Origin of the sequence: Neisseria perflava, assembly GCF_002863305.2 — a bacterium.
In the GTDB taxonomy this organism is placed as follows: domain Bacteria; phylum Pseudomonadota; class Gammaproteobacteria; order Burkholderiales; family Neisseriaceae; genus Neisseria; species Neisseria perflava_A.
The window spans coordinates 1774325-1831089 of the sequence record NZ_CP136962.1 but is presented as its reverse complement, the minus strand read 5'-3'; the positions used below and the strand labels follow the sequence as shown (position 1 = coordinate 1831089).

Annotated in this window: 54 protein-coding genes and 1 pseudogene (2 of these 55 running past the window's edge); 21 read left to right on the top strand and 34 right to left on the bottom strand. The window is 48.6% G+C overall.

The window, feature by feature from the left end:
* The 6 genes from CYJ98_RS08540 to CYJ98_RS08515 all read left to right on the top strand — a co-directional run.
* On the top strand, positions 1-342 hold the 3' portion of the coding sequence (locus CYJ98_RS08540; protein WP_101755748.1) for a polysaccharide biosynthesis/export family protein. 837 nt of this gene lie to the left of the window's left edge; the window shows 342 of its 1179 coding nt (coding positions 838-1179); the start codon falls outside the window, past its left edge; the stop codon is at positions 340-342.
* Positions 343-353: 11 nt separating this feature from the next.
* A complete protein-coding gene (locus CYJ98_RS08535; protein ID WP_101755749.1) occupies positions 354-1523 on the top strand; it encodes a capsule biosynthesis protein in 1170 nt (389 codons plus the stop codon).
* Complete coding sequence (locus CYJ98_RS08530; RefSeq protein ID WP_063068518.1) at positions 1523-2320, top strand: ABC transporter permease; 798 nt, start codon at positions 1523-1525, stop codon at positions 2318-2320. Before CYJ98_RS08535 ends, CYJ98_RS08530 begins: the two co-directional genes overlap by 1 nt.
* On the top strand, positions 2317-2967 hold the full coding sequence (locus CYJ98_RS08525; protein ID WP_003747991.1) for an ABC transporter ATP-binding protein: 651 nt from the start codon (positions 2317-2319) through the stop codon (positions 2965-2967). The genes CYJ98_RS08530 and CYJ98_RS08525 overlap by 4 nt, the downstream gene beginning before the upstream one ends.
* Positions 2968-3031: 64 nt before the next feature.
* Positions 3032-5305, top strand: coding sequence for a Tex family protein (locus CYJ98_RS08520; protein ID WP_101755750.1), 2274 nt, complete (start codon positions 3032-3034; stop codon positions 5303-5305).
* 200 nt (positions 5306-5505) lie between these two features.
* The gene (locus tag CYJ98_RS08515; RefSeq protein ID WP_101755751.1) at positions 5506-5847 is read left to right on the top strand and encodes a hypothetical protein; all 342 of its coding nucleotides are present in this window, start codon (positions 5506-5508) and stop codon (positions 5845-5847) included.
* Between the two features lie 57 nt (positions 5848-5904).
* On the opposite strand, the gene CYJ98_RS08510 is transcribed toward CYJ98_RS08515, so the two are convergent.
* The gene (locus CYJ98_RS08510; RefSeq protein WP_101755752.1) at positions 5905-6795 is read right to left on the bottom strand and encodes a LysR family transcriptional regulator; all 891 of its coding nucleotides are present in this window, start codon (positions 6793-6795) and stop codon (positions 5905-5907) included.
* A 127-nt stretch (positions 6796-6922) separates the two neighbouring features.
* Here CYJ98_RS08510 and CYJ98_RS08505 point away from each other — a divergent pair, with 127 nt between their 5' ends.
* Positions 6923-7318: a DoxX family protein gene (locus CYJ98_RS08505; protein ID WP_101755753.1), complete on the top strand. Its 396-nt coding sequence runs from the start codon at positions 6923-6925 to the stop codon at positions 7316-7318.
* A 15-nt stretch (positions 7319-7333) separates the two neighbouring features.
* Positions 7334-7939 carry a nitroreductase family protein gene (locus CYJ98_RS08500; RefSeq protein ID WP_101755754.1) on the top strand — a complete coding sequence of 202 codons (606 nt, stop codon included), beginning with the start codon at positions 7334-7336 and terminating at the stop codon, positions 7937-7939.
* Between the two features lie 113 nt (positions 7940-8052).
* Here CYJ98_RS08500 and cysS read toward each other — a convergent pair whose 3' ends face one another.
* The 7 genes from cysS to CYJ98_RS08465 form a co-directional block, all read right to left on the bottom strand.
* A complete protein-coding gene (gene cysS, locus CYJ98_RS08495) occupies positions 8053-9474 on the bottom strand; it encodes a cysteine--tRNA ligase (RefSeq protein ID WP_101755755.1) in 1422 nt (473 codons plus the stop codon).
* Between the two features lie 31 nt (positions 9475-9505).
* Entirely contained in the window at positions 9506-10267 is a 762-nt protein-coding gene (locus CYJ98_RS08490; RefSeq protein ID WP_101755756.1) for a hypothetical protein, read from the bottom strand.
* Between the two features lie 44 nt (positions 10268-10311).
* Positions 10312-10479: a hypothetical protein gene (locus CYJ98_RS08485; RefSeq protein ID WP_162817336.1), complete on the bottom strand. Its 168-nt coding sequence runs from the start codon at positions 10477-10479 to the stop codon at positions 10312-10314.
* A gap of 69 nt (positions 10480-10548) precedes the next feature.
* The gene (gene obgE, locus CYJ98_RS08480) at positions 10549-11688 is read right to left on the bottom strand and encodes a GTPase ObgE (RefSeq protein ID WP_101755757.1); all 1140 of its coding nucleotides are present in this window, start codon (positions 11686-11688) and stop codon (positions 10549-10551) included.
* 143 nt (positions 11689-11831) lie between these two features.
* On the bottom strand, positions 11832-12320 hold the full coding sequence (locus CYJ98_RS08475; RefSeq protein WP_101755758.1) for a peroxiredoxin family protein: 489 nt from the start codon (positions 12318-12320) through the stop codon (positions 11832-11834).
* Entirely contained in the window at positions 12317-12700 is a 384-nt protein-coding gene (locus tag CYJ98_RS08470) for an acyl-CoA thioesterase (protein ID WP_003681810.1), read from the bottom strand. Before CYJ98_RS08470 ends, CYJ98_RS08475 begins: the two co-directional genes overlap by 4 nt.
* On the bottom strand, positions 12700-13062 hold the full coding sequence (locus CYJ98_RS08465) for a hypothetical protein (protein ID WP_003681812.1): 363 nt from the start codon (positions 13060-13062) through the stop codon (positions 12700-12702). Before CYJ98_RS08465 ends, CYJ98_RS08470 begins: the two co-directional genes overlap by 1 nt.
* 414 nt (positions 13063-13476) lie before the next feature.
* Here CYJ98_RS08465 and CYJ98_RS08460 point away from each other — a divergent pair, with 414 nt between their 5' ends.
* Genes CYJ98_RS08460 through CYJ98_RS08430 form a run of 7 tightly spaced genes read left to right on the top strand, consistent with a single transcriptional unit; the run spans position 13477 to position 23758 of the window.
* Positions 13477-16752: an ImcF-related family protein gene (locus tag CYJ98_RS08460; protein WP_101755759.1), complete on the top strand. Its 3276-nt coding sequence runs from the start codon at positions 13477-13479 to the stop codon at positions 16750-16752.
* 2 nt (positions 16753-16754) lie between these two features.
* The gene (gene tssA, locus CYJ98_RS08455) at positions 16755-18377 is read left to right on the top strand and encodes a type VI secretion system protein TssA (protein ID WP_234395566.1); all 1623 of its coding nucleotides are present in this window, start codon (positions 16755-16757) and stop codon (positions 18375-18377) included.
* Between the two features lie 9 nt (positions 18378-18386).
* Positions 18387-20153, top strand: coding sequence for a type VI secretion system baseplate subunit TssF (tssF, locus tag CYJ98_RS08450; RefSeq protein WP_101755761.1), 1767 nt, complete (start codon positions 18387-18389; stop codon positions 20151-20153).
* Positions 20117-21226, top strand: coding sequence for a type VI secretion system baseplate subunit TssG (gene tssG, locus CYJ98_RS08445; protein ID WP_101755762.1), 1110 nt, complete (start codon positions 20117-20119; stop codon positions 21224-21226). The genes tssF and tssG overlap by 37 nt, the downstream gene beginning before the upstream one ends.
* Positions 21227-21245: 19 nt before the next feature.
* The gene (gene tssJ, locus CYJ98_RS08440; protein ID WP_049332881.1) at positions 21246-21785 is read left to right on the top strand and encodes a type VI secretion system lipoprotein TssJ; all 540 of its coding nucleotides are present in this window, start codon (positions 21246-21248) and stop codon (positions 21783-21785) included.
* Positions 21785-22198 carry a type VI secretion system baseplate subunit TssE gene (gene tssE / locus CYJ98_RS08435; protein ID WP_049332879.1) on the top strand — a complete coding sequence of 138 codons (414 nt, stop codon included), beginning with the start codon at positions 21785-21787 and terminating at the stop codon, positions 22196-22198. Before tssJ ends, tssE begins: the two co-directional genes overlap by 1 nt.
* Positions 22199-22243: 45 nt before the next feature.
* Positions 22244-23758, top strand: a complete 1515-nt coding sequence (locus CYJ98_RS08430) for a hypothetical protein (RefSeq protein ID WP_101755763.1) — start codon at positions 22244-22246, stop codon at positions 23756-23758.
* A gap of 359 nt (positions 23759-24117) precedes the next feature.
* Here the strand turns inward: CYJ98_RS08430 and CYJ98_RS08425 are convergent, their stop codons facing one another.
* The 12 genes from CYJ98_RS08425 to rpmE form a co-directional block, all read right to left on the bottom strand.
* Complete coding sequence (locus tag CYJ98_RS08425) at positions 24118-25125, bottom strand: IS5 family transposase (protein WP_101804493.1); 1008 nt, start codon at positions 25123-25125, stop codon at positions 24118-24120.
* Positions 25126-25207: 82 nt separating this feature from the next.
* Positions 25208-26035 carry a VacJ family lipoprotein gene (locus CYJ98_RS08420; protein WP_101755764.1) on the bottom strand — a complete coding sequence of 276 codons (828 nt, stop codon included), beginning with the start codon at positions 26033-26035 and terminating at the stop codon, positions 25208-25210.
* A complete protein-coding gene (locus CYJ98_RS08415; protein WP_036493932.1) occupies positions 26032-26310 on the bottom strand; it encodes an STAS domain-containing protein in 279 nt (92 codons plus the stop codon). The genes CYJ98_RS08420 and CYJ98_RS08415 overlap by 4 nt, the downstream gene beginning before the upstream one ends.
* Before the next feature lie 63 nt (positions 26311-26373).
* On the bottom strand, positions 26374-26964 hold the full coding sequence (locus CYJ98_RS08410; protein WP_070460242.1) for an MlaC/ttg2D family ABC transporter substrate-binding protein: 591 nt from the start codon (positions 26962-26964) through the stop codon (positions 26374-26376).
* A 32-nt stretch (positions 26965-26996) separates the two neighbouring features.
* Positions 26997-27491 carry an outer membrane lipid asymmetry maintenance protein MlaD gene (gene mlaD / locus CYJ98_RS08405; RefSeq protein ID WP_049329454.1) on the bottom strand — a complete coding sequence of 165 codons (495 nt, stop codon included), beginning with the start codon at positions 27489-27491 and terminating at the stop codon, positions 26997-26999.
* A gap of 49 nt (positions 27492-27540) precedes the next feature.
* Positions 27541-28317, bottom strand: a complete 777-nt coding sequence (mlaE, locus tag CYJ98_RS08400; RefSeq protein ID WP_049344968.1) for a lipid asymmetry maintenance ABC transporter permease subunit MlaE — start codon at positions 28315-28317, stop codon at positions 27541-27543.
* A 65-nt stretch (positions 28318-28382) separates the two neighbouring features.
* On the bottom strand, positions 28383-29183 hold the full coding sequence (locus tag CYJ98_RS08395; protein ID WP_049344969.1) for an ABC transporter ATP-binding protein: 801 nt from the start codon (positions 29181-29183) through the stop codon (positions 28383-28385).
* Positions 29184-29756: 573 nt separating this feature from the next.
* A complete protein-coding gene (locus tag CYJ98_RS08390) occupies positions 29757-29993 on the bottom strand; it encodes a YrhB domain-containing protein (protein ID WP_083297186.1) in 237 nt (78 codons plus the stop codon).
* 309 nt (positions 29994-30302) lie between these two features.
* Complete coding sequence (locus CYJ98_RS08385) at positions 30303-30779, bottom strand: SMI1/KNR4 family protein (RefSeq protein ID WP_101755765.1); 477 nt, start codon at positions 30777-30779, stop codon at positions 30303-30305.
* 113 nt (positions 30780-30892) lie between these two features.
* Complete coding sequence (locus CYJ98_RS08380) at positions 30893-31780, bottom strand: hypothetical protein (protein WP_244169021.1); 888 nt, start codon at positions 31778-31780, stop codon at positions 30893-30895.
* Between the two features lie 148 nt (positions 31781-31928).
* Positions 31929-33587, bottom strand: a complete 1659-nt coding sequence (locus tag CYJ98_RS08375; protein WP_101755767.1) for an ArnT family glycosyltransferase — start codon at positions 33585-33587, stop codon at positions 31929-31931.
* A 236-nt stretch (positions 33588-33823) separates the two neighbouring features.
* Complete coding sequence (rpmE, locus tag CYJ98_RS08370; protein ID WP_003681847.1) at positions 33824-34039, bottom strand: 50S ribosomal protein L31; 216 nt, start codon at positions 34037-34039, stop codon at positions 33824-33826.
* Positions 34040-34320: 281 nt separating this feature from the next.
* Here rpmE and CYJ98_RS08365 point away from each other — a divergent pair, with 281 nt between their 5' ends.
* Positions 34321-34854: an acyltransferase gene (locus CYJ98_RS08365; RefSeq protein ID WP_101755768.1), complete on the top strand. Its 534-nt coding sequence runs from the start codon at positions 34321-34323 to the stop codon at positions 34852-34854.
* A gap of 61 nt (positions 34855-34915) precedes the next feature.
* On the opposite strand, the gene CYJ98_RS08360 is transcribed toward CYJ98_RS08365, so the two are convergent.
* The 9 genes from CYJ98_RS08360 to CYJ98_RS08320 form a co-directional block, all read right to left on the bottom strand.
* Complete coding sequence (locus CYJ98_RS08360; protein ID WP_101755769.1) at positions 34916-35371, bottom strand: four-helix bundle copper-binding protein; 456 nt, start codon at positions 35369-35371, stop codon at positions 34916-34918.
* Between the two features lie 215 nt (positions 35372-35586).
* A complete protein-coding gene (locus CYJ98_RS08355; protein WP_049332866.1) occupies positions 35587-36441 on the bottom strand; it encodes an amino acid ABC transporter substrate-binding protein in 855 nt (284 codons plus the stop codon).
* A gap of 75 nt (positions 36442-36516) precedes the next feature.
* On the bottom strand, positions 36517-37248 hold the full coding sequence (locus CYJ98_RS08350; RefSeq protein ID WP_101755770.1) for an amino acid ABC transporter ATP-binding protein: 732 nt from the start codon (positions 37246-37248) through the stop codon (positions 36517-36519).
* 1 nt (position 37249) lies between these two features.
* Positions 37250-37918, bottom strand: a complete 669-nt coding sequence (locus CYJ98_RS08345; RefSeq protein WP_101755771.1) for an amino acid ABC transporter permease — start codon at positions 37916-37918, stop codon at positions 37250-37252.
* Positions 37908-38567, bottom strand: a complete 660-nt coding sequence (locus CYJ98_RS08340) for an amino acid ABC transporter permease (protein ID WP_003748035.1) — start codon at positions 38565-38567, stop codon at positions 37908-37910. Before CYJ98_RS08340 ends, CYJ98_RS08345 begins: the two co-directional genes overlap by 11 nt.
* Positions 38568-38731: 164 nt before the next feature.
* A complete protein-coding gene (locus tag CYJ98_RS08335; RefSeq protein ID WP_101755772.1) occupies positions 38732-39949 on the bottom strand; it encodes an MFS transporter in 1218 nt (405 codons plus the stop codon).
* 301 nt (positions 39950-40250) lie between these two features.
* The gene (locus CYJ98_RS08330; protein ID WP_101755773.1) at positions 40251-40679 is read right to left on the bottom strand and encodes a L,D-transpeptidase; all 429 of its coding nucleotides are present in this window, start codon (positions 40677-40679) and stop codon (positions 40251-40253) included.
* Positions 40680-40687: 8 nt separating this feature from the next.
* Positions 40688-41203, bottom strand: coding sequence for an outer membrane protein assembly factor BamE (locus tag CYJ98_RS08325; RefSeq protein WP_049332857.1), 516 nt, complete (start codon positions 41201-41203; stop codon positions 40688-40690).
* Between the two features lie 459 nt (positions 41204-41662).
* A complete protein-coding gene (locus CYJ98_RS08320; RefSeq protein ID WP_004519037.1) occupies positions 41663-42301 on the bottom strand; it encodes an MBL fold metallo-hydrolase in 639 nt (212 codons plus the stop codon).
* A gap of 110 nt (positions 42302-42411) precedes the next feature.
* Between CYJ98_RS08320 and CYJ98_RS08315 the strand changes: the two genes are divergently transcribed.
* On the top strand, positions 42412-43218 hold the full coding sequence (locus tag CYJ98_RS08315) for a DNA ligase (RefSeq protein WP_101755774.1): 807 nt from the start codon (positions 42412-42414) through the stop codon (positions 43216-43218).
* 65 nt (positions 43219-43283) lie between these two features.
* On the opposite strand, the gene CYJ98_RS08310 is transcribed toward CYJ98_RS08315, so the two are convergent.
* Positions 43284-43934, bottom strand: coding sequence for an HAD-IA family hydrolase (locus tag CYJ98_RS08310; RefSeq protein ID WP_101755775.1), 651 nt, complete (start codon positions 43932-43934; stop codon positions 43284-43286).
* A gap of 10 nt (positions 43935-43944) precedes the next feature.
* The gene (locus CYJ98_RS08305; protein ID WP_101755776.1) at positions 43945-44931 is read right to left on the bottom strand and encodes an RluA family pseudouridine synthase; all 987 of its coding nucleotides are present in this window, start codon (positions 44929-44931) and stop codon (positions 43945-43947) included.
* A 515-nt stretch (positions 44932-45446) separates the two neighbouring features.
* Here CYJ98_RS08305 and CYJ98_RS08300 point away from each other — a divergent pair.
* Positions 45447-48341 (top strand): Rne/Rng family ribonuclease, encoded by a 2895-nt coding sequence (locus CYJ98_RS08300; protein WP_101755777.1) that lies wholly within the window; start codon positions 45447-45449, stop codon positions 48339-48341.
* A 259-nt stretch (positions 48342-48600) separates the two neighbouring features.
* Here the strand turns inward: CYJ98_RS08300 and mscL are convergent, their stop codons facing one another.
* Positions 48601-49044 (bottom strand): large conductance mechanosensitive channel protein MscL, encoded by a 444-nt coding sequence (gene mscL, locus CYJ98_RS08295; protein ID WP_036492108.1) that lies wholly within the window; start codon positions 49042-49044, stop codon positions 48601-48603.
* Between the two features lie 448 nt (positions 49045-49492).
* Positions 49493-50281, bottom strand: a complete 789-nt coding sequence (gene fabI / locus CYJ98_RS08290) for an enoyl-ACP reductase FabI (RefSeq protein WP_101755778.1) — start codon at positions 50279-50281, stop codon at positions 49493-49495.
* Positions 50282-50493: 212 nt separating this feature from the next.
* On the opposite strand from fabI, the gene ppk1 reads away from it, so the two are divergent.
* The 3 genes and pseudogenes from ppk1 to CYJ98_RS08275 all read left to right on the top strand — a co-directional run.
* A complete protein-coding gene (gene ppk1, locus CYJ98_RS08285) occupies positions 50494-52551 on the top strand; it encodes a polyphosphate kinase 1 (RefSeq protein WP_101755779.1) in 2058 nt (685 codons plus the stop codon).
* 102 nt (positions 52552-52653) lie between these two features.
* Positions 52654-54669, top strand: a complete 2016-nt coding sequence (locus tag CYJ98_RS08280) for a prolyl oligopeptidase family serine peptidase (RefSeq protein WP_101755780.1) — start codon at positions 52654-52656, stop codon at positions 54667-54669.
* A gap of 456 nt (positions 54670-55125) precedes the next feature.
* Positions 55126-55317 (top strand): annotated as a pseudogene (locus CYJ98_RS08275) (aminotransferase class IV); the annotation flags it as partial.
* 44 nt (positions 55318-55361) lie between these two features.
* On the opposite strand, the gene CYJ98_RS08270 reads toward CYJ98_RS08275, so the two are convergent.
* A protein-coding gene (locus tag CYJ98_RS08270) for a DUF389 domain-containing protein (protein ID WP_070646540.1) crosses the window boundary here: on the bottom strand, positions 55362-56765 show its 3' portion. It continues 72 nt past the right edge of the window; only the last 1404 of its 1476 coding nucleotides appear in the window; its start codon lies off the right edge, out of view; the stop codon is at positions 55362-55364.

Genomic DNA, 56765 nt, shown 5'->3' with positions numbered 1-56765 from the left:
TCTTTGGCTGAGGCTGTGGGACGTATGGGCGGTCTGCAGGATTATAGTGCAGATGCACGCGGTGTATTTGTATTCCGTTATGCGCCTTTATCCGAGCTGCCTCCTGAGAAACAATCTAAATGGGTTGAAAAAGGTTATGGCGATCGTGCGGAAATTCCTGTGGTCTACCGTTTGAACCTGGCAGATGCGAATTCTATGTTTTGGATGCAGCGTTTCCCTGTGAAGGATAAGGACGTGGTGTACGTATCGAATGCGCCGATGGCTGAAGTACGCAAGTTCTTGTCATTTGTGTTCTCGCCTGTGGTCAGCGGTGCGAACAGTATTAATAATTTAGTGAACTAATGGGGAAAATAATGTCTGAGCAAGTGTCTGCAAATGTGGAAGTGAAACCGGAACAACCGGCTCCCGAAAAGAAAAAGGTCAAAAAGTCTTGGTTGCGTAAGATTAATCCGTTGCTTTGGGTAACGGTTATCGTGCCGACTTTGTGTTCCGGTGTGTATTACGGACTATTTGCTTCTGATCAGTTCACATCCCAGTCCAGCTTTGTGGTGCGTTCTCCTAAGAGTCAGTCGTCTTTGAACGGCTTGGGTGCCATTTTGCAGGGGTCCGGTTTTTCTCGTTCTCAAGACGATATTTATACCGTGCAGGAATATATGCAGTCGCGTTCGGCTTTGGATGCGTTGCGTAAGAAAATGCCCGTTCGTGATTTTTATGAAAAAGAAGGCGACATTTTCAGCCGTTTTAATGGTTTTGGCCTGCGTGGCGAGGATGAGGCCTTTTATCAATACTACCGCGATAAGGTATCCATCCATTTTGACTCTGTCTCAGGCATTTCCAATTTGAGCGTTACATCGTTCAATGCCGGTGAATCTCAAAAAATCAATGATGCTTTGCTCAAACAGGGTGAGGTATTGATTAACCAGCTGAACGAGCGTGCGCGTCAAGATACGATTCGTTATGCTCAGGAAGTGGTCAATTCTGCTGAAGAGAAAGTTAAAGAAGCTTCTGCCCAATTGACAAAATTCCGTGTGTCCAACGGTATTTTCGACTTGAAGGCGCAATCTGATGTGCAAATGGGTTTGGTATCCAAATTGCAGGACGAATTGATTGTTATTCAAACCCAGCTTGACCAGGTAAAAGCCGTTACGCCTGAAAACCCACAAATTCCGGGTCTGGTTGCGCGTGAGAAGAGCTTGCGTAAAGAAATTTCGCAACAAATGAAAGCGATTTCCGGCGGCGGCGAGGGTTCGTTGTCCAATCAGGCGGCGGAATATCAGCGCGTGTATTTGGAAAACGAATTGGCTGAGAAACAATTGGCTGCAGCGATGACTTCTTTGGAAAGTGCGAAAGCGGAAGCAGATCGTCAGCAATTGTATTTGGAAGTGATTTCCCAGCCGAACAAACCTGACTTGGCGCATGAACCAAACCGTCTGTACAACATTGTGGCAACGTTTGTCATCGGTTTGATTGTCTATGGCATTGCCGTGTTGCTGTCTGCAAGTATCCGTGAGCATAAAAACTGATGAAAGAGCTACATAAAACATCGTTTTTGGAGTCGCTGCTTATCCAAAAAAGGGTAATCGGCGCGCTCTTAATGCGTGAAATTATTACTCGCTACGGTCGTAATAACATTGGTTTTTTGTGGTTATTTGTCGAACCTTTGCTGCTGACTTTGGTTATGGTGTTGATGTGGAAGTTTTTCCGCATGCACAACGTGTCGGCTTTGAATATCGTGGCTTTCACGCTGACAGGCTATCCGATGATGATGATGTGGCGTAATGCCTCCAATCGCGCCATCGGTTCTATTGCGGCCAACACAAGCCTGCTGTATCACCGAAATGTACGTGTTTTAGATACCATTTTTGCGCGTATGTTGTTGGAGATTGCCGGTGCTACGATTGCGCAGGTCGTGATTATGTTCGCATTGGTCGTCATCGGTTGGATTGATGTACCGGCAGATATTTTCTATATGTTGTTGGCTTGGCTTTTGATGGCTATGTTTGCCGTTGGATTGGGGCTGGTCATCTGTTCGGTGGCATTTCACTTTGAGCCGTTTGGCAAGGTTTGGAGTACCATCAGTTTTGTGATGATGCCTTTGTCCGGCGTGTTTTTCTTCGTACACAACCTACCTCAGCAGTTGCAACACTATGTGCTGATGCTTCCGATGGTGCATGGTACAGAAATGTTCCGTGCCGGATATTTTGGTAACAGCGTTACGACTTACGAAAATCCTTGGTATATTTTGTTGTGTAACTTGGTTTTGCTGCTGCTTGGTTTGGCGATGGTGGCGAGATTCAGCAAAGGGGTTGAGCCGCAATGATTTCAGTTGAACACGTTTCCAAACGCTATCTGACCCGCCAAGGTTGGCGGACAGTCTTGCACGATATCAACTTCAAAATGGAGAAGGGTGAGAAAATCGGTATTCTCGGCCGCAACGGTGCAGGTAAATCGACGCTCATCCGTTTGATCAGTGGCGTTGAGCCGCCAACCACGGGCGAAATCAAGCGGACGATGAGTATTTCTTGGCCTTTGGCATTCTCCGGTGCGTTTCAAGGCAGTCTGACCGGTATGGACAATTTGCGTTTCATCTGTCGGATTTACAACGTCGACATCGATTATGTGAAGAACTTTACCGAAGAGTTTTCCGAGCTGGGTCAATATCTTTATGAGCCGGTCAAGCGTTATTCTTCAGGTATGAAGGCACGTTTGGCATTTGCTTTGTCGTTGGCGGTAGAGTTTGACTGCTATCTGATTGACGAAGTGATTGCAGTTGGCGACTCGCGCTTTGCCGATAAATGTAAGTACGAGTTGTTTGAAAAGCGCAAAGACCGTTCTATCATCTTGGTGTCACACAGCCACAGCGCCATGAAGCAATATTGCGATAATGCGATGGTACTGGAAAAAGGGCATATGTACCAGTTTGAAGATATGGACAAAGCCTACGAATATTATAATTCGCTGCCTTAAAGCGATTGTTTTTTAAATCAGGCCGTCTGAAATTTCAGACGGCCTGTCCGTTGGAATTCTATTGATGAACATTACTCAAATTCTTTCCCAAGAACTTTCGGCTACGGCCGCGCAAATCAATGCCGCCATTAAGCTTTTGGACAACGGCGCGACCGTACCCTTTATCGCGCGTTACCGTAAAGAAGCCACTGGTGGGCTGGACGATACGCAGTTGCGCCAGCTTGCCGAGCGGCTGCAATACCTGCGCGAATTGGAAGAGCGCAAAGCCGTTGTGTTAAAAAGTATTGAAGAGCAAGGCAAGCTTTCAGACGACCTCAGGGCGCAAATCGAAGCCGCCGACAACAAAACCGCGCTGGAAGACCTGTATCTGCCCTACAAACCCAAACGCCGCACCAAAGCACAAATCGCACGCGAACACGGTTTGCAGCCGCTGGCGGATGCGTTGCTTGCCGAGCAGCCGCAGGACGTGGAAGCCGCCGCGCAGGGCTACCTGAACGAAAATGTCCCCGACGCCAAAGCCGCGCTGGACGGTGCGCGCACGATTCTGATGGAACAGTTTGCTGAAGACGCGGAACTCATCGGTACGCTGCGTGACAAGCTGTGGAATGAAGCCGAAATCCACGCGCAAGTCGTTGAAGGCAAAGAAACAGAAGGCGAAAAATTCAGCGATTATTTCGACCATCGCGAACCCATCCGCACTATGCCCAGCCACCGCGCGCTGGCGGTATTGCGCGGCCGCAACGAAGGCATTTTGAATATCGCGCTCAAATACCAGCCCGACGACACGCCGATTACGCAGCAAAGCGAATACGAGAAACTCATCGCCCGCCGTTTCAAGATTTCAGACGGCCACAAATGGCTGCGCGATACCGTGCGCCTGACTTGGCGCGCGAAAATCTTTTTGTCGTTGGAGCTTGAAGCACTAAATCGTCTGAAAGAAGCCGCTGATACCGACGCGATTACCGTGTTCGCCCGCAATCTCAAAGACTTGTTGCTCGCCGCGCCCGCCGGACGGCTAACTACTTTGGGTCTCGACCCCGGCTACCGCAACGGCGTGAAATGCGCCGTGGTGGACGACACGGGCAAGCTGCTGGATACTGTCATTGTCTATTTGCATCAAGAAAACAATATGTTGTCGACGCTGTCGCGCCTGATTAAGCAGCACGGCGTGAAGCTCATCGCCATCGGCAACGGCACCGCCAGCCGCGAAACCGACAAAATCGCGGGTGAACTGGTGCGCGTAATGCCCGAAATGGGGCTGCACAAAATCGTTGTTTCCGAAGCAGGCGCGTCGATTTATTCCGCGTCCGAACTGGCGGCGCGCGAGTTCCCTGACTTGGACGTTTCCTTGCGCGGCGCAGTGTCCATCGCCCGCAGGCTGCAAGACCCGCTCGCCGAGTTGGTCAAAATCGACCCCAAATCCATCGGCGTGGGTCAGTATCAGCACGATGTGAACCAAAGCCAGCTCGCCAAATCGCTGGACGCAGTGGTTGAAGATTGCGTGAACGCCGTCGGCGTGGACGTGAACACCGCCTCTGCCCCGCTCTTGGCGCGGATTTCCGGTTTGAATCAAACCCTTGCCCAAAACATCGTCGCCTACCGCGATGAAAACGGCGCGTTCGACAGCCGTAAAAAATTGCTGAAAGTGCCGCGCTTGGGCGAAAAAACCTTCGAGCAGGCGGCGGGCTTTTTGCGGATTAACGGCGGCAAAGAGCCGCTGGATGCGAGTGCCGTCCACCCCGAAGCCTATCCCGTTGTCGCCAAAATGCTGGCGCAACAAGGCATTACCGCCGCCGAACTTATCGGCAACCGCGAGCGCGTGAAGCAAATCAAAGCATCCGACTTTATCGACGAACGCTTCGGCCTGCCGACCATTTTGGATATTTTGTCCGAGCTAGAAAAACCCGGCCGCGATCCGCGTGGCGAGTTTCAGACGGCCTCATTCGCCGAAGGCATACACGAAATCAGCGACTTGCAAGTCGGCATGATACTCGAAGGCGTGGTTTCCAACGTCGCTAACTTCGGCGCATTCGTGGACATCGGCGTCCATCAGGACGGCTTGGTGCACATCTCCGCCCTGTCCAATCGTTTCGTCCAAGACCCGCGCGAAGTCGTGAAAGCCGGCGATGTGGTGAAAGTGAAAGTACTGGAAGTCGATGCTGCGCGTAAACGCATTGCACTCACCATGCGTTTGGATGACGAACCGGGCTGTGCCGCCAAAAGCAACAGGCCGTCTGAAACCCGACATCAAGAACGCCGCGACCTCAAACCCCAACGTAACGAGCGAGCCCCAACCAATTCGGCAATGGCGGATGCGTTTGCGAAGTTGAAGCGGTAAGGTAGAAAACCAATTGAAGGCCGTCTGAAAAGTGATGTTCAGACGGCCTTTATCGTATGGGGCGAATTAGATAATTAGTGGAATGGATATAGTGCTACGCCCGTTGAATGTTAACGATACATTTTGTAGTAGGCACATGCAAACAAGCGTATAGTTCCAAATATCACAAACCCATCATCACAACCTTAGGAGTTCAAACCATGAAACCTGTTTTGTTTGCCGCGCTGATTTCCTGTTTCTCCGTTGCTGCCTATGCCGCCTGTACCGACAGCCAGCAGCAGTGCGTGATTTATAAAAATGGTAATGTTGCGACAGAAGGCGGCTGTACGGTCAGCAAATGTCAAAGTGCCGATGCGCAAGTGTTGAAATGGAAGCTGAAAAACGGCAAAGGCGTAACCGTGGAAATCGGAAAAAACGGTAAGGTTTTGGTGAACAAGAAACCGGGTGAGAAAGCGAACAACAGCAATGCGTCAGGCATGGGTTTGACATGCTATGCCGCCGATGCGGACAAACGCGAACAGTTCTGCTCGACCAATTATTGATTGGATTGTTGCTTTGATTAAAGGCCGTCTGAAAAGTGTTTCAGACGGCCTTGATGTTTATCCTTCCGATATTTTTTCATTGAGAAAGTCGATAAAGCTGCGCACTTTCGCGCTGAGAAATGCCCTGTCGACATAGGTGGCGTTCAGTTGATCTGTCCAGATGGTGTAATCGGGCAGGAGTTGGATTAATGTGCCCTCCTTCAATTCCTGCTGGACTGCCCAAAGGGGCTGATAGCCTATGCCTGCTCCTGCTTTAATCAGCTCGCGTATCATCAGTGTGTTGTCGCTGCGGATAACGGGGGAGAGGTGGAGAATGGCTTTTTCTCCGGTGTGGCGGTGGGTAATTTCCCAGTTTTGTTGACTGGTATAGGAGGGCAGGATGGCTTGATGCTGCATGACGGCTTCGGGTGTATCGGGTGTGCCGTGTCGGGCGAGATAGTCGGGGGCGGCAAGTAGGACGAACTCGATTTTGGCCAGCGGTTTGACGATCAGCGAAGGGGAGGGGGTTTTGGAAACGCGCAAGGCGAGGTCGAAACCTTCGGCGATGAGGTCGATATGGCGGTTGTCGAGGACGAGGTCAAGCGTGACTTTGGGATAACGCTGGCGGTATTCGGCCAACCATGCGCTCATATTACCGCCTGCAAACCACAGGGGCATGGTAACGCGCAACATACCTTGCGGCGTGTCGGCGCCGCCTGCCGCTTTTTGGGCAGCGGTGTCCAATGTATCCAGCGCATAGCTGCATTGGCGGTAGTATTCTTCGCCTGCTTCGGTTAGGTGGAGGTTGCGGCTGTTGCGGTGTAAGAGCTTGGCTTGTATGGTGTTTTCTAGATGGCTAACGTGTTTGCTGGCCATGGCGGTGGAGATGTCGAGCTGATCGGCGGCACGGGTAAAACTGCCGCTTTGTACAACTTGGCGGAAAACTTTTAGGCTGAATAGGGTATCCATAATTTCTTATTAGGAAACGTTGTATCAATAATTCGAGTATATATCTCTTACTGGGAATTATCTATACTGCACTTATTGAAATTGCTCCTTACCTCTTCAGGTAGCCATTAAAATAAGGATTATTAAGATGTCAGCCCTCAAATCATTCCAACCTGTTGTATTGTCCGTCTTGCGCATTGTTACGGCGTATCTGTTTTTGCTGCATGGTACGGCCAAGTTTTTCAGTTTCCCAATGTCCATGGGCGGCGCGCCCGAAGGCTTGATGCTGGTGGCCGGTATTTTGGAAATTGTCGGCGGTATCTTATTGATATTGGGCCTGTTTACGCGTCCGGCTGCGTTTGTTTTGTCAGGTCAGATGGCAGTCGCCTACTTTATGGCCCACGCGTCTTCTGGTGATGTTTTGTTCCCATTGGCCAACCAGGGTGAATCTGCCGTTTTGTTCTGCTTCGTGTTTTTGTATCTGGCAGTAGCCGGTGGCGGAGCGTGGGCTGTGGATAACGTTTTTGGTAAAGATAAAGATTAATTTAAGGAAAAGATCATGACTTATTCTGTTTTGCAACAAGCTGCTGAAACCCGTCGTTCTATCTATGCATTGAACAACACCCTGCCTCTGTCCAATGAGGAAGTAACCAAAATTATCAAACACGCCGTTTTGCATACGCCGTCTTCTTTCAATTCGCAATCTGCCCGAGTGGTCGTATTGTTTGGCAAAGAACATGCCAAAGTGTGGCATTTTGTTGAAGAAGCGTTGCGTGCGGTTGTTCCTGCCGAGCAGTTTGAAGCCACTGCACAAAAACTGAACTTGTTTAAAGCAGGCGCGGCGACAGTTTTGTTCTTTGAAGATCAAGATATTGTCAAAGGCTTGCAAGAGCAATTCCCATCTTATGCGGCCAACTTCCCGATCTGGGCGGATCAGGCAAATGCCATGGTTCAATATGCTGTGTGGACAACATTGGCGGCTGCCGGTATCGGCGCTAATCTGCAACACTACAATCCGCTGCCTGATGCGGCCATTGCCAAAGAATGGAATCTGCCGGAAAGCTGGTTGTTGCGTGCGCAAATGGTGATTGGCGGTATCGCGGCTTCAGCCGGTGAAAAAGCCTTCCAACCAATCGAAGGCCGTCTGAAAGTATTTGGCGCATAAATGAAGTAATGTTTTAAACAAAGGGCGCGATGTTTGCGCACTTTTTGAAATACCAAAATTAAAAAGGCCGTCTGAAAAACAGTTTCAGACGGCCTTTTATCTATGCCATGAAATCAACCGCGGCGCCAAGTCGTACCGCCGGCGTTGTCTTCCAGAATGATTTTGTGTTCGTTCAGAAGGTCGCGGATGCGGTCGGATTCCGCCCAGTTTTTGTCCGCGCGCGCCTGTTTGCGGCGGGCGATCAAATCGTCGATTTCCTCGTTGGACAGGCCGTCTGAAACAGCACCGCCTTGCAGAAATTCAATCGGATCGCGTTGCAACAGACCGATGATGCCGCCCAAGGATTTCAGGCAGCCGGCGAGGTGCGTATCATTGGTTTTGTTCACTTCGCCTGCCAGCTCAAACAACACGGCAACCGCTTCGACCGTACCGAAATCGTCATTCATGGCGGCGTAGAAGCGGCGGGTGTAGTCATTGGCGTTTTCAGATAAATCAAACTCAGCCGCTGGTGTGTTTTTCAACGTGGTGTACAGACGGGTCAGCGCGCCTTTTGCGTCGTCCAAATGCGCGTCGGAGTAGTTCAACGGGCTGCGGTAGTGGGCGCGCAGGATGAAGAAACGCACGACTTCAGGGTCGTATTGTTTCAACACTTCGCGGATGGTGAAGAAGTTGCCCAACGATTTGGACATTTTCTCGCCGTCCACACGGATGAAGCCGTTGTGCAGCCAGTATTTGACGTGGCTGGCGATGCTTTGACCGTGGTGGGTTTGCGCGTGGTCGTGGCCGCAAGTATGACCGCTTGCGCCGACGCTTTGGGCGATTTCGTTTTCATGGTGTGGGAACTGCAAATCCGCACCGCCACCGTGGATATCGAAGGTGTCGCCGAACAGGTTTTCACTCATGGCAGAGCATTCAATGTGCCAACCCGGACGACCATTGCCCCACGGGCTTTCCCATGCCGGCTCGCCTGCTTTGGCCGCTTTCCACAACACAAAATCAAGCGGATCGCGTTTGAAACCGTCCACTTCCACGCGCTCGCCTGCGCGCAGGTCATCCAACGATTTGCCCGATAATTGTCCGTAAGCCGAAAACTCGCGCACGGCGTAGTAAACATCGCCATTTGCGGCAGGGTATGCCTTGCCGTTTTGAATCAGGGTTTCAATCATGGCAATCATTTGCGGAATGTTTTCGGTCGCCTTTGGCTCGATGTCGGGACGCAATACGCCCAAAGCATCGGCATCTTCGTGCATAGCCTGAATGAAACGCGCGGTCAGCTCGCCGATGGTTTCGCCGTTTTCAGCCGCACGGGCGATGATTTTGTCGTCGATGTCGGTGATATTGCGCACATAAGTGAGTGGATAGCCGCACTCGCGCAACCAGCGGGCAATCATGTCGAATACAACCATCACACGAGCATGGCCCAAGTGGCAATAGTCGTAAACAGTCATGCCGCAAACGTACATACGCACGTTTTTAGGGTCGATGGGGGTGAAGGGTTCTTTTTGACGGGTAAGGGTGTTGTAGAGGTTTAGCATGGGATTTAAGTCTAAATTAGTCTAAATTAAATTAGGAATATAAGCTCTTAAGCTCACTAAATGAATAACATTCAATCTTTAAGGAAAATTTTTTGTTTTCTATATTTTCATACTTGCCATTATCAATTATATTTTTAATGCTAATTTTTTCTGCTTCTGAATGTATAACATCCACTATTAACACAATAATTAATTCTACATTATCCTTGTCAAGATAAATAATACTACTTTTTATTTTAGAAATTGTTTCAATAAGCCATTCCTTAGTTCTTAAAAAATTTCTTAAATATTTTATCTCTACAATATGAAAAGCAGTATCAGTTTCAAAAAAACCATCAAAAAGAAAACCATTAACTCGTTGCCCTGTATTGATGGTTACCTTATATTTATTTTGCAACGCCAAAATAGCAAGTTTTTCACTTTCTAAATATTTTAAACGAGTAGCTTGCCTGTCTTCTTGTTGAAGTTCATGATTGGAAGGGTATTTTTCTTTTTTATCACCGGATTGTGCTTTTATATGCTTTTGTTCTTCGACAAGTTGTTCTTCTTTGATAAATTCTTCTACTTTCTCACCTATCTTTTTCTCTTTGGCTATCTGAAATTCAAGAAAATTTAAAATTTTTACACTTTCTGCATTAGAAAATTTTTCTTTTATTACAAAAAGAATATCTTTAATTTGTTCTCTGAAATAAAAAACACATCCTCCCCAAAGCAAAACCCATAGTAAGGTACTTAAAAAAGAAGCGATGGATGGCGCAATATGCTGTATTAGATCTAAATATTTTTTATCCATTTAATTTTATTTGAAAATGTTTTAATAAATTAGAAACTTCTTAATTAATTTCCACTACTGTTTTTCTCATTAGCCAATATCCGCCACACGCGACTGATGGCTTCTTCATGCGAAACCACACGCCCTGCAGCGATGTCTTCGCGCCCGCGTGTCACCGAAGCGGCAAGCTCTTCATATTCGCGCTTTTGCTCAATATGGTTTTGGATACACATATGATTCCTTTGTTAAAAAAGGTCGTCTGAAACACAATAACAAATTTTTTAGACGACCTTTTATCCCGTTCACTCCGCTCTCAACACCGAAGTATCAGTTTGCGGCTGTGCGGTGGCCTGGGCTTTCTCTGCGGCCTCTGCTTCGGCGGCAAGGCGTTTTTTTTCGGTGAGGTAGCGGCCGATTTGGTGTACCAAATCCTGCGTGCCCTGATGGGTGAGCGCGCTGATTTGGAAGAGGCGCGGGGTTTCCATGTCGAATTGGAAGCGGTCGTCTGGTTTCGGGTAGTCCCAGCCGATGGCTTCGAGGAAGGCGGCGCTACGCGCTTGGGCTTCTTCTTCATCAAGCATGTCAAGTTTGTTCAGCACCAGCCAGCGTGGTTTGTCGTAGAGCTCTTCGTCGTATTTGCGCAATTCGTTGATGATGGCGAGGGCTTCTTCTGCTGGGTCGACGGTTTCGTCGAAGGGTGCCAAATCGACGACGTGCAGCAGCAGGCCGGTGCGCGATAGGTGTTTGAGGAAGCGGTGGCCGAGGCCTGCGCCCTCTGCCGCGCCTTCAATCAGGCCGGGGATGTCGGCCATGACGAAGCTGTGATTTTCGTCAATGCGCACGACGCCCAAGTTTGGATGCAGGGTGGTGAAGGGGTAGTTGGCGATTTTGGGGCGTGCGGCGGATACGGCGGTAATCAGGGTGGATTTACCGGCGTTGGGCATGCCTAATAAGCCGACATCGGCGAGGACTTTGAGTTCGAGTTGCAGGGAACGGGTTTCGCCTTCTTCGCCGGGCGTGGATTGTTTGGGCGCGCGGTTGACGGAAGATTTGAAGTGGATGTTGCCCAAGCCGCCTTTGCCGCCCTTGGCGAGGCAGACGCGCTGGCCGTGGTAGGTGAGGTCGGCGACGATTTCGTCGGTGTCGAGGTCGCGGATAAGGGTGCCGACGGGCATTTTGAGGACGATGTCGTCCGCACCTGCGCCGTAGCGGTCGGAACCGTGGCCTTTTTCGCCGTTTTTGGCTTGGTAGCGTTTGACGAAGCGGTATTCGACGAGGGTGTTGGTGTTTTCATCGGCTTCTGCCCAAACGCTGCCGCCTTTGCCACCGTCACCGCCGTCAGGGCCGCCTCGGGGTACGAATTTTTCGCGGCGGAAACTGGTTGCGCCATTACCGCCTTTGCCTGCGGCGACTTCGATTTTTGCTTCGTCGATAAATTTCATGATGTTCTCTTATGGGTATTCGGTTGTTTCAGACGACCTTTGTTGATAGAGGAGTTTGGTGTCTGAACGGATAAAATGTTGCTTATTATAAAGGATATTTCGGTTTTAGGCCGTCTGAAATATGGTTTCAGACGGCCTTGGATTTATTGGGCGAGGGCTTGGTCGATTTCTTGATAGAGTTGGGTGAAATTGGGTTCGCCAACGTAGGTTTTGAGGATGTTACCGTTTTTGTCAATCAGGACAGAAGTCGGGTAAACCTGTGTGCCAAAGGCTTTTGCGGCAGTTTTGTCGGCATCGTACATGACGGTGAAGGGAAGGCCGTATTCTTTGACGTACTGATGGACGCTCTCAATAGGGTCGATGGGCTGGGCAATGCCGAGGACTTGGAAATTTTTGCCTTGATAATCTTGGGCGGTTTTGATGATTTTAGGCATCTCGCTAACGCAGCCGGGGCAGGAGGGAAACCAGAAGTTAATGAGGGTAACTTTGTCTTTCAAATCGGCATTGGTAATAGTTTTGCCTTGCAGGTCGGGCAGGGCGAAATCAGGGGCGGCTTTGTTGCTGGGGATAAGGACGAAGGTAAGAAGCGCGCCAATCGTGGCAATGACAAGGAGTGTGAGTATTTTTTTCATGATTCGAGGTTTTGAATTGCGTGTGCTAAGGTTTGGGGAACGCTGATGCTGCGACCGCTTTCGCTGCTGACGGGCATAAGGGTAACTTCGGCTTCGATGGCGGCTTTGCCGTTGGGCAGGGTCGCGGTTTGGCTGAGGATGATGTGGCGTGTGCCGATATCTTTCAGACGGCCTGTAAAAGTTAAAACATCGCCTTCAAGCGACGGGCGGCGATAGCGGATGTCAACGCGTGCAACAACGAGCATGATGCCTTTGAGTTCGGACAGAAGGTCATGCTCTTGAAAAAACGTCCAGCGCGCTTCTTCGAGAAATTCAAGATAGCGCGCATTGTTGACGTGGCCGTAGCCGTCGAGATGGTAGTTGCGGACGGTCAGTTTCATCAGTTGAGATTGATGGGTTGGAACTCTTCGCGTGCGATTGGTTCGTGTTCGAGGTCAGTAATCACGGTGGAGAGTTGGATGTCGAACCATTCGTTGAAAATGTCGGCGTCCAAATCAGGCCATTCGCTTTCGTCTTCGCACCAGTCGGCCAATTCGGCAGCAAAAATATCTTCAAAACGCGCTTCGATTTCGTCCCATACTTCGTCGGCGGTTTCACATGGGCGAACGAGGTAGGAATTGGCATCGGCTTGGATATCTTCAAGTGTCAGGCCATCTAGGTGATTGCCGGGCAGGGATTTCAGCCAGTTCCAAAAAGGATCGAGGGGGATAAGCAGGAAGACGCTGCGGTTGACTTCGTACATGGTGTTTTCCTTGGTTTCTGTATAGTTGAATGATATAGCAAAGGTGGTAGACTGGCTATCTTTTGGGGGATAAAGGCCGTCGGAAAAAATACGGTATAAGGTATAGCCAGATAGGGTTTGTTTCCTAAATCTGTTGTGTAAACAACACGGTTATTTTCTGCATCTATATGGTATGAGGAGAAAATATCAAATTTTGAATATAACTTTGATAGTTTCGGAGGGGTGTTGGTTTGGTTGATTGTATGTGCGACTAGCGAATAGTTTTTATGAGTCAGAGGCTGAAGCAACATCGAAAGGTGATGATAAATATTGGGTTAAATGAATATTTATTCAAATAAGATTTATATGTAATAATGACGGAGAGGAAATATCCTATTATAATCCATCCCTTATCTTTTTCGAGAAAACTCTACTATGAAGCCTATTACAACAGGGGTAATCATCTTTATTGGAAGTGCCATCAGCGCAATCCTATTATACTTTTTTGGCCAAAATCTTGGCATTACGTCGACTATTGCAAAAATTGTGGTCTGGGCATGTGTATCAATTGTGATCTCATTGATACTCCTTACCCCTTTGATTACGAGATTTTTTTGGGCTAGGAGCTCCGATAAATACTCCGGTTTGAAACATTTAAATCCTGAGGATTTAAGTGGGGATAATGGAGAGTCTTCAACTCTGATTGGTATAGCGGAACGTTGGGAGCAGCTACGCCATATTTACTTATTGACTAGACAATATAAAAAACATCGTAAGCCTTGGATTTTCGTTGTAACCCAAGAACCAATGATCTTGGATAGAGTTTTGCCTAATATTCGCCCGCAACTTTGGGTAGAAACGGCTTCTGCGATTTGGATAGATGCTCAGGCAATGGAACCTGCGAATGGTTGGCAGTATCTGAGGGGTGTGGGAAAACGTCCTGCAGAAGGTATTGTTGAGCTTCAAGGAGAGTTTTCAGTTCAGGAAAATGCCGCTCAACTGCTTGAGTTAATGAAAAAACTTGGCTGGAAACTTCCAATTAATCAAGTTCATTTTGTAAATGATGCCAATGAAATGCCATCAGCAGTCAGTCATGCTTTGAAATATGGTTCAACAGTATCTTCAGCAGAGTTGATGAAAGAGTTGGATCAATTTGCTAATCGGTTGGCAGCTGCGGGTACACGATTGATTGAGGCAGATTTAGAACAAACACCCATTGCGAAATTGTCCGCCAAACTGCCGTCACAAACACAGGCTTTGGCTGATTATATTGCTGCAGAAAAGCGGGGATTGGGAAAACTGGATACTGTTGCAGGTATTTCTTTTATTCAATCAAATCAACCTGAACAATCAGGAGATTTGATTTTCCGTGCATTCAATGATTTATCTGTTTTGGGTTCCGGAAAGAAACTGCGTTTTTCTAAAACGGAAAAAATTTATTTGGGCTTAAGTGCAGTTGCCTTGCTTGTCGGTGGTGCATTTGCAGTCAGTGCATATAGCAGCTATCAAGAAATCAGCCGTTTGAAGACCGATTTTGAAAGCGTACAGAAAGTAAAATCTCGTGCTGAGAAAGTAGCTACACTTATTCGATTGCAACAAGATATTATAGATTTGGAGTCTCGTCGAAGCTTCTCGCAATATGCGGTTAAGTTTTTGGGGTATGAACATCGACAAGAGCTCTTAGCTGTTGCTTACCGTAAATATAATAATTTAGCAAAAGATGTTATCAGCCGTCCTGCTACTGCATTCTTTGAGAACAAGTTAGATGAATTGGTAATGTTGGAAGGCAGGATTCCTGATGACTTTGAACTTCAGGATAGTGCTTATCAAGATTTAAAAGCATATTTGATGCTGACGTCTCATGTTGAGAAAACAAAAAGCACAAAAGATGCGGAATTCTTAGTAACCAAGTTGACGCAGATGTTGACGACACAAAATGTGGCGGCGAAAGATGCGCAAACATTGGCACAGTTTTTTGTGTCGCGTATGTCACAGAAAAATAATTTGGCAGAGCCTGAACAAACTGAATTGGTATCAAGAAGCCGTCAGGTCTTGGTAGACTGGATCAATCGTGACCAAGGCAGTGAGCAATTGTATAAACGCATTATTCAGGGTACGAATGCCAAGTTGCAAACCATTACCTTAGACAAATTGCTTAATAAGGATTTGAAAGGTATTTGGAATGTTGGAAAACCTTTGCCGCGTATATATACGGTTGAGGGTTGGGAAAAATATATTAAGCCGGGATTAGAGCAGGCAATTAAAGACAGCAAGAGCAATGATTGGGTATTGGGCGGTAATGTGTACCAAGCTTCGGTAACAGAAGCGGCAATCAATAGCCTGAAAGAACGCTACTTTAAGGAATATGCTACCGCTTGGTATAACATGATGAACAGCATTACATGGCAACCGAGAACAACCAGCTTGGATGCAGTTAATCAGCTTCACGTCTATGCGGATCCTCAACGTTCGCCATTGGTGGCACTATTTAATGCAGTGAAAGAAAGCAGTCAGCTGGATAGCAAGAAAGTTGATGTCAATCCTGCTGTTGCAGATGCAGCTAAACGTGTAGCCGCAAGACAACTGTCTACTCGCTCGCGTAAGGTTGCGGATGCGGTATTAAATTCTCAAACTGAAAATATTAATGCTTTGGAAGATAAGGTAAATGATTATCTGGCTGGGCCGTTAGAAGCGGAATTTGAAACTTTGTTGCAATTGATTGATGCACAAATTAATCCAAAGAGTGATTTGAGCCTGCAGCGTTACCTTGAACGTGTAACTACTGTGAAGCAGCGTTTGATTCAAATGACGGCATCCTCTGATACCGGAGGTGCGGCAAGAACAGCCGTGCAAGGTGTTTTAAACGGTGGTGATAATGAGTTCCTCGACGGTATACAGTACGCACGTTTGATTGAGGCCGGTGTGGGTGACAGATTGTTGCCGTTTGCACGAAATGTTTTTGTATTGCCGTTTAATTCCGTATGGGATTCAATTGCCGGTGTTGCTCAAAAAGACATCAATAATTTGTGGGCAAGCAATTTTGTCAATCCTATGCAGTCTGAACTGGGTGGCAGATATCCATTTGCTCGATCAGAAATCGAAGTTTCGATTCCGGTATTGGCAAAATATTTGGATGTTAACAAAGGTGCACTTAATCAGTTTGTCACAACCCAATTAGCAGGTGTTTTAACCAAACAAGGTAATCAATGGATCGTTGCACCCGGAAGTGAATTGAAGGTTAATCCGGGATTGCTGCAACAATTGAATAAATTGAGTGCTATTTCTGAAGACTTCTTCGTTAACGGAGAGGGTGGCTATAGCTTTGAACTGAAACCTACATCTACTCAAGGTATTGTTCAGTATGATTTAATTATCGACGGTCAGTCTTTAGATTATTTCAACCAACAAACAGAGTGGAAGACATTCAAATGGCCTGGGGATGTCAGCAATGCCGGTCTTCGTATTTCTTGGGAAACTGAGGCAGAAGGTATGCGTAAGACTCAAGAAATTAGTGGTCGCTTCGGTTTTATCCGTATGCTTGAAAAATCTAGGGTTACACCGATTGATAGCGGCACTTATTTAGTCGAATTCCCATTGGAGAAAGACAAATTGATGAGATTCTATATGAGAACTAATTCCGGTAAAGGGCCTTTGGGATTGTTGGAACTGAAGAATATCCATCTGCCGAATAAGATTTTTGAGGTTAAATAATCATGACATTACCCCAATGGGTAAAGCCGATACTTGGTGATGAGGGTACATCAATCACCGATAACAATATTCATCGCTGGCAAGAGTGGCTGGAACCTGTTTCAGACGGCCACCCTTGTGGCGAGGATGTTGCATATGCCGATGATTTCGAGGCTATTAAAATTGAATTGGCCAAGCTTTCAGGTATTGATTGCCGATTGATTTTGGATGCTTCTGAACGCTTGTTAAAACGTCAATCTAAAGACTTGAGAGTAGCAACTTATTATATTTTTGCCGCTTTGCGAGATAGGGGGTTGGCAGGTTTTTCAGATGGTTTAGAAATTTTATGCGGATTGCTGCAAAAATTTGATCAATCACTATGGCCGAAAAAGCCGGTACAAAAACGCAATGCATTAAATTGGCTGTCTGGGGAAAGAGTATTGGATACGCTCAAAGGGACTGAATTATCTAATTCGGTAGACCTTAAGCGGACATTATCGGCGTTAATGTCGTTGCAACATCATTTTGAGGGATGGGAAGAATCAGTACGCCCCAGTCTGTTTCCGTTATTGCAATATTTTGAAGAGTCATCTGTTCGTTTTTCATCACCTCAGACAAGTACAAGTCAAAGTCAGGAAGTTAGTACGCCTATTGACCAGGAAGTTGTACCACAGATTCGTCAAGAGGGTCAGAGGCCGTCTGAAAGTTTAGCTGTCACTCAAGTTAACTCTTCTAAAGCATTACTCGATCAAGTTAGGATTAATGCCGCCTATTTAAGAGAGCAGGATGATGGATATTGGCCTGCATATAAGATGATTCGTGCTGTACGTTGGGGTGGGCTAAATGGTATCCCTCCTCATCAAAATGGTCAGACTCGTTTGAAAGCTCCAAGGACAGATTTATTGGCAACTTTAAATCGTTTGGTTAATGAGCAGCAATGGCGGGATTTGCTTGATAGAGTAGAAGCGGCTTTTTTAGAAGGTGCTAATCAGTATTGGCTCGATTTGCAATATTACGCGTGGCAAGGACAGCAGGCGTTGGGTGGTTTATATCTTTCTCAGGTTGACTCATCATTATTTGAGCTGAAATCTTTACTGACCAGATGTGATGGCTTGACCGGATTAAGTTTTGATAACGGATTTCCGTTTGTCTCAGCCGATACGCTTACGTGGTTGGAGCAAAAGGTTATGTCATCCACGCGCAAGCAGACTAGTAGTCGAACAGTTCAAAAAGCAGTAATAGAATCATCATCTCAGGTAGAAAACCAAGAAAGTCAATGGCAACAGGCTTTGTTAAAAACACAAGAACAAGGCTTGGATGCTGCTTTTGCTTGGTTGGAAACATTACCAGAGTTGCAGTCAGGTGCAGGGCAGGTTAAAAAGTGGCTGATGATGGCCCGTTTGGCTGCAAACAATCAAAAAGTAGATTGGGCCTTGAAACTGTTGGAACAGGCTTCACGGCAGATGCAGGTTTTGACAGTAAAAGAGTGGGATAAACATTTTGCATTTGATGTATATGCTTTATGGTATCAATTGTTAAATGAAAATTTTGATAAGAAAGATACTGAAGCTACTGGGCAACTTGAATTTTTACGAACTGAATTAATGCAGGCTGATATTGTCCGTGCATTAGAATTAATCGATTAAACATATATTATGTCAGATCCCACATTACGTTATTATGAAGAAGAGATGCGGTATCTCAAGGAAGCAGGGTTAGAGTTCTCAAAAGCTCACCCTGATCGTGCCGCAATGCTGAATTTAGACAGAGTAGGTACACGCGATCCTTATGTGGAGCGCTTGTTTGAAGGCTTTGCTTTCTTAACAGGAAGAATCAGACAAAAACTTGATGATGACTTTCCAGAATTGACTGAGGGTTTGGTCAATATGCTGTGGCCTCATTATCTGAGGATGATTCCTTCTTTAACTGTTTTAGAGTTAATTCCAGATGATAACAAGTTGCAGGGCGGGCAGCTTGTTAAAAAAGGACTATCCGTACAATCTGAGCCCATTAATATTAATGACAGGTTGACGAGATGCCTGTACCGAACTACAGGTGATGTTAAACTCCAACCCTTGAGTATCTTGCATACGTTATTGGATTATGATGCAAATGGTCAAAGTGTCATCAAATTGACTTTTGGTATTCACAGGCAGACGCAGAAAGACAATTTGGATTTTTCTAAAATCAGAATTTATATTTCTGCTGATGAACCAGTCGCTTTCGCATTACGTCATGCCTTGTTAAATCAGGCTGCTCAAATCAGTATCCATCATGCTGAACTACCATCTGGAGGTAATATACGGTTTAAGGCCGTCGGATTTGCCGAAGATGAGAGATTGTGGGAAAAAGTAAATAACAGTTTCAGTGGATATCAATTACTATTGGAATATTTTTGTTTTAAACAGAAGTTTTTCTTTATTGATTTGATTGGTATTGATGCCGAAGAATGGTCGGAACGCATTAATGAGTTTAGTATTAATGTAGTTCTATCCAAACAATATCCTTCAGAGCTTAGATTTCCTCCAGATTGCCTGAAATTAAACTGTGTTCCTGCCATTAACCTCTTTGACATGGAGGCTGAGCCTATTCGGGTGGATCACAAGGCATTTGAATACCCTGTTAAGCCTTTGTTGCATGAAGGTATGGCAGTAGAGGTGTATTCAGTAAATGAAGTGGAAGCTGTAAATCATGAGACAGGCAAGCGCTACTCATATATTCCTTTCTCGTCATTCCAACATCGTGGTGGGTTGATGAAATATGATGCTCCGGAACGGTATTACCATACGAAGGTAAAACGAGGAGTATCTGGAAAGCATGAAACATTTATTATGCTTGGAGGATTGTTGTGGGATAGAAAAGATATTCTGCCTATTGAAACACTTTCTCTAAAAGTAGTAGGGACCAATGGTGCTTTGCCACGTAAGAGTTTGAGGGAAACCCAGATTCAAGACACTGATATAGCCGAGCCCAATATTAAAATGGTAAGAAACCTTACGACTCCGACGTTGTCATGCTATCCTCCAACAGAAGACAGATTTCAATGGCGTATCTTGTCCCATTTGTCACCAAATTATCTATCATTACTAAACGTTGATAGTTTGAAAGGTGCATTGTCGATTTACGATTGGACCGAAGATGAATTGAATAAGCGCAGATTGAACGGGATTGTTGACGTTAAGCATGAAACAGTACAAAGAATCGAGCGTGGTGCAGTTCATCGTGGAGTTCATATTACGGTAACATTTGATTCAACTGCATTTAATGGGGAAGCAGAAATTTATTTGTTCGGAGAATTATTGAACGAATTTTTTGCAATGTATGCTGATTTGAACCTATTTACCCGGTTCAGCATAGTTTCTCTGCCATCCGGGAAAACATATACATGGAAAGACAGCAAAACAACTATCACACGGTTTTAGAAACAGCGCATAAAAGTGCTAAAGAAAATAACGGTAGACAGACACTTCCTCTATGGGAGATTCCCAGAAATAAATCTCATCGCGAAGGTATAGCATCTGAAATTTTTCAAGAGAAATTGGGAGAGTTTATTGTACACAATGCAGCAACAATGAATTTTTTCCAATTTTGTCGGGTTTTGGAAACGCTTGCCGATGGTGCTGAAGAAAAAGCTGTAGAATCAATGGTAAGATTCAGAAGGGTGAAGTCTTTATCTTTTCCTTCTGGAGAAATTGCATCGGTTGAATATGATGCGGAAGCCGAGTTACCAACTGTAAGGACAACATTTTTAGGTCTGTATGGCGTAGATGCTGTCTTGCCGGATTATTTCCTGAACGATATTGCAACGCATAAAGACGGTAGTGAAAGCTTAGCCGCATTTTTGGATATTTTTAACCATAGAATTACAACCCTGTTTTTTCAGGCATGGAAAAAATACCGCTATCCGTTTTTGTTTCAAAATGAAGGGCAGGATGATTTATCTCGCTCTCTTCTGCACCTTATTGGGCAGGGGATGGTAAACGGCAAATTTATACATCCTTTGCTAGATAGCAGAATCTTGGGATTGTTCAGTGTTTTTTATCAGCGCACCCGAACAAAAGAAGGTATTATCAGTATAGTTAGATATTTGTTACCTTTTGCAGATGTAACAGTAAAAGAATTTCAGCCTCAGTGGGTAATATTGGAAAAAAATCGTGAGTTGGGGAAAGCCGGTTTGAGATTGGATGGAGGAAGTGCATCTTTAGGCAGTAGAATAAAAGATCATAGTCATCTGATACGTATTGAGATTACACCAGATACATTTGAGAATGCACAACTTCTATTACCAAAACAAACATTACACCAAAAATTACTTGAATTATTGAAGCTTTATTTGGGTTGCCGTTTTGATGCAAGCATTTACCTAAACATCAAGAAGCAATGGATACCTCAAAGCCGTTTGGCAAAAAAACAAATGTTGGGGATTAATACCGGTTTAGGTACGATGCATCAAGACAAGCAAATAAAGATAGCGAACTATACATATTCAAACTAATTTAAGAAAACGGAAAATCATGAATAAGAAAACTAGAATTCAGTCAGTCTGTGCATTAGCTTTGTTGTGCGCGGTATTATCAGGTTGCGGGGTTTTGCAAGGCGTGAAAGATGGTACGACCAATGTAACTAAAAGTATCTTTTATACTAAGTTAAAGATATTAAAGATTGACTTGGTTGCTCGTAATGGTTTGAATCAAAATGAACGGGGTCAATCGTTATCGACAGTTGTTCGCATTTATCAGCTTAGAGATAAGCAGAATTATGAAGTTGCATCTTATCGTGACTTGCTTAATCAAGATAAAACCATTTTGGGCAATGATTTGGTAGAAGGGTATAAGCAATATACCATTCGACCTGGTGAAACTATCAGCTTGGATGAAACCTTGGATAAAGAGACCAAATATGTTGGTATCGTGGCTTTTTATAATCGGGTAGGAGAGGATCAACCGTGGAAAATGCTTCTATCCAAAAAACAGCTGAAAAATAAAAAGCCATTAGTTGTTGAGTTGGTAGATAATAAAGTTGTAATTCAAGAGACCGAAAAGAAAGTCAAATAATGGATGCAGCCCTCTATGAGAAATTAACGGGGTTTTATTCTGATGGCTTGCCACTAGATGGGCTTCCAGATGGTTTCCAGTTAGTTAGGAGTGTTTTAGATAATATCCAACGCATTCTCAATAGTCGGAGTGGCTCCTTGAAGCATTTGCCTGATTATGGAATCCCTGACCTTAGTATGGTTTATAAGAATTTACCGTCTAGTGCACATGATTTACGGTATTTCATGAGGAAGACCTTATTGAAATATGAACCCAGATTGAGAAATTTGGACATTCGACTGACTGAGTCTAAAGACAATATTATGGTTTTATGCTATCAGCTTGAATGTGAAATTGAAAATGCCGGTGCTGTAGTCATAGACACTTATTTTATGCCTGAAGGAACGGTTTCTGTTAAACGCAGTCGAGCGTAACTTTTTAGGTATCAACAGATTACTTTAAAATTAAGAACTAAATATATGGTTAAACACTTTTTTCTTACTTGCAGTGTATTGCTTTCAGCAGCTGCCCAGACAGCCTTGGCTAAAGAGTATGATTTAGAAGGTACATTAGTTACTCAAAATAATTATGTACGAATTCAGAGTTGTAATCTGAAAAATACTTATGCTTTATTGCCCGGTAGTGGAAATGGCTATGAAGCGACAGCAGAGATTGTCAGCTCCAGAAAAAATATGCCTGAAAGCACGCCAATCTATGTTGCTTTAAAAGGAAAATTAGAAAGTCCCAATTTTTTAGTTTCTGGAATTGAACTCATCAAAATAGGGGAAAACTGCCATACAGCCAAAACTAAATCCTCATCTCCTGAAAAAGCTGTTCAGAAATACCCAAGTGAAAACCAGCAGCCAGATTTAGAAGACAAAAATTCTAAGGCTGAGCCACATAATCCTGCATTGAAGCCGGTGGAAGCAGAACCAGCGGTGACAGAACCAGAAAATCTGAAACAAACAGCAGAAGAACCAGGAACAACGATATCAGTTGAGCCGGCTCATCATTCAAAAACTACACAAGCTGAAGACGGTAAAAAGTCTAAAGATGATCAATATTCTTCTGATAATCTTCTTGATAAGCAGGTTAAAACAGAAGATGCTAAACAGGCAGATATTGAAAAATTGGATAGAGGAAATGCTACTCCAGTTGATCCTGCAACGTTAAATACATCTAAGCCAAATGTTCAATCTGTAGAGACTCCTGAAAAGGTAGAGCAACCTGCAGTAGATGAATCTAAGGCTGTGGAACAATCAGTGGTTGAAGAAACTAAGTCCGTAGAGCAGTCATCTATGGTAGAAACACCTGAGGCAGTAGAACAACCAATAGCAAGTGAATCTAAAGCTGCAGAACAGCCAGTGATTGTAGAAACTAAGACTGTAGAACAGCCGTCTGAAGTAGATATGCCTGCAGTAGTGGCGCAACCTATAGTGGATGAGTTTAAAGTTGAGCAGCCAGTGGATGCAGCAACGGCTAAGACTGTAGAACAGTCTTCGGAAGTAGAAGCATCCGCGGTAGTACAACCACCGGTAGTAGATAAGCATAAAATTGTAGAACAACCACCGGTAGTAGATGAGCATAAAATTGTAGAACAACCTGAGGAAGTCAAAGCATTTGAACAGACTGGAGCTTCTGAAACGGTACACAATCCTATAATAAAAGAGACTTCTATAGAGGCCGATCATAAGGTAGAAGAGAAACCGTCTGTACCAGAGGTTGTTACTCCAGCATCGTCCTCTGTGGAAGATCGTGTAACGGCATTTGAAACTCAGCCTAAAACTGATAATCAAGAATCTACACAATTAGAGGGTATTCCGTCTGTAGGGACGCAAGCCGACCAGGTAACAGAAGAAACTCATTCTACACACGATACTTTATCGGGAACCGAAGCATCAACACCAATAACTGATTCATTATCGAATGAAGTTTCTGCACAGCCAGTTTATGTGAATCACATTATTGTGCATGAAGATGATGTGGCTGAGTAAAAGGTAACCAATATAGTCGAGTTAGTCTTCAGTTATGAGAAAAGGCCGTCTGAAGAATCTTAGTTTTAAGTTAAATGGATTTTGATTCTTCAGGTAATTGTAAAAGGTTTTAAGAAATTTGTTCTCGCGAATAAAAAAGCTTACTTATATCATTAAGTAAGCTTTTTTTGTATTTAATGGGCAGTAAGCATATGAATTATTCGTAGCTTGAGACCTTTGCAAAATTCCCCCCCCCCCCCCCGACAGCCGAAATCCAAACATAAGTTTTCGACTGTTTTTGTTTCAAATATCCACTGACTCTCCTCAAATACCCTCCTAATCCTCCCCGGACACCTGATAATCAGGCATCCAGCCGCCTTTTAGGCAGCAGCGGGCGCACTTAGCCTGTTGGCGGCTTTCAACAGGTTCAAACACATCGCCTTCAGATGGCTTTGCGCACTCACTTTGAGTAGCCCGAAATAGGCTGCCCGAGCATAGCGGAATTTACGGTGCAACGTACCGAAACTTTGTTCGACCACATAACGGGTCTTCGACAAATGTCGGTTGCGTTTGGTTTGCGTTTCCGTCAGCGGACGGTTGTGGTGGGCTTTGCGCATAATGCCGTCCTGCAGCCGATGCTCTTTCAAATGTTGCCGGTTTTCCTCACTGTCATAGCCTTTGTCGGCATAGACGGTCGTACCTTCGGGCAGTCCTTCCAACAAAGGCAACAGGTGTTTGCATTCATGGACATTGGCGGGGGTAATGTGCAGTTTCTCGATATAGCCTTCCGCATTGGTACAGGTATGTTGTTTGTAACCGAGTTTGTAGAGGCCGTTTTTCTTTATCCAACGGGCATCGCTGTCTTTACTCAGTGTGGTTTGTCCGCTGACTTGTCCTTCTTCATCGACTTCTATGGCCTGGCGTTGTTTGCTGCCGGCGGTCTGAATAATGGTGGCGTCAACAACGGCGGCGGATGCTTTCTCTACTTTTAGGCCTTTTTCGGTCAGTTGTCGGTTAATCAGTTCCAGCAGTTCGGACAGGGTGTTGTCTTGCGCCAGCCAGTTGCAGTAGCGGCATAAGGTGCTGTAATCGGGGATGCTCAGTTCGTCAAAACGGCAAAACAGGTTGAAATCGATGCGGGTGATGAGGCTGTGTTCGAGTTCGGGATCGGAGAGGCTGTACCATTGTCCGAGTAGGACGGCTTTGAACATGGACAACAGGGGATAGGCGGGACGGCCGCGGTGGTCTCGGAGGTAACGGGTTTTTTGACGATTCAGGTATTGTTCGATCGGTTGCCAATCAATCACCTGATCCAACTTTAATAGTGGGAAACGGTCGATGTGTTTGGAGATCATGGCTTGGGCGGTTTGTTGGAAGAAGGTGCTCATGAGAAATCCCCTAAATGTCTTGATGGGAATTTAGGAGATTTAGGGGAATTTTGCAAAGGTCTCAGCTTTTATACCCAGAAAATCAGAGATTTTCTGATGGTGTTTGATACAGGCTTTGGGGATTGGCTGTATCGGGGATTTCTGCCGGAGCGGTTTGGGGTGCTGCTACCGGCTCGGAAGTGGCGTTGCTGTCCACTAAGTCATCAATGTCGATGTTGTCGTCTTCGCTTTGAGGGAGCGTGCCGCCGGTTTGTTGGGTGCGGACTTTCATGTAAAGGTCGCGTGTGTAGCTGTATTTGTCGATGGCTGCGCCTTCGAGGCTGTCGGTCAGGTCGAGGAGCTCTTCGCGGGTGTTGATGGCTTGCTGGCCGGTTGTACCCCAGCGTCCTGCGCTGGTGTGGAAGATGGCATTTTTAACCGGATAGACGGTGGTAATGGCGTTGCCGACGGTATCGCGTACGGTAGACGGGCCGAGCAGGGGGACGACGAAGTAGTTGCTGTTTTTCCAGCCCCATGAGGCGAAGGTGTCGCCGAGGGTGTTTTTATTGCTGGGTACGCCGCCTGCACCGGCTACGTCGATTAAACCGCCAAGGCCGAAGGTGGTGTTGATGCCGACGCGGACGAGGTCTTCGCTAGCGCGTTTGATGTCAAGGCGCAACACGTTGCTGCCGAAGCTGACAACATCGCGCAGGTTGTTGAAGAAGTTGCTCACGCCGGTACGCACCGGTTTGGGCGTTACTTTGCGATAGCCGCGTGCTACAGGGGAAAGGACGTATTTGTCTGCTTTGTCGTTGAACTTGGAAACGGTGCGATTGTAGCCTTCGTAAGGGTCGGCCGGATTGCGTTCGGCAAGTGCGGGAGCGGAGGCAAGGCTGATGATGAGGCAGAGGGAAGCGGTGGTTTTTTTCATGATTGCAACCAGTCTTTGATTTCGTAAAGTTCGGCCAGTGCGCGGACGGAATCGGGAATGTTTTGAATGGTCGGTTTTTTGTCTGTCCGGCGCAGAGCGTTGAGCAGCAGGGAAACGCAGGCGGAATCTGCTTTGCCTACTTGGCTGAAGTCTATGCTGTCTGTTTCTTTCAGACGGCATTGTTGTTCGTAGCGCGCAAAGGCGGAGGCAGTCAGGGTTTTGACGGTAACGTCGCCGCTGATGTAGAGCGTGCCGTTGCGGATTTCTGTTTGCATGGTGTCTTTATGATGTAAGGCACCATGCCGTCTGAACATCAGGCGGCATGGTGTGTGGGTGGATTATTTACCGCCGTTTTTGGCTTTCAAGTCGGCAATCAGGCCGTCGATGCCTTTGGCTTTGATGGTTTCGCCGAATTGGTTGCGGTATACGGTAACCAAGCTTGCGCCTTCGACTGCGACATTGTATGCGCGGTATTTGCTGCCGCTTTGGTAGGTGGTGAAGTCCATGTTGACCGGTTTTTGGCCGGAAACGTTGATTTCGGCGCGGACAACGATTTCTTTACCGCCTTTGTTTACGACAGGGTTGTCTTTGATGTTGACCTTGGCGTTTTTGAATTTCAGCATGGTGCCGGAGTAGGTGCGGATCAGCAGGGTTTGGAACTCTTTGGTCAATGCTTGTTTTTGTGCGTCAGTTGCAGTGCGCCATGGGTTGCCGACGGCCAACGCGGTCATACGTTGGAAGTCGAAGTAAGGGATGGCGTAGGCTTCGGCTTTTTGGCGTGCGGTGTTGGCATCGCCGCTGTTGAGGATTTTCAGCACTTGAACGGAGTTTTCACGGATTTGGTTAACTGCGTCTGCAGGTGCGGCAAATGCCATGCTGATGCTTAATACGCCGATGCTCAATGCGCTGATAAAAGAAGTTTTTTTCATGATAGTGTCCTGAATATTGGGTTGATATGTGTTTATTGTTTGTTTTGACCGGCAGATTCACTGTCTGCGTTTTTTTCGGCAAAGCTGGTCATGAATTTGCCGATAAGGTTTTCCAAAACCATGGCGGAGCTGGTGACGGTAATGGTGTCGCCTGCTGCCAAAGAATCGGTATCGCCGCCTTGTTGCAGGCCGATGTATTGTTCGCCCAACAGGCCTGAAGTCAGGATTTGTGCGGAAACGTCGCTGCTGAACTGATATTGGCTGTCCAGATTGAGGGCGACTTTTGCCTGATAGGATTTAGGGTCGAGCTGAATGGAGGCAACACGGCCCACCAGTACGCCTGCGGATTTGACCGGCGCGTTGGTTTTCAAGCCGCCGATGTCGCTGAAATCGGCATAGACGGTGTAGGTTTGTGATGATTTGCCGAACGATTGTCCGCCGGCGGCGCGGAAGGCGAGGAAACCGATAGCGGCCGCGCCCAATAAGACAAACAGTCCTACCCAAAATTCCAAAGCATTTTTTTTCATGTGCTATTGTCCTTGTTTCATTCTTTTTAAGTGTCGTTTCAGACGGCCTTTAGTCGGTAAACATCCATGCGGTCAAGATGAAGTCGACGGCGAGGATGGTCAGGGCGGAAGACACTACCGTGCGTGTACTGGCGCGCAAAATACCTTCGGAGGTCGGTACGCAGTGGAAACCCTGATGTACGGCGATCAGCGTAACGGCTACGCCGAAAGCGGCGGATTTGATTAAGCCGTTGAGTACGTCGTAATGGAAGGTAATGTTGTTTTGCATTTGCGACCAGAAAATACCGCCGTCCAAACCCAGCCATTCGACGCCGACCAAATACGCGCCGTAAATACCGGCAACGTTGAAAATCGAAGCCAGCAAAGGCATGGAAAACACGCCCGCCCAAAAGCGCGGCGCAACTACGCGTGCCACGGGGTCGACCGCCATCACGTTCATTGCTTCAAGCTGCTCGGTGGTTTTCATCAAGCCGATTTCGCTGGTCATGGCACCGCCCGCGCTGCTGGCAAACAGAATGGCAGCTAATACAGGACCCAATTCGCGCAACAGGGAAGCGGCAACCATATAACCCAAAATATCGGCGGATTTGAATTTTGCCAGCTGCGTATAGCCTTGCAAGCCCAATACCATACCGACAAACAGGCCGGACACGGCAACAATCAGGACAGACAACACGCCTGCAAAGTAAACCTGGCGGATGCTCAGGCGAGGACGGGTAAACGCCGTACCTGATTTGGCCAGGATATGCAGGAAAAACAGCGTAATGCTGCCCAGCGATTGGATGAAGCCGAGGGTTTTTGCCCCGACGGAACGGATAAAATTCATAGGTTCCAGTTGATTGGTTAAATGGTTTTCAGACGGCCTTGTTTAAGTTTCAGGCCGTCTGAACATCAGCCCAGCAAGTCTTGTTTTAAAGTCGTTTGCGCCGGATAGCGGTAGGCGACGGGGCCGTCTGCCAAGCCGCCGACAAACTGGCGCACCCAAGGCGAGTCGAGTTCGCGCATTTCTTCGGGCGAGCCGGAGAACATGATTTCGCCGTGTGCCAAGAAAATGACTTGATCGACAATTTCCAATGATCTTTCAATATCATGCGTTACCATCACGCTGGTTGAGCGCAGGGCTTTGTTGGCACGGCTGATGAGGTGGGCGATAACGCCCAGCGAAATCGGGTCGAGGCCGGTGAAAGGCTCGTCATACAACATGATTTCAGGGTCGAGCGCAATCGTGCGTGCGAGGGCGACGCGACGCGACATACCGCCGGAAAGCTCGGAAGGCATCAGGTTTTCAACACCGCGCAAACCGACTGCATTCAGTTTCAACACCACCAAATCGCGGATGACCGCTTCGGGCAAATCCGTCAGCTCGCGCATGGGGAAGGCGATGTTGTCGAAGACGGATAAGTCGGTGAACAATGCGCCGTGTTGGAACAAAACGCCCATACGGCGGCGGTGTTCGTATAGCTCCTGCGCCGAAAATGCGGCCAAATCTCGCCCTTCAATCAGCACTTTGCCCGATTGCGGGTGAATTTGACCCGTAATCAGGCGCATCAGCGTGGTTTTACCGCTGCCCGAACCACCCATTACGGCGGCGAAATTGCCTTGTGGAATGCTGAAGTTGATGTTGTTTAGAATAGGACGGTCACCATATGCGAAGGCAACGTCTTTCATTTCGATGAAGGGTGTGGAACTCATGCAGGAGAGGGGGTATCAAAAAATGTATTTTAATTACGTGTATTGTAAAGGGTATTGGATATTCGGGCAATTTTCAGACGGCCTGCGCGTAGGAATAACGGGTAAAAACGTGTGAAAGAATGCAGAAGCGTTGGTGGTACGGTCGTTTTGTCGCATGTTGTGTCAAACATACAGGCGGCTGTGTAGGTATATTTTGTATAGAAATACAAAAAACAACTGAATCAAATCTAATTAAAAATATTTTTATCATCAAATATCAATACTTTTTTGGGGGGAGCTTAGACAGGAAACAGCTAATCTAATATCTATATTGAATTATTTGTGAAAAGAAAGAATAAAACATCGATAAATTTCCTTTCCTCTCTCTCTCTTGTAGAATAATATATTTTTGATAGGTTTTTATTAAATATCCTTATAACTCTCTTATAGAGTTATAAGGATATTTCTTTAATCTCATTATTTTGCTCTATGCCTAAAGCGTCCTGTTGGTCCATACATTTCCCCGTTATGAGTCTGTTTCCATCCATATAGTTTCAAATTTAGTAGGATACGGACTTAGCTAATGGGCTAAAATCAACGAATAGAAGGAACTCCTCCATTTTTAGAAACAAATATAGGCCAATTTCCAATAATAGATTTATTTATATCCATTGTTTCTAAATATTCTTTTGACTGATATGGGAAAAACCATCCATCATCATTTTCTCGTACATGAGATTCAACTATTAACAATGAAATTCCCATTTCTTGCTCTATTTGACTTAAAAAAGATACTGCGATTTTCTTTGCTTCTTGATAATTAATTATCATGGCAATACTCCAAATTGAAAATGTTTAAAGGTAGTAAAATTGACTTTACCTCCTTTTTGTATTTGCCTATCAATATACCCTTTGGGACAACTGCACTTTATGGCCCGCGCTGGATCGGTTGTGTTAAACAAAGGCCGTCTGAAACGGTTTTCCTGTCTTTAGACAGCCTCTCAGCTCAAACCTTGAGAAGCGAATACGTGCGTTCCGCACACATCCTACCTGTTGAGTTTAGGTTTCATATGGGCTACGGCTTGCTGATGTCAGACAATTTTTTTTAATTTAGTTGGGTTTTCAACTCAACCTACACATTTAATCTGAAAGTTCATATAGCATATCCCAAAAGGCATCAAAACTATCTGCAATATGGCTAGTTACCATTTTCGTATCTCCATTCTCATCTTCATAAAAATCATCATGATACATCAGAATGATAAATGGATTTTCATTGCATTTTCTGTAATCAAAACAGATATAATCTCCATTAGCTGAAATCCCAAAAGCAATCACTTTTTTTGCATATCCATATTCATCATCGATACATGAATAGCTATAAATATCCTCATAGCCTAAATTTTGCTTATACCCTAAAAATGAAATGTCCCTTTCATCATTTTCACCGTATTGATTGATAAAATTGAAAATATTTTCTTTAGGGTATAAATGATCATGTTTGCCAAGAAGTGATACATATGAAACAGGAAAAACGACCCCTACATCTTCAGCGAATTGTTGAATTGTTCTTATTGGAACCAATCCCTCATCTGATGATATTGATAGTTTTCTCATTTTTACTGACCTTTCTTTAACGATTTTTGACCAGTATGCCTAACAGCTTTATGAATACTATTAGGAATTAACTGCATATTATAAAGAGGCGGGCAAACATGCCCGCCTTGTTTTTAATATTTCTGCAAACCTTCTACCTTGATTTCTTTGGCATTGGCATTGATGAAGGCTTGAGTCGCTTTCATCGTGGCTTGGATGCGCGGATCGTTCCAACGCACGATTTGGTTGTTTTCATCGCGCTTGTCCGACCAGATAATCACGCCGTCGGTGTATTTTTTGCTGATTTCGAGCATTTTGCGCCAGCGGACGGGGTCGATGAACTGCTTGAAATAAGGGCTGTTGGTGGCCGAATAATATTGCGGCCAGATGTAGCCGATGATTTTTTTGTTGGGAAAGCGTTGATGAATGTCGTCAACGGCGGTTTTCACGTCTTTTTCCCATTGCACCAAATCGGGGGAAGTGATGTAGAACACAGGATTGGCATAGTCGCTGATGGCGGCGGTGGGCACGCGGCGTTTGCTGACTTGCCGCCATTTGGCCAAGATGGCTTCGTTGTCAACGTTGGGGCGGTAGTGGCGGATGCCGTGCAGGTGTTCGGAAGGCATGCCGTAGTTGCTGATGAAGGCGCGCGGGTTTTCTTCTCTGAAGATTTGGTACATCCGCGCAAAGTCGGTTCTTAATTCGTCGGGGGTCAGCAGTTGGCCGTCTTTTTCGGCAAACCAGCTTTCGATGTCGGTGGAAATGGTGCGGTAGCCTTCGCGGCGCGATTGTTTGGCCAATTCACGGATACGCGCTTCGTTGAGTACGCCGTGTTTGCGTTTGCCCGTCGGATCGGGTTTGACCAGCTCGCTTTCGTAAACCAAGAACACTTTGGAGAGTTTGTCGGCAGTAAGGTCGGGTTTGCCGACATAGTCCATGCGGTCGTAGATAATGAAATCTTTGGCATGGGCGGAGAGGGCGGTTAATAAGAGGACGAGGGGCAAAAGGCGGTTGGGTTTCATGTTTTTAGGCAGATAAGGGAAAAGGGCCATTGTACGGGAAGCGGCGTTAAAGTAAGTCAAAGGCCGTCTGAAAGGATAAAAGTTCTTTCAGACGGCCTTTTATTTGAATGTAGCAGGAATATTCAGCTTTATGGCTAGTGTCACGGATTTATTGTGCCGCAGTTTTTTCCAGTAATAGGAAAGTCTCGGCTTTGTTACGCGGTCTTGCGCCTTGCCACAAGGTTTGCCAACCCGAAGGTGCGCCGATGTTGGCGGCTTGGCGGATGAGGCGGTAGCGGCAGGACGGGTTGTCGGTCGTGGTTTTAATATGGCTGTATTGTGTCCACGCGATTCGTGTGCGCTGGTCTTGGCCGTCGATGCTGATACATTCGAGGCCGTCTGAAAGTTTCTGTTTCAATTCGGAAGAAAGCGCGGCTTCCATTTGGTGTACCACCGGCGCATGGCTTTTGGCGGCGTTGAGCCATGGTAAAAACAGGGTCATCAGCAAGGCCCAGGCCAAGGTAACGCCGGCTGCCCAGTTGGTTACGGCTTGGCGGCCGCGGATGTTTTTACGCGTAATTGCCCAAAGCCACAATGGGGTAAACAGCAGGGCGACAGTCATCGGAATTGGGTCGATGTTGGGGATGTAATATGGGCTGAAATAGGCGGCGCGTTCGGCCAGTTTGGCAGGCCAGCCGTAGTTCATGGCGAAGAAGCCCAGCCACAGGAAGACGGCAATCAGACCGAATGCCATGATGCCGAACCAGTTGATAAATGCTGCTGCGCCGCGACGCAGGCCGTCCAGTTGTGCCGCACCGAGCAGGGCGAGCGGCGGCAACAGCCAAACGAGGTTGTCTTGCAGGCGTTGCGGGTTGATGGTGAGCAGGGCTGTCATGATAACCAGCCACGACAGGCTCAGAATGCCCCAGTTTTTATCGTGGATACGCGTGCGGCTGAGCGTCCATGCAGCCAGCGGCCAGGCAGGCAGGGCAAACCACAGCAGGTTTTTCAGATAATAGGGCAGGTTGAAGGCCGTCTGAATCTGATGGAAGCCGCCGAATACGCCTAAGGAATAATGGTTGAACCAAACCTCAAACCATTCTGGATTGGTTTTTGATAAAACCAGCGGATACAGAATCAGCAGGGGCAGGGAAACGATGATGGCACCAATCAGGGTCAGCAGATAGCGTTTGCTCTGCCAAGTGGAATGGAACGACAGGGCAAGTGCCAAAAAAATCATGGCCGCGGTCAGCAGATAGCCTGAGGAAAGGGAGAGTAAAACCCAGCCGCCGCACAACAGCAAAATGGCGATAATGACGCGGCGGCGTGCCAGTGAAAAGCCGCACAGAATCAATCCAAACGCGGCAAAAGCGGCCGACATGGGATTGAGGAAGTGGGCGATGGGCAGTAAACCGATGCTGCCTATAAGGATTAAGACAACGCTGCGGCCATGGTGTCTGCCGAGAAAATTGAAACCGGCAAAACCGCAGGCGGTCAGTCCGATGGCGGTGAATACCACGCCGGCAAAACGCGCGGCATCATAGGCATCGGCTGCCCAAGGCGAAAACAGGGTTTGGAATGCGGTTGCCACCCACAAAAAAGCAGGGGAGATAGTAAAGTCGGGTTGGCCGAAGATTTGTGCAACCAGCAGGCTGCCGCCGTTTTTCATGGATTCGGAGGCGGTAAAGAGGGAGGGTTCGGCAGGGTTCCACAAGTCATGCGAGAACACGCCCGGCCACAGCCAGGCAAAAGCCATCAGCAGCAGTAGCCATGGTTTTTCATGGGTTTTTTGGGGGCGGCGCGGATCGGGCGGTGTGTAAGTCAGCATGGAAGGTCAAAAAAACGGTTGGTTTGAATAGCAATGGTACAGGGTTTGACGGGTTTGCGCGATATGCCAGACTGGAGGGCTTCGTAAAATAATGCTTACGGCTCGTTTTTATCGGGTGTTTGGAATGATATGGTATTCGGTTGACGACAAAAAGCTCAGGCCGTCTGACAGAAATATTTCAGACGGCCTGAATGCAAAAAAGACTGCACGAAGCAGTCTTTTTGACAAAGCGGCAATTAGCGTTTGAACAGGTTGCCGAATTTGTTGTTGAATTTGTCCACGCGACCGGTAGTGTCGACGATTTTTTGAGTACCGGTGTAGAAAGGGTGGCACAGAGAGCAAACCTCAACGTTGAAGCTGTCTTTTTCCATTGCGGATTTGGTCACGAATTTGTTGCCGCAAGAGCAGGTAACGTTGATTTCGTGGTAGTTCGGGTGAATACCTTGTTTCATTTGATTTCCTTTCGATTAAGCGGGCACAGGGGTTTTGCCTGTACTTCAGTTAAGCGTGGAATTTTCGCTATTTTTGGCTGTTTCGTCAAGAGGATATTTTGTATGCAGAGCAGTTTCGCAACAGGCGAGAACAGTTTAGAATAGAGTTTCAAACCAAATGTTGTGTAATCGGGCTGTAATCTAACTGAAAAGAGGATGTAAAACCTCCTCTAGATGTGAAACTTTAAGAAGAATAATAGTCTGAATAATATTTACGCTTGTACGAACAGGAGACGGAATTAATGTGGAAAAGGATATTGACGTGCATTTTGCGTGTTTGGGGAGGAATGTTGCCTCCGTCTTATTGCAAACCATTCGGCAGAATTGCGCAAAAATTCCGTGCCGCTTTGGCTGCGTGTATTTCCCCAAACATCGGCAAAAACGTCAATATTGAAAAAGGCGGATATGTTTTTCCGGATACGGTAATCGGCGACAATTCGGGTATCGGCGTCAATTGCGAAATCTGCCACGGCCTGACCCTCGGCAAGAACGTGATGATGGGGCCGGAATGCCTGTTTTATTCGACCAACCACAAATTCAACCCTGAAACCCGCCGCTTTGAAGGCTATACAGACATCCACCCGATTGTGATTGAAGACGATGTCTGGATTGGTCGGCGTGCGATTATCATGGGCGGCGTTACCATCGGTAAGGGCGCGGTAATCGGCGCAGGTTCGGTGGTTACCAAAGATGTGCCGCCTTATTGCGTGGCTGCGGGCAACCCTGCGATTGTTCGGAAAAAACTGCTGGATGAGCAAGAGCTTGCAGCCGAATAGCGTAAACAAAATAGCAAAATAAAAGGCCGTCTGAAATTCAGACGGCCTTTTTTAATATTGATTAAGCAGCAATTTTTTCGCATTCTTTAATGCAAGCCAAGCAAGATTCGTAGCAGGCTTTGCATTCAGCGTGGTGGCCGGCGTGTTCTTTGCAGGCGGCAGCACATTGTTTGCAGGCTTCGATGCACACTTTTGCCAAAGACGGGGTCAGGCGTGAATTTTGGGCAGCGAGGTTTTGCAATGTGCCACACAGTGCCAACATTTGGTTAACGCCGGTTGCACAGTCTTTCATGGAAGTATCGCCGGAGCTCAACAGGGCAATGCAGTGCGCCAAGCAGATTTGGCCGGCTTCAACGCAATGTGCGGCTGCTTTGCGCGCAGCTTCGTAGGCGCGCGGTGCAGAGTGCGCGTGACCAGCATGACCGGCGTGGTGTGCATGGTCGTGAGCACGGGCAAAAGAAGCGGCGGCGGTGAGAGAGACAGCAGCGGCGCTGCCGATAAATTGACGACGGTTCATCATAGTTTCCTTTTTGCTTTGTAGAAATATCGGACGAATTATTTCATCCGTTATTAAAAGGTTATCATGTTATTCGTTTTTAAACAACAGGCCGTCTGAAGGTATCGATAACACGTTCAGACGACCTGTTGTTAGATATGATATTTGTTTAAATCAATCACAAATCGGATGGCTGAAATACGGGAAAGTGACTTTTTGCCGAGAAAATAGTCGGTTTATTCCGCCAACAATTCTTCCGGTTTGACTTTCTCGCCATACACAGGCAAGAGGGTTTTTTCATAGGCGGCTTTCAGACGGCCGTCTTTTTTCATGGCGGCGATTTCGCCGTTGACCCAGTTCAGGAGGTCGGTGTTGCCTTTTTGAACAGCCGGGGCGATGAATTCGGCAGGGCCGAGGTTGCCGATGGCAACTTCAAAATTTGGGTTTTCTTTTGCCCAGGCCCACAGCAGGGCGTTGTCGTGGGCGAGTGCTACGCCGCGGCCGTCTTTCAGTGCGTCGAAGGTTTCGGTATTTTGGTCGAATTTCAGCAGTTTGACTTCAGGATGGTTTTTGGTGAAGAAGGCATCGGCGGTGGTGCCTTTGTTGACCAGAAGGGTTTGGTCTTTCAATTGCGCAACGTCGGTAATCGGTTTGTCTTTGGGGGAAACCACGCCCAAGGCCACTTTCATGTAAGGATCGGCGAAATCGACGGCTTCGGCGCGTTCGGGTGTTTTGGTGAAGTTGGCGAGGATGAGGTCGACTTTGCCGGAACGGACGTATTCGACGCGGTTTGCGGCCTCGGTCAGGACGAATTCGACTTTGTCGGGGCTGCCGAGCAGGTCTTTGGCCAGGTCTTTGGCGATTTCAACGTCAAAGCCTTGGTTTTTACCGTTGGCGTCAACATAGCCGAACGGAGGCTTGTCGCCGAATACGCCGATACGGATGACGCCTTTTTCTTTGATGGAGGCAACGGTTGCCGCGCCGCTATTTTGTGAAGATTGGGCATCGCCGGAGCCGCCTCCGCAAGCAGTCAGGCCGACGGCGATGGCGGCGGAGGCGAGGAGGGCTTTGAATTTGGCATTCAATTGCATAAGTGTTTCCTTTTCAAATGTTTGGTTGAAAGTGGAGGCCGTCTGAAAAAGGGTTCGGATGGCCTGAAAATAAAATCAGTAGTCCATGCCTGCCAAGAATTGGCGGGCGCGTTCGCTTTTGGGGGCGGAGAAGAAGGTTTCGGGGTCGGACGATTCGACGATGCCGCCTTTGTCCATGAAGACGATGCGGTCGGCAACTTTGCGGGCAAACCCCATTTCATGGGTTACGATGAGCATGCTCATGCCTTCATGGGCGAGTTCTAAAACCACTTCCAAGACTTCGCGCACCATTTCGGGGTCGAGTGCGGCGGTGATTTCGTCCAGCAGGATGACTTCCGGATTCAGGCACAGGGCGCGGACAATGGCGATGCGTTGTTTCTGGCCGCCGGAGAGTTCGCGCGGATAGGCGTTTTTGCGGTCGAGCAGGCCGACGCGTTCCAACAGTTTGTCGGCTTGTGCCTCTGCTTCGGCACGGTTGCGGTTTTGTACTTTCACCGGGCCTAAGAGAATGTTTTCGATGACGGTCATGTGGGCAAACAGTTCATAGCTTTGAAAAACCATACCGACTTTTTGCCGGGCGGTTTGCCAGGAAACGTCTTTGCCGAATTCGCCGACACTGTCCATCACGATGCTGCCGCCTTGGTGCGGCTCCAAACCGTTTACGCAGCGCAGGAGGGTGGATTTGCCGCAGCCGGACGGGCCCAACAGTACGATGACTTCGCCTTTTTCCAAGTCCAAGTCTAAGGATTGAATGGCGGTTACGTTGCCGTATTGTTTGTGCAGGTTGCGGATGCTCAGTAAAGCCATGTCAGTGTTCCCATTTTTGTTCAAGTTTTGCCGCCAGCAGCGACAGCGGCCAGCAACAGAAGAAATACAGCATAAAAATCAGGCCGTAAACCCAAAATGAAGCATTGGGTTGCGTCAGCAGCGAGTTTTCGATGATTTGCTGGCCGACTTTGACGACTTCGATGACGCCGATAAGGGAGGCGAGCGAGCTGGTTTTGATCATGCGCGTAAACAGATTGACGGCGCCGGGCAATACGCGGCGGATGCTTTGCGGCAGCTCGATGTAGCGGAATACCTGCCCGCGGCTCAAGCCGAGTGCTAGGCCTGATTCGACCTGGTGTTTTTCAATCGATTCCAATGCGCCGCGGACCAAATCGCCCATTTCGGCGATGCCCCACATGGTAAATACCCAGACGCAGACCCAAAATCCGTCGATGTGGATGCCTGTCCAGACGGATAGGCCGAAATACAGGCCGAACAGCCACACCAAAATCGGCACGATTCGGATGGTTTCGAGATAAAACCGTCCGATAAAGCGGATGAGCCGGTTGCGCGAACGCAAAACCAAGCCGAACAGCGTACCCAATACGCAGGAGGCGGCAACGGAGACCAGGGAAATCTGCGCCGTCAGCAACAAGCCTTCGCCCAAGCGTGCCGCGTTTTGTCCTTCAAACAGCCAGTCAAACACCATATTTTGCACTCCGTACGCGGTTTTCTGCCCAGCGCGCCAGAAGCGAAACGGGTAGAAGGATGATCAGGTAGCTGGCAAACAGCAGGAACAAGGCTTCGTTGGTTTTATAGTCCATGCCGATGATGTCTTTGGTAACGAACAACAATTCTGCAATGCCGACCGCGCTGACGATAGATGTTTCTTTCATCAAAAACAATACGTTTGCGCCGATGGCGGGAACGGCGACCGCCCATGCTTGAGGCAATTCGACATAGCGGAACACTTGAAAGCGGCTCAAACCGATGGCCTTGCCCGCTTCGATCTGCCCTTTGGGGACGGCCAAAATACCGGCGCGGATGGCTTCCGCCATGTAGCTTGCGCCCAAGAAAACCAGTGCGATTACGCCGCAGGTGAAACCGTCCCATTTAATGCCCATTTTCGGCAGGCCGTAATACAGGAAAAACAATTGGATCAGCAGGGGCGTATTGCGCGACAGCTCGATATAGGCGCGTGCCAATGCGTAGAAGGGGCGGATGCGGTATGCCGTAACCACGGCAACGGGCAGGCCGAACAGCAACGACAAAACGACGCCATATACCGACAATTCCAGCGTCAGCTTTGCCGCATCGACAAATTTAGGGATGGCATCGATCAGATAAGACCAGTTCATCAGAGTCAGACAATCAGCATGATAAAGGCAGTATTTTAGCGGGTTTGTAAGAGAGTGTTAAATAATGGATAGGAATATCGATTGTGGATAAAACACAAAAAATGGAATAAGGCAAAGGCTGTCTGAAACGTTTCAGACGGCCTTGAAATGTCAAGGTTTCCGCGTCAGGCGGCAGCCGCTTTCCGTTCATGAATCAGTAAATTCAACAGGGCGGCCGCGCCTGCCAAGACTGCGTCGGCGTACCACATCCAGCCGTAATCGTTGAAGCGCGTGATGACGATGCCGCCGATGTATGAACCCAAAAAGCCGCCGATTTGGTGGCTCAACATGGTCAACCCGAAGAGGGTGGCCAAGTAGCGCGTACCGAAAAGTTTGCCGGTAATGGCGGCGGTAGGGGCGACGGTTGCCAGCCAAGTGAAACCGAGTCCGGCGGCGAAAAGATAGAAGTTCAAATCGGTTTTAGGTGCGGCCAGATAAATCAATATCATGGCGACACGCGAAGCATATAAACCGAAGAGGACGTATTTGCCCAAAAATCTGCCGGTACACCAGCCTGAAAAAATACAGCCGGCGATGTTTGCCAAACCAATAATGGCAATGGAGGTCGAAGCGACCGTAGCGGGGAGGCCGCAAAGTGAAATTTCGGTCGGTAGGTGGGTAACCAAAAAGGCGATGTGGAAACCGCAGGTAAAGAAACCCAAATGCAGCAAGATATAGCTGCGGTTGGCGAAAGCCTTGCAGACGGCCTGCTTCAGGGTTTGGCCGCCGTTGTCGGTATGGACGGTGTGAGAAGCATGTTTGCCGCCGGCCAGCCACCAAGAAATCGGCAAAATCAAGATGGCAATGACTGCCCAAACATAAAATGTCCCTGTCCAGCCGACATGGGGTAGGGTAATCAAACCTTGAACCAACGGCGCGAACAAAAATTGCCCTGCGGACCCGCCTGCATTGACCAAGCCGGAAGCCAAGCCGCGCCGATGAGGCGGCGTTTTGGCGGCGACCTGTCCCATAATGATGGAAAATCCGCCCGAACCCGTACCGAATGCCAACAATAAACCGATACCCAGCATCAGCCCCCAATAAGTCGGCATTTGCGGCACCATCAGACAGGCGGCAATCAACAGAACCGTACCGCCGGCTAAAACCTTAAACGCGCCGAAACGGTCGGCCAACGCGCCGGACAAGGGTTGCGATATGCCCCACATCAATTGGAACACGGCAATAATCAGGCTGAACTGGGTCATGCTCAATTCGGTCGAGTTGACGACGGGCAGGACAAAAAGCCCTAAAGTCATCCTCATGCCGATGGTAATCAGCAGGATGGAGGCGGCAGCGGCAATCAGCAGCCACAAATTGGGTAATTTGGCAGAAGAATCGGTCATGATGTTTGTGTGTGTAAGGGGCAGGGAATAAAAGCTACTCCTGCCACTATATTATTTATTTGATTTCTCGGCGAGCCGATATATAAACGCGCGATTCTAGCATTGGGCTAGAAACGGCATAAATAACCGTTGGTTCTTTGGATATGGTAAAAAGTGATATGGCTTGAGGATGAATTGAGGATGAAGCGGTCAAATATTCTTCGTTTGGTACTGACGGAGCAAGCAAATTGCCGTTGAATTTTCGTTTGAGAAGAAAGGCCGTCTGAAAAGTTTCAGACGGCCTTTGTTTGACTGACTTACATCAGATGATTTCCAGAATGAAATACTGACGCAGTTTTTCGTACACATTATTTTGTACGTTGATACAACCATTGGTTATGATGCGGTCGGCCACGTGAGGGGAGGCGATGCGTTCCATGCGTCTTTCCTGCGGCTTGAGCGTCCATACCCTGTGTAACGCAAACAGAAAGTCATTTTCTTCTTTAAAGCCGATAACTTCGCCACCGTAACCCGGTTTGCTGGTCATCATCGGCGTCATATTGAATTTGCCTTTCGGAGTGGTCTTGCCAATCAGTACCGGATGGCACTGACCGTCATCGGCAAAGCAAAGCTCCGCCTTAGCTGTATTGACCACAACTTTTTTACGCTGGATATAGTCACTGACAGCATCGGCAGCGGCCAAAGAATTCAGACCTACTGCCAAGGCTATACCCAATAGGATCCGTTTCAAATTTGTCCTTATTGACGGATGCGTTTAGGAGCTTCTTTAATGATCTCGCGGATGATCACTTGAGGCTCTTGTTTAGGTGTAGGTGCTGGAGGAGGACATACAGCATCTTTAGGGAATACTGGATTCCAGAAGAAGCTGCGTGCAAATTTGTCTTTGTCGAAGATCACTTTGTATTGGCAAGTAGTGATGCCTTCAACGCCGGAAGTGTTTTCAGGGTCAACACCTACGCCTGGGGTGTAGAAGTGGAACAGGTAGTCCCATTCACGCACGCCAACCATGCCTTCGTCGTAGTGAGGACGGCCGAGGATTTTGTAGATATCGTCTTTGGTCAGGCCAGGACGCATTTGATCCAGCTCGTCAAAAGTCGGGAATGTACCACGGTCTTTGTTGAAGGTCAGGGAGTAAGGTTTAGGGAAGCGTGGCTCGTCTGTAGTGCCTTCAGGAGTGATTTTGCTCTTAGTAGCACAGGCGGCCAGCAGGCCGGTAGCCAGCAGGACGAAGCCCACTTTTGCGATTTTTTTCATTTGATAATCCTTTTATTGATTTTACCAGCCGAACTTTTCAGACGGCCTGTTAGTGCCGGCAGCGAGTTTGCCGGTTTACCCAAATAATGTTGTGCTTCTTAAAGATGTACCCGACGGTTTGACAAACAGAACATCGGCACATTCCGGCAGGGCATTGCGCCTCATCTCCGTTGTATCCGCCTGAATTGGCAGAACCGTTCAGACGGCCTGACTGACATTTATTGTCACTTTGTAACAATTTCACTGCGAGTAAGGCTTGGGGTTTAGAGATGTCCGGTTTTCGATAAATCAGGTTGTATTGCGTAATACCTTGTTATCTTTGTGCTTTAGTTCATTTTGGCATTTGCCGGAGATTAGGTACTTAATCTTTCGGGTGTTATCCCTGCAAATTGTATGCCAGTTTTCCTTTATACGCATAATCTGTGTATGCCAGAATGTTGGCTTTATACAACATTCATATTAACGAACCAGAAACGGATTGTACCTTTTCTCATGCCCGATACTGGTCATGCGGCCGTGTCCGGCTATAACTTGCGTGGTTTCGGGCAGGGTTAATAGTTTAGCGCAGATATTGTTTATGAGGTCATCATGATTGCCGCGCGGAAAATCTGTGCGACCAACGGTCTCATAAAATAAAACATCGCCTGCGACTAAAAGTCCGTTTTCGGCGTTGTAAAAAACGACTTGGCCGGGAGTGTGGCCGGGAATGTGGAGGACTTGGAAGCTATGGTTGCCGACTTTGAGCGTTTCCCCTTCTTCCAGCCAGCGTGTCGGCGTGAATGACGGAGAAACAGGGAAGCCGTATTGCGCCGTTGTTTGCGGAAGGGCTTGGAGCAGGAATTCGTCGTCTTTGTGCGGGCCGAGAACGGGTACGTCGCAGGTTTTCAAAAGTTCAACCACGCCGCCTGCGTGGTCAAGATGGCCGTGGGTCAGCCAAATGGCGGTCAGCTTGAGGCCTTTGTTTTGGACTTGTTGCAATAAATAAGGGACGTCGCCGCCTACATCGGTCAAAACGGCTTCTTTGGTTTCGTCATCCCAAATCAGCGTGCAGTTTTGACGGAAGGGGGTAACGGCGTTGATTTCAAATTGGAGTGCCATGGGTGTTCCTAGGAAAGGCTTATTAATGTTATTTACGTTTCAGACGGCCTTTTGCTATTATGTATATATAATAAAAAGCAAGTCTGGAAAAGTGTCTTATGAATAATGTAATGCGGATCATGATACCGATTTTTGCGGCTTCTTTCATCTCTGCGGCGTTTGGTGCAGATTTGTTGTTGGCGCAGGAATATAAAAATCAAGATATTTCCGGTTGGGCCATGAGTGAAAAGTTGGATGGCGTACGCGCGTATTGGGACGGCAGGCAGCTGGTCAGTCGTCAGGGTTATGCGTTTACACCGCCCAAAGGTTTTACAGCAGGTTTTCCGCCGTTTCCGATGGATGGTGAGTTGTACAGCGGACGAGGGCGGTTTGAGCAAATTTCCGCGACGGTGCGTTCTGCCTCGGGAAATTGGGACGGCATCCGCTTGCATGTTTTTGATGTGCCGCAGGCGCAGGGTAATCTGTATCAGCGGTTGGAAACGGCTTCGAAATGGCTGAAATCACACCCGTCGGCACGGTTTACGGTTATTCCGCAAGTCAAGGTGCGCGACAAACAGCATGCTTTGGATTTTTTGAAACAAGTCGAAGCGCTGGGTGGGGAAGGTGTGATGCTGCGTCAACCTGAAGCCCGTTATGCAGGCGGTAGAAATGGGCAGCTGTTGAAGCTGAAAAGTGAATATGATGATGAATGTACGGTGACGCGTCATTATGAGGGCAAAGGGCGCAATGTCGGGCGTTTGGGTGCGGTAGGATGCAAAAACCAATATGGCGAGTTTCGTATCGGCAGCGGTTTTAAGGATAAAGACCGCGACCATCCGCCGAAAATCGGTGCGCTGATTACTTACCGTTATCGTGGTTTTACGCAAAAGGGAACGCCGAAATTTGCAACATTTGTCAGGGTGCGCTCGGATCGATAAAACAAATGAAAGGCCGTCTGAAAATAGGTTTCAGACGGCCTTTCATATAGATGTTGTATAGATTTTTATAAGGTTTCCAATACATCAGGCAATTCGGCCAAGCTGTTGAGCATGGCGACATGGGGCATGGAGGAAAGCTGTTGGGCGGTATGTGCTCCGGTGGTGACGGCGATGGCGCGGATTTTGGCGTTGGCGGCCATTTCTAGGTCGTGGGTGGTGTCGCCAACGACGACGGCCTCTTCCGGTTCAACACCCAGTCGGTCGCAGAGGGCGAGTACCATATCGGGCGCGGGTTTGGACGGATATTCGCTGGCGCAGGTGGTTTCCAGCCAAAAGGCTTGGGTGTCGGTTTGTGCGATGGCTTTGTCCAAGCCGCTTTGGCCTTTGCCGGTGGCGATGGCAAGCCAATAGCCTTGTTGTTTCAAGCGTTGCAGGCAGGGCAGGGCTTCGGGGAACAGAGTCATGTTGTGGTTGTTGGGATTGAGATAGTGCGCGGCATAGGTCTCAATCAGGGTTTCCTGAATGTGTTCGCTGACGTTGTGGGCAAGGCGGCGAATGATGCCGGAGAGGCTGTATCCGATGAGCGGGCGGATTTGGTCGGCTTCGGGAACGGGCAGGCCGCAATCGGCAAAGCTTTGCTGAAAGGTGTGAATAATGGGGTTGGTGGTGTCGGCAAGCGTGCCGTCCCAGTCGAAAATAATGAGTTTGGGTTTCATGGGTTTCCTTTCAGACGGCCTTTTCCTGATTTTCCAGCATTAAAATAAATTGTGCCAATTCTTGCGGCAGGGGAGCTTTTAGGATCAGTTTTTCGCCGGTCAGCGGATGGGCGAGGTGCAGCTCGGAAGCATGCAGGAACATTCTTTTCAAACCGAGTTTTTGCAGGCGTTTGTTGGCTTGATAGTCGCCGTAGCGTTCGTCTCCGGCAATGGGGCAATCTTGCGATTGCAGGTGGACGCGGATTTGGTGGGTGCGGCCGGTTTTCAGGGTGGCTTCGACAAAGGTCAGGTCGGAAAGGCCGACTTGATGCAAAAGGCCGTCCGAAAAACGGTTTAACACGCGGAAGATGGTGTGGGCGGATTGGCCGTCTTCGCTGACGCGCACCATTTTTTCGCCTTGTGCTCCGGTGTATTTGAACAGGGGGAGCTTGACGTGGAAGCGGTCGTTCGGCAGTTTACCGACACCCAGCGCGAGATAGATTTTTTTCGGATGGTCGTTGCGGATGGCTTCGTGTAGTTTCACCAAGGCGCTGCGTTTTTTTGCAATCATCAAAAGGCCGCTGGTGTCTTTGTCGAGGCGGTGGACGAGTTCGAGATAACGCGCTTCGGGGCGGGCGCGGCGGATTTGTTCGATGACACCGAAGCTCACGCCGCTACCGCCGTGGACGGCAACGCCGGACGGTTTGTTGATGACCAAAAGCGCATCGTCTTCGTAAACGATGTCAAACTCGCGCGCAGGCGCGGCCTGGCTTTCAGACGGCCTTTGCTTTTCGGCGATGCGTATCGGCGGAATGCGGACGGTATCGCCTGCCTGAATGCGGTTGTCGGGTTTGCAGCGTTTTTTGTTCAGCCGCACTTCGCCGGCGCGGATAATGCGATGGATATGGCTTTTCGGGACGCCTTTGAGGATTTTTATCAGATAGTTATCAAGGCGTTGGCCTTCCTCATGTTCGGCAACGGCAATCAGGCTGACTGAATCTTTGCGTATTGCGTGCATTTTCTCTATAATCCCAAACGTCCGTTTCTGGACCCGAACCTGCCGTCGCAGGCCGTCTGAAACGGATTTATTGTTAAAACGAGATTTTATATTAAAAACGCACTCCGCAAAGCATTTCCTTGTGTTTGTTCAAAGCCGGCAAACGCAATCCCGTAATTAAGTTTGAATTGAACCTGCCGTCCGGCCGGGCGTAAGACGCAGTCCGCGCAGCACCGTCCGAAATTACCGGCGCTACGATAATAAGAAGATGTAGGCTGCCTTAATTTTGTCCGAAGCATCAGCATTCGGACGGCAGCGGAACCATCAACCTTTCCGCCGCATTGTTCTTTATTTCCTTCTTTATCCGAATCCGTCCGCACATGGCTTGAGTTCAAGCATGCAACCTTGCGGATTTCAAATCAAATACTGGTTACACGGGGATTTTCCCATCTTGCCTTTGAAGAGTGCCAACCGGACAGACAGGCCGTCTGAAAAAGATATTCACAAATCAAACGGCCGCTGTTCACGAGGTGACTATGAAAAGAATGTTATTCAACGCAACGCAGGCCGAAGAGCTGCGCGTTGCCATTGTCGATGGCCAAAACCTTTTGGACTTGGACATCGAAACGCTGGGTAAAGAACAGCGTAAAGGCAATATCTACAAAGGTATCATTACCCGCATCGAGCCGTCGCTGGAAGCGTGTTTCGTCGATTACGGAACCGACCGCCACGGCTTTTTGCCGTTTAAGGAAGTATCGCGTTCATATTTCCGCGACTACGAAGGCGGCAGGGCGCGTATTCAGGACGTGCTCAAAGAGGGCATGGAAGTTATCGTCCAAGTCGAAAAAGACGAGCGCGGTAACAAAGGCGCGGCACTGACCACTTTCATCAGCCTGGCCGGCCGCTATTTGGTATTGATGCCGAACAACCCGCGCGGCGGCGGCGTATCCCGCCGTATCGAAGGCGAAGAGCGCCAAGAGTTGAAAGCCGCCATGGCAGAACTCGACATTCCAAACGGCATGAGCATCATTGCCCGCACCGCCGGCATCGGCCGCAGCGCGGAAGAGTTGGAATGGGACTTGAACTACCTCAAACAGCTCTGGCAAGCCATTGAAGAAGCAGGCAAAGCACACCATGACCCTTACCTGCTCTTTATGGAAAGCTCGCTGCTGATTCGTGCGATTCGTGACTATTTCCGTCCCGACATCGGCGAGATTCTGGTGGACAATCAAGAAGTTTACGACCAAGTTGCCGAGTTCATGAGCTACGTCATGCCGAGCAATGTAGGCCGTCTGAAACTCTATCAAGACCACACGCCGCTGTTCTCCCGTTTCCAAATCGAACACCAAATCGAAAGCGCGTTCTCACGCAGCGTCAGCCTGCCGTCAGGCGGCGCGATTGTGATCGACCACACCGAAGCCCTGGTTTCCATCGACGTCAACTCTGCACGTGCCACACGCGGCTCGGACATCGAAGACACCGCGTTCAAAACCAATATGGAAGCCGCCGAAGAGGTTGCCCGCCAAATGCGTCTGCGCGACTTGGGCGGTTTGGTTGTCATCGACTTCATCGACATGGAAAACCCGAAACACCAGCGCGATGTTGAAAACGTCCTGCGCGACGCGCTCAAAAAAGACCGCGCCCGCGTACAAATGGGCAAACTTTCGCGTTTCGGCCTTTTGGAATTGAGCCGCCAACGTTTGAAACCGGCTTTGGGCGAAAGCAGCCATGTTGCGTGTCCGCGCTGTGCCGGTACCGGCGTTATCCGCGGTATCGAATCCACCGCCCTGCACGTTTTGCGCATCATTCAAGAAGAAGCAATGAAAGACAACACCGGCGAAGTACGCGCACAAGTGCCTGTCGATGTCGCCACCTTCTTGTTGAATGAAAAACGCGCCGAGCTGTTTGCGATGGAAGAGCGTTTGGATGTGAACGTCGTCCTGATTCCGAATATCCACTTGGAAAATCCGCACTACGAAATCAACCGCATCCGCATCGATGACGTAGAAGAAGACGGCGAACCGAGCTACAAACGCGTTGCCGAGCCGGAAGAAGACGAATCCGCCAAACCTTTCGGCAGCGAAAAAGCCAAAGCGGCCCGTCCTGAGCCTGCCGTCAAAGGCGTGCGCCATACCCAGCCTGCGCCGACTGTCGCCCCTGAGAAAAAAGCCTCTTGGTGGGACAGCTTCAAAGCTTGGTTGAAACGCATTTTTGGCGGCAATACCGCAGCCGAAACCGCGCCTGTTGCCGAAGTGGCAGAAAAACGCACTTCGGGCAGCAACAATCGCAACAGCAATTCCGGCAACCGCCGCGCAAACAGCCGCCGTCAAAATCCACGCCGCAGCAACAAACACGACGGCAGCAAAGTCGAAGTGCGTGAAGTGAATGCCGAAGCTGCCGACAGCAAGTTTGAAGAAAACAAATCAAGCGAAAGCCGCAACGACGAGCGTAAAGACACCCGCCGCAACCGCAACCGTAACAACCGCCGTGATGATCGCAACAGCGAACGCAACCGTGTTGAGGAAACGGTTGAAGACGTAAATGTTCAAGAAGTGGCTGCACTGGCTGAGATGCCGTCTGAAAACCAAGCGGAACAAAACGGCAATAAACGCCGCCGCAACAACAGTCGCAACGAGCGCAACCGTCATCAATCTGCGGAAAACCGTGTTGAGGACGTGAACGTTCAAGCCAATGGCGAACAGGCGCAAGTCGAAGCGGACGACAACGCCCGCAGCGAAGAGGGTGTGAAAAACAATGGCCGTCAAGGACGCGACCGCAACAACCGTCAGCGCAACAACCGAAACGACCGCCGTTCTAACAGCAAAAAACGCAATATTCCGTCTTCGGCAAAAATCGAGCAATACCTGAACATTACCGATACCGCCGACAAAGTCCTCTTTGCCGTAGCGCATGTTTTAGGTTTGAACGAAAAGGTTGAAGCTGCAAATGCGACATTGTCTTCTGAAAGCGACCAAGCCGAGCCGCTGGTGATTGTGGTATCCGAGCCTGAAGTTACCAGCGCAGAGCCATTCGTATTTGCCATTGAAAGCGAAGACGAGCCTGCCGTAGCGCAAACTGAAGGCGCTGATGCCGAACAAGCCCTGCTTGCATCTGCGGTCAACAACGTCAAAGAAGCCATTTCTGCGGTATTGTCTCCGAATGCAACGGCTACTGTTGCACCGGTTGAAGCACCAGCCGAAGCTGTTGCCACACAAACTGAAGCCGTCGCTGAAGCAGCGCCTGTCGCAATCGTTGTACCTGAGAGCTTAGGCGATTTGATCTTCGTTGAAACCGATCCGCAAGCCGTTGCCGCTTTTGCAGCGCAGCCACAACCAGAACCGGTTGCTAAAACACGCCGTTCGGATGTGCCTAAAGTAGAAGTGGAAGACGTAGCAGTCGAAATGATTTTGGTGGAAACACGCAAAGACTAAGATTGGTTTTCCAGTTAAAAGCCCGATGTTGAACGCATCGGGCTTTTTTATTAGCAAGGAGATGCACTGCTCATTTGCTTTGTGTTTGCTATGAGGGTTGCTTCATGGTTAAAAAAGCAGAATAACTTGCTGAGAAAGGGAAGGGCGTTATTCTTTTAATGGGAAGGACTTAAAGGTTATACCAGATTAGTATGAGAAAAGGCCGTCTGAAATGGTTTCAGACGGCCTTGGTTTGTGTGTATATGTTTGGGTATTATGATTATTTTTTGTTCAAAGAGTCACGGATTTCGCGCAACAACAGAACTTCTTCGCTAGGCTCTGCCGGTGCTTCTTCAGCAGGAGCTTCGGTTTTTTTCACAGAGTTGATGGCTTTAACCACGCAGAAGATGGCAGCGGCAACGATCAGGAAGCTGATCACAGTGTTGATGAACAGACCGATGTTCAGGGTAACGGCACCGGCTGCTTGAGCGGCTGCCAGGTTGGCGTAACCTTCAGCAGGAGCGGCTTGTGCGCCGTCTTTCAGGGTAATGAACAGGTTGGAGAAATCAACGCCGCCGATCAGCAGGCCGATAGGAGGCATGATTACATCGTCAACCAATGATTTGACGATGCCGCTGAATGCTGTACCGACAACCATACCGACTGCGAGGTCGACAACGTTGCCACGCATAATAAATTCTTTAAATTCTGAAGCGATTGACATAATTAATCTCCTGTATGTGTTTGAGTCAAAATCAGATGTGATTCAATTAATCGGCAGGCATCTTAACGCTTTATTAGTTAAGAAAATTTCAATAATGTTAAATTTTGTATTTCATGCTAAAAATGTCCGGCTTCTATGCCTTTTGTATGAAAAACAGGCCGTCTGAATTTTTTTTGTTACTTTTTTGCACCACTTTTTATCCGTGGCTAAGTATCAGATAACATGAATGTTATCTTTAGAATCAATGCTCTATCGGAATTTCAAATTGAGGTAGAATGATAATATAATAATGTTGAAAACATAATCATTGAAAGCCTGTAAAGGTAATGTTTCGTATCCGTATTTGACTTTCAGACGGCCTTATCGGTTATGCAGTTATTCAAACCATAATGTAATGGCCATAAAAAACGCACTTTCATGAAGAAAGTGCGTTTGGCGTGAAAACTGTTTAGTTCTCTTCGTCGTTCAGCGCGTTGATGCTGTAACCGCCGTCAACGTAGGTAATCTCGCCGGTGATGCCGGAAGCGAGGTCGGACAAGAGGAAGGCGGCGGTGTTGCCGACTTCTTCAGTGGTAACGTTGCGACCCAATGGGTTGTGGGAAGCGACGTGGCCTAAGAGTTTGCTTAAATCGGCAATGCCGGAAGCAGCCAGGGTTTTGATCGGGCCTGCGGAGATGCCGTTGCAGCGGATGCCTTCTTTGCCCAGGCAGGCGGCAGTGAAGCGGATGCCGGCTTCGAGGCTGGCTTTGGCCATGCCCATAACATTGTAGTTAGGAATGGCACGAACGGCGCCCAAGTAGCTCAGGGCAACGATTGCGGCGTTGCGGCCCTGCATCATCGGACGTGCAGCTTTGGCCAGTGCAGGCAGGCTGTATGCGGAGATTTCGTGAGCGGTGTTGAACGCTTCACGGCTGATGCTGTCGAGGAAGTCGCCGCTCAAAGCTTCTTTAGGTGCGAAGCCGATGGAGTGGACGAGGCCGTCCAAGCCGTCCCAGTGTTTGCCCAAGTCAACGAACACTTGGTTGATTTCGTCGTCGCTGGTAACGTCGCAGCGGAACACGAGTTCGGAGCCGAGTTCGGCCGCCATTTTACGGACGCGCTCTTCCAGTTTGTCGACAACATAAGTAAATGCCAATTCCGCGCCTTGTTCGCGGCAGGCTTTGGCGATGCCGTAAGCGATGGAACGCTCGGAGATCATGCCGGTAATCAGAATTTTTTTGCCTTGCAAAAAGCCCATTTTCTTATCCTTTCTTTAGCAGTGGTATTGCGGTTGCATTAAACGGCGCATTATAGCAAAAACCGCTGTTTCGGTCTAGAAAACAACGGATAACCCTTTGTCTTGCCTCAAATAGGGATGAGGTTGTCTGCCGAGGCCGTCTGAAACCTGACGGAACGGCGGCAAAACGTTATACTTTATAGTCTTAATGACCGATGTTTCAGGAGTGAACCATGCCCGAGCAAAACCGCATTCTTTGCCGAGAACTCAGCCTGTTGGCGTTTAACCGTCGTGTACTGGCTCAGGCGCAGGATACGAAAGTTCCTTTGTTGGAGCGTTTGCGTTTTTTGTGCATCGTGTCTTCCAATTTGGACGAATTTTTTGAAGTGCGCATGGCGTGGTTGAAACGCGAAAACAAACTGCGTCCGCATCAGTTGCTTGACAACGGCAAAACCGCGGCCGAAACCATCGAAGCGGTGGCGAAAGAGGCACAGGCCTTGATTCGCGAGCAGTACGATCTGTTTAACAAAGTATTGCAGCCTGCACTCAGCCGTGCCGGCATTCATTTCTATCGCCGCCACAAATGGACGGCCGCGCAGAAAAAATGGATCGAAAACTATTTCGACAACGAGCTGTTGCCTATTCTCACGCCCATCGGCCTTGATCCGTCACACCCGTTTCCTCGCCCGTTAAACAAATCGCTCAACTTCGCTGTCGAACTCGAAGGCACGGATGCATTCGGCCGTCCGTCCGGAATGGCGATTGTGCAGGCTCCGCGCATTTTGCCGCGCGTTGTCCCCATGCCGTCTGAAATTTGCGGCGGCGATGCAGGCTTTGTGTTCTTGTCTTCGATTTTGCACGCCCATGTCGGCAAACTCTTTCCCGGCATGAAGGTTAAAGATTGCCATCAGTTCCGCCTCACGCGCGACAGCGATTTGACGGTTGATGAAGAAGATTTGAAAAACCTGCGTGCCGCGATTCAAAACGAATTGCACGACCGCGAATACGGCGACGGCGTACGCTTGGAAGTGGCGGATACTTGTCCGGCGCATATTCACGACTTCCTGCTTGCCCAGTTCAAGCTGACTTCTGCCGAGCTGTATCAGGTCAAAGGGCCGGTCAATTTGGTGCGCCTCAATGCCGTTCCCGATTTGGTGGACAGGCCGGATTTGAAGTTTCCGCCGCGCAATGCAGGCCGTCTGAAAGCCTTGCGCAAAAATGGCTCCGTGTTCAAACTGGTCAAACAATCGCCGATCTTGCTGCACCACCCATATCAGTCTTTCGATCCGGTTGTCCAAATGATACGCGAAGCCGCAGCCGATCCGGATGTGTTGGCCGTCAAAATGACTATCTACCGCACCGGCAGCAATTCCGAGCTTGTGCGCGCATTGATGAAGGCCGCGCTGGCGGGCAAGCAAGTTACCGTCGTGGTCGAACTGATGGCGCGTTTTGACGAAGCCAACAACGTCAATTGGGCGAAGCAGCTGGAAGAGGCGGGCGCGCACGTCGTGTACGGCGTATTCGGCTACAAAGTCCATGCCAAAATGGCTTTGGTTATCCGTCGTGAAGACGGCGTGCTCAAGCGTTATGCCCACCTCGGTACCGGCAACTACCACCAAGGCACATCGCGCATCTACACCGACTTCGGCATCATCACCGCCGACGAACAAATCACTGCCGATGTGAACACTTTGTTTATGGAAATCACAGGCTTGGGCAAGCCGGGCCGTCTGAACAAGCTCTATCAAAGCCCGTTTACCCTGCACAAAATGGTCATCGACCGCATCAAGCAGGAAACCGAACACGCCAAAGCAGGCAAACCGGCGCGGATTACCGCCAAGATGAATTCCCTCATCGAGCCGAGCGTGATTGATGCGCTGTATCAGGCCAGCGCGGCAGGCGTGCAAATCGACCTGATTGTGCGCGGTATGTGTACTTTGCGCCCGGGTGTAAAAGGCTTGTCCGAAAACATCCGCGTCCGCTCCATCATCGGCCGCCAACTCGAACACTCGCGCGTGTATTGCTTCCATAACAACGGCGCAGACGATACCTTTATCTCCAGCGCCGACTGGATGGGTCGCAACTTTTTCCGCCGCATTGAAGTCGCCACGCCGATTACCACGCCCGAACTCAAAGAACGCGTGATCCGCGAAGGTTTGGAAATGGCTTTGGAAGACAATACCCAAGCTTGGCTGATGCAGCCTGACGGCAGCTACGTCCGCACCCAGCCGCAAGACGGCGAGCCTGCGTTTGGTTTGCAGGAAGGTTTGTGGAAAATATACGGACGTTAAATTGAATAATGTCTCAGGCCGTCTGAAATGCAGGTTTCAGACGGCCTTTTTTGATTTTGCCGTTATAATTCCGTTTCCCAATCTTTCAGACGGCCTTTTCTTATGAAATCTTACCCCGATTCCTATCTCCATTTTGAAAACCTCGAATCTCCCGAAACGCAAGATTTTGCCGCTGCGGCGCATGCCGAAACGCGCAAGCGTTTTTTAGAAAACGACAAGGCGCGCGCATTGTCCGACGGCATTTTGGCGCAGTTGCAGGACACGCGGCAGATTCCGTTTTGTCAGGAACACCGCGCGCGGATGTACCATTTTCATCAAGATGCGGAATATCCGAAGGGCGTGTACCGCGTGTGTACAGCGGCGACGTACCGTTCCGGCTATCCCGAGTGGAAAATCCTGTTTTCGGTGGTGGATTTCGACGAATTGCTCGGCGACGATGTGTATTTGGGCGGCGTGTCGCACTTGGTGGAACAGCCCAACCGCGCGCTGTTGACCTTGAGCAAATCGGGCGGCGATACGGCGTACACGCTGGAAGTGGATTTGGAAGCAGGGGAGTTGGTAGAAGGCGGTTTTCACTTTCCGGCAGGTAAAAACCATGTGTCGTGGCGCGATGAGAACAGCGTGTGGGTGTGTCCGGCTTGGGATGAACGCCAGTTGACCGAATCGGGCTATCCGCGCGAAGTGTGGCTGGTGGAGCGCGGCAAAAGTTTCGAGGAAAGCCTGCCGGTGTATCAAATTGCTGAAGACGGCATGATGGTGAACGCTTGGCGCTATCTCGATCCGCAGGGTTCGCCGATTGATTTGATTGAAGCGTCGGACGGTTTTTACACCAAAACCTATTTGCAGGTGTCAGCCGAAGGCGAGGCGAAACCGTTAAACCTGCCCAACGATTGCGACGTGGTCGGCTATCTGGCCGGACATCTTTTACTGACGTTGCGCAAAGACTGGAACCGCGCGAACCAAAGCTATCCGAGCGGCGCATTGGTGGCAGTAAAATTGAACCGCGGCGAATTGGGCGCGGCGCAGCTTTTGTTTGCACCCGATGAAAGGCAGGCATTGGAAAGCGTGGAAACGACCAAGCGTTTTGTCGTGGCGAGCCTGTTGGAGAACGTACAAGGCCGTCTGAAAGCATGGCGCTTTACCGACGGCAAATGGCAGGAAGTCGAACTGCCGCGCCTGCCTTCGGGTGCGTTGGAAATGACCGACCAACCGTGGGGTGGCGACGTGGTTTACCTTGCCGCCAGCGATTTCACCACGCCGCTGACGCTGTTTGCGCTGGATTTGAACGTGATGGAACTGACCGTCATGCGCCGCCAGCCGCAGCAGTTCGATTCAGACGGCATCAACGTGCAGCAGTTTTGGACGACTTCAGCCGACGGCGAGCGCATTCCTTATTTCCACGTCGGTAAAAACGCCACGCCCGACACGCCGACCTTGGTTTATGCCTACGGCGGTTTCGGCATTCCCGAATTGCCGCATTATCTCGGTAGCGTCGGCAAATATTGGCTGGAAGAGGGCAATGCCTTTGTATTGGCAAACATCCGCGGCGGCGGCGAGTTCGGCCCGCGCTGGCATCAGGCGGCGCAGGGAATCAGCAAACACAAAAGCGTCGATGATTTGCTGGCCGTCGTGCGCGATTTGTCCGAACGCGGCATGAGTTCGCCCGAACACATAGGTTTGCAGGGCGGCAGCAACGGCGGCCTGATTACCGCCGCCGCCTTCGTGCGCGAACCGCAAAGCATAGGCGCGCTGGTGTGCGAAGTGCCGCTGACCGACATGATCCGCTATCCGCTGCTCTCCGCCGGCGCAAGCTGGACGGACGAATACGGCAACCCGCAGAAATACGAAGTCTGCAAACGCTGGCTGGGCGAATTGTCGCCGTATCACAATCTTTCAGACGGCATCGATTATCCGCCTGCGCTCATTACCACCAGTCTCAGCGACGACCGCGTCCATCCTGCCCACGCGCTCAAGTTCTACGCCAAACTGCGCGAAACCTCGCCGCAATCTTGGCTCTACTCGCCTGACGGCGGCGGCCATACCGGCAACGGCACGCAACGAGAATCCGCCGACGAACTCGCCTGCGTCTTGCTGTTTTTGAAAGAGTTTTTAGGGTAGAAGCAAGCAGCAGGACTGACTGTTTTGTAAAGTTGAGAAACAAAATACTCTTGTTTCGGCAAGTGAAAAGAAGGCCGTCTGAAAAACGAATATTAAAGTTTTTCAGACGGCCTTCTTTTCTTTTAACTTTCAACATATCCCGATAAAATGGACACTTTGTAAGTAATCATTGATGGAAGACGCAATTATGGCAACCGAACCGAAAAATTATATACGATTTAGAAAATAATTTCAAACAAAACAATATATTAAAACTCAAACAAATCTTTCCCGAAGTCTTTCCCGAAGTCTTTTGCGAAGACCAAATCGACTTTGAGAAACTCAAACTCGTCCTTGGCGCAGAAAACCTTGCCGGTGTGGGAGAACGTTATCAACTCGATGCTGTAGAAACTAGTAGCGTTGTTTACAGTATTTCCAGGAGAATACTGAAACATGAACATGCACAAAAACACCAGTCTCACCCCATCTCTGGATTTGGATATCCTCAACGGCATCATGCGCCAAGCCGTGTTGCAGCAGCTGCAAACCTACTTGGGCGCGGACACCATCATCGAAACACACATCACCCGCGATATGCTCGAACGCGCAGAAAAAATCCGCCTCTCCAACGCCTTGAGAGGCGTGTTTGAGGCGGATTTGGTGTACTAGGAACAATCAATGATTTCTCGGAAATGGATAAAGCCTGAAGGCGATTATTCGTTAGACGGTTTATCTGTCTGAGACGGTTTATCTGTCTGAGACTTGTGCGTTTGCAATATGCTCACTACCTTACCCTCATAACGCTGGCGTAACCACGCCTGTATCCGCTCGTAATCTTTGGCAGGTAGTGGCTGCTCCAATTCGAGAGAGACAACGACGATATCGTCATATGTATCTGTCTTCGGTTCTGCGTTTTTTTGGCTTTCAGACTGTTCGGAAACAGGCGTTGTTTGCGCTTTATCCCAAGCCAAGCCGCGTCCGACAACGATTTTTTCCGCTTCCGGATATTGGGCTTTTAATTCCTTGAGTACCGCTGCATCGTCGATATCGGAGGCTTTGCCTGCCAGTATGGTATCGATATAGGCCTGCTGCTCTTTCAGCTCATTTTGCTGCTGAACCGGGTTGTTTCGGCTTGCCAGCAATTCTTCGATTTTGGCATCGTTCCCTCCCGCATAGACCACGTTGACCTTCGGCTCTTTCACCCCCGACGCGTTAAGGCTTTTCACCAGCAAGGCGGAAATTTTCTCGGCATTGCCCGTTCCATTGACAATCAGACCGACTTTATTTTCTCTGTGGTTCAACATCTTACGCAGCACGAAAAAACCTTCCTGTTGCTGCGCAGTGGCAATGGCGGCATTGGCTCTGGTGTTGAAGATCTCCTGACGCACCAGTCCTGATGCCATATAGCCGCTCGGAATCATCACAGCCAACACGACGGCAGTAATAATGATGCTTTGCAACCGGCGTTTGGATTCCGTTACCAACCCCCTGCGCGGCAGCTTGAGCAGCTTGGAAAACAACAAGGTCGAAAAAGCGATGAACACGCAGTTGATGGCAAAAAGATATGAAGCACCGAGAAAGTAGTGCCAGTTGCCATGTGCCAGTCCGTAGCCCGCAGTACACAGGGGCGGCATCAATGCGGTAGCAATCGCCACACCCGGTATGGCATTGCCTCCTTCTTTTCGAGTCAGCGCCACAATACCCGCACTACCACCGAAGAAGGCAATCAACACATCCCAAAGGGTCGGCTGAGTACGCGCCAAAAGCTCGCTTTGCGCCTCTTTAAGCGGGGTTAACAGGAAATACAACGTAGCGGTAATCAAGCTGATGACGACGAATATAATAATATTGCGCACGGCTTGACGGATCAGCGCAGTATCCCCTACCGCCAAACCGTAACCCATACCTACAATCGGCCCCATCAACGGCGAAATCAACATCGCGCCGATCACTACCGCCGTGCTGTTTACATTCAGACCGATACTCGCCACGGCAATGGCAAACATCAATACCCACATATTGGTTCCGGACACCCGAGTATTGGCGCGGATGACGGCATCAATTTTATCGGGATGGGCCTGGTCATGCGCAAGATTGAACACATCTTGCAACTTGGT

Excerpts from the sequence above, each read along its gene's own strand:
- CYJ98_RS08535 (WP_101755749.1), top strand. The coding sequence starts at position 354 with ATGTCTGAGCAAGTGTCTGCAAATGTGGAAGTGAAACCGGAACAACCG.
- CYJ98_RS08530 (WP_063068518.1), top strand. The coding sequence starts at position 1,523 with ATGAAAGAGCTACATAAAACATCGTTTTTGGAGTCGCTGCTTATCCAA.
- CYJ98_RS08525 (WP_003747991.1), top strand. The coding sequence starts at position 2,317 with ATGATTTCAGTTGAACACGTTTCCAAACGCTATCTGACCCGCCAAGGT.
- CYJ98_RS08520 (WP_101755750.1), top strand. The coding sequence starts at position 3,032 with ATGAACATTACTCAAATTCTTTCCCAAGAACTTTCGGCTACGGCCGCG.
- CYJ98_RS08515 (WP_101755751.1), top strand. The coding sequence starts at position 5,506 with ATGAAACCTGTTTTGTTTGCCGCGCTGATTTCCTGTTTCTCCGTTGCT.
- CYJ98_RS08510 (WP_101755752.1), bottom strand. The coding sequence starts at position 6,795 with ATGGATACCCTATTCAGCCTAAAAGTTTTCCGCCAAGTTGTACAAAGC.
- CYJ98_RS08505 (WP_101755753.1), top strand. The coding sequence starts at position 6,923 with ATGTCAGCCCTCAAATCATTCCAACCTGTTGTATTGTCCGTCTTGCGC.
- CYJ98_RS08500 (WP_101755754.1), top strand. The coding sequence starts at position 7,334 with ATGACTTATTCTGTTTTGCAACAAGCTGCTGAAACCCGTCGTTCTATC.
- cysS (WP_101755755.1), bottom strand. The coding sequence starts at position 9,474 with ATGCTAAACCTCTACAACACCCTTACCCGTCAAAAAGAACCCTTCACC.
- CYJ98_RS08490 (WP_101755756.1), bottom strand. The coding sequence starts at position 10,267 with ATGGATAAAAAATATTTAGATCTAATACAGCATATTGCGCCATCCATC.
- CYJ98_RS08485 (WP_162817336.1), bottom strand. The coding sequence starts at position 10,479 with ATGTGTATCCAAAACCATATTGAGCAAAAGCGCGAATATGAAGAGCTT.
- obgE (WP_101755757.1), bottom strand. The coding sequence starts at position 11,688 with ATGAAATTTATCGACGAAGCAAAAATCGAAGTCGCCGCAGGCAAAGGC.
- CYJ98_RS08475 (WP_101755758.1), bottom strand. The coding sequence starts at position 12,320 with ATGAAAAAAATACTCACACTCCTTGTCATTGCCACGATTGGCGCGCTT.
- CYJ98_RS08470 (WP_003681810.1), bottom strand. The coding sequence starts at position 12,700 with ATGAAACTGACCGTCCGCAACTACCATCTCGACGGCTACGGCCACGTC.
- CYJ98_RS08465 (WP_003681812.1), bottom strand. The coding sequence starts at position 13,062 with ATGTACGAAGTCAACCGCAGCGTCTTCCTGCTTATCCCCCTCGATCCT.
- CYJ98_RS08460 (WP_101755759.1), top strand. The coding sequence starts at position 13,477 with ATGAAGCCTATTACAACAGGGGTAATCATCTTTATTGGAAGTGCCATC.
- tssA (WP_234395566.1), top strand. The coding sequence starts at position 16,755 with ATGACATTACCCCAATGGGTAAAGCCGATACTTGGTGATGAGGGTACA.
- tssF (WP_101755761.1), top strand. The coding sequence starts at position 18,387 with ATGTCAGATCCCACATTACGTTATTATGAAGAAGAGATGCGGTATCTC.
- tssG (WP_101755762.1), top strand. The coding sequence starts at position 20,117 with ATGGAAAGACAGCAAAACAACTATCACACGGTTTTAGAAACAGCGCAT.
- tssJ (WP_049332881.1), top strand. The coding sequence starts at position 21,246 with ATGAATAAGAAAACTAGAATTCAGTCAGTCTGTGCATTAGCTTTGTTG.
- tssE (WP_049332879.1), top strand. The coding sequence starts at position 21,785 with ATGGATGCAGCCCTCTATGAGAAATTAACGGGGTTTTATTCTGATGGC.
- CYJ98_RS08430 (WP_101755763.1), top strand. The coding sequence starts at position 22,244 with ATGGTTAAACACTTTTTTCTTACTTGCAGTGTATTGCTTTCAGCAGCT.
- CYJ98_RS08425 (WP_101804493.1), bottom strand. The coding sequence starts at position 25,125 with ATGAGCACCTTCTTCCAACAAACCGCCCAAGCCATGATCTCCAAACAC.
- CYJ98_RS08420 (WP_101755764.1), bottom strand. The coding sequence starts at position 26,035 with ATGAAAAAAACCACCGCTTCCCTCTGCCTCATCATCAGCCTTGCCTCC.
- CYJ98_RS08415 (WP_036493932.1), bottom strand. The coding sequence starts at position 26,310 with ATGCAAACAGAAATCCGCAACGGCACGCTCTACATCAGCGGCGACGTT.
- CYJ98_RS08410 (WP_070460242.1), bottom strand. The coding sequence starts at position 26,964 with ATGAAAAAAACTTCTTTTATCAGCGCATTGAGCATCGGCGTATTAAGC.
- mlaD (WP_049329454.1), bottom strand. The coding sequence starts at position 27,491 with ATGAAAAAAAATGCTTTGGAATTTTGGGTAGGACTGTTTGTCTTATTG.
- mlaE (WP_049344968.1), bottom strand. The coding sequence starts at position 28,317 with ATGAATTTTATCCGTTCCGTCGGGGCAAAAACCCTCGGCTTCATCCAA.
- CYJ98_RS08395 (WP_049344969.1), bottom strand. The coding sequence starts at position 29,183 with ATGAGTTCCACACCCTTCATCGAAATGAAAGACGTTGCCTTCGCATAT.
- CYJ98_RS08390 (WP_083297186.1), bottom strand. The coding sequence starts at position 29,993 with ATGATAATTAATTATCAAGAAGCAAAGAAAATCGCAGTATCTTTTTTA.
- CYJ98_RS08385 (WP_101755765.1), bottom strand. The coding sequence starts at position 30,779 with ATGAGAAAACTATCAATATCATCAGATGAGGGATTGGTTCCAATAAGA.
- CYJ98_RS08380 (WP_244169021.1), bottom strand. The coding sequence starts at position 31,780 with ATGAAACCCAACCGCCTTTTGCCCCTCGTCCTCTTATTAACCGCCCTC.
- CYJ98_RS08375 (WP_101755767.1), bottom strand. The coding sequence starts at position 33,587 with ATGCTGACTTACACACCGCCCGATCCGCGCCGCCCCCAAAAAACCCAT.
- rpmE (WP_003681847.1), bottom strand. The coding sequence starts at position 34,039 with ATGAAACAAGGTATTCACCCGAACTACCACGAAATCAACGTTACCTGC.
- CYJ98_RS08365 (WP_101755768.1), top strand. The coding sequence starts at position 34,321 with ATGTGGAAAAGGATATTGACGTGCATTTTGCGTGTTTGGGGAGGAATG.
- CYJ98_RS08360 (WP_101755769.1), bottom strand. The coding sequence starts at position 35,371 with ATGAACCGTCGTCAATTTATCGGCAGCGCCGCTGCTGTCTCTCTCACC.
- CYJ98_RS08355 (WP_049332866.1), bottom strand. The coding sequence starts at position 36,441 with ATGCAATTGAATGCCAAATTCAAAGCCCTCCTCGCCTCCGCCGCCATC.
- CYJ98_RS08350 (WP_101755770.1), bottom strand. The coding sequence starts at position 37,248 with ATGGCTTTACTGAGCATCCGCAACCTGCACAAACAATACGGCAACGTA.
- CYJ98_RS08345 (WP_101755771.1), bottom strand. The coding sequence starts at position 37,918 with ATGGTGTTTGACTGGCTGTTTGAAGGACAAAACGCGGCACGCTTGGGC.
- CYJ98_RS08340 (WP_003748035.1), bottom strand. The coding sequence starts at position 38,567 with ATGAACTGGTCTTATCTGATCGATGCCATCCCTAAATTTGTCGATGCG.
- CYJ98_RS08335 (WP_101755772.1), bottom strand. The coding sequence starts at position 39,949 with ATGACCGATTCTTCTGCCAAATTACCCAATTTGTGGCTGCTGATTGCC.
- CYJ98_RS08325 (WP_049332857.1), bottom strand. The coding sequence starts at position 41,203 with ATGAAAAAAATCGCAAAAGTGGGCTTCGTCCTGCTGGCTACCGGCCTG.
- CYJ98_RS08320 (WP_004519037.1), bottom strand. The coding sequence starts at position 42,301 with ATGGCACTCCAATTTGAAATCAACGCCGTTACCCCCTTCCGTCAAAAC.
- CYJ98_RS08315 (WP_101755774.1), top strand. The coding sequence starts at position 42,412 with ATGCGGATCATGATACCGATTTTTGCGGCTTCTTTCATCTCTGCGGCG.
- CYJ98_RS08310 (WP_101755775.1), bottom strand. The coding sequence starts at position 43,934 with ATGAAACCCAAACTCATTATTTTCGACTGGGACGGCACGCTTGCCGAC.
- CYJ98_RS08305 (WP_101755776.1), bottom strand. The coding sequence starts at position 44,931 with ATGCACGCAATACGCAAAGATTCAGTCAGCCTGATTGCCGTTGCCGAA.
- CYJ98_RS08300 (WP_101755777.1), top strand. The coding sequence starts at position 45,447 with ATGAAAAGAATGTTATTCAACGCAACGCAGGCCGAAGAGCTGCGCGTT.
- mscL (WP_036492108.1), bottom strand. The coding sequence starts at position 49,044 with ATGTCAATCGCTTCAGAATTTAAAGAATTTATTATGCGTGGCAACGTT.
- fabI (WP_101755778.1), bottom strand. The coding sequence starts at position 50,281 with ATGGGCTTTTTGCAAGGCAAAAAAATTCTGATTACCGGCATGATCTCC.
- ppk1 (WP_101755779.1), top strand. The coding sequence starts at position 50,494 with ATGCCCGAGCAAAACCGCATTCTTTGCCGAGAACTCAGCCTGTTGGCG.
- CYJ98_RS08280 (WP_101755780.1), top strand. The coding sequence starts at position 52,654 with ATGAAATCTTACCCCGATTCCTATCTCCATTTTGAAAACCTCGAATCT.